This is a genomic window from Mesorhizobium sp. IMUNJ 23232 (assembly GCF_044326205.1).
Lineage (GTDB): Bacteria > Pseudomonadota > Alphaproteobacteria > Rhizobiales > Rhizobiaceae > Kumtagia.
The window spans coordinates 1-50,543 of record NZ_JBIRCY010000053.1 but is presented as its reverse complement, the minus strand read 5'-3'; the positions used below and the strand labels follow the sequence as shown (position 1 = coordinate 50,543).

The 50,543-nt window shown below is 62.5% G+C and carries 47 protein-coding genes, 1 tRNA gene and 1 pseudogene; 20 read left to right on the top strand and 29 right to left on the bottom strand.

The features are described 5' to 3' along the window. Positions 1-175 (top strand): annotated as a pseudogene (locus tag ACH196_RS29230) (IS5/IS1182 family transposase); the annotation flags it as partial. On the opposite strand, the gene ACH196_RS29225 reads toward ACH196_RS29230, so the two are convergent. Further along, entirely contained in the window at positions 172-1,281 is a 1,110-nt protein-coding gene (locus ACH196_RS29225) for a PspA/IM30 family protein (protein WP_396650366.1), read from the bottom strand. The pseudogene ACH196_RS29230 and the gene ACH196_RS29225 overlap by 4 nt on opposite strands. A gap of 283 nt (positions 1,282-1,564) precedes the next feature. On the opposite strand from ACH196_RS29225, the gene ACH196_RS29220 reads away from it, so the two are divergent. Next, a complete protein-coding gene (locus tag ACH196_RS29220; protein WP_396650368.1) occupies positions 1,565-2,473 on the top strand; it encodes a S1C family serine protease in 909 nt (302 codons plus the stop codon). 76 nt (positions 2,474-2,549) lie between these two features. On the opposite strand, the gene ACH196_RS29215 is transcribed toward ACH196_RS29220, so the two are convergent. Beyond that, entirely contained in the window at positions 2,550-2,918 is a 369-nt protein-coding gene (locus tag ACH196_RS29215) for a hypothetical protein (protein WP_396650365.1), read from the bottom strand. A 283-nt stretch (positions 2,919-3,201) separates the two neighbouring features. Between ACH196_RS29215 and ACH196_RS29210 the strand changes: the two genes are divergently transcribed. After that, entirely contained in the window at positions 3,202-4,203 is a 1,002-nt protein-coding gene (locus ACH196_RS29210) for a hypothetical protein (RefSeq protein ID WP_396650364.1), read from the top strand. An 84-nt stretch (positions 4,204-4,287) separates the two neighbouring features. On the opposite strand, the gene ACH196_RS29205 is transcribed toward ACH196_RS29210, so the two are convergent. The 7 genes from ACH196_RS29205 to ACH196_RS29175 all read right to left on the bottom strand — a co-directional run bounded on the left by ACH196_RS29205 (position 4,288) and on the right by ACH196_RS29175 (position 11,247). Beyond that, on the bottom strand, positions 4,288-5,013 hold the full coding sequence (locus ACH196_RS29205) for a hypothetical protein (protein ID WP_396650363.1): 726 nt from the start codon (positions 5,011-5,013) through the stop codon (positions 4,288-4,290). Positions 5,014-5,292: 279 nt separating this feature from the next. Beyond that, positions 5,293-6,141 carry a hypothetical protein gene (locus ACH196_RS29200; protein WP_396650362.1) on the bottom strand — a complete coding sequence of 283 codons (849 nt, stop codon included), beginning with the start codon at positions 6,139-6,141 and terminating at the stop codon, positions 5,293-5,295. Between the two features lie 252 nt (positions 6,142-6,393). Beyond that, the gene (locus ACH196_RS29195) at positions 6,394-6,840 is read right to left on the bottom strand and encodes a DUF488 family protein (RefSeq protein WP_396650361.1); all 447 of its coding nucleotides are present in this window, start codon (positions 6,838-6,840) and stop codon (positions 6,394-6,396) included. A 2-nt stretch (positions 6,841-6,842) separates the two neighbouring features. Next, positions 6,843-7,463, bottom strand: a complete 621-nt coding sequence (locus ACH196_RS29190) for a DUF488 family protein (RefSeq protein ID WP_396650360.1) — start codon at positions 7,461-7,463, stop codon at positions 6,843-6,845. 76 nt (positions 7,464-7,539) lie between these two features. Beyond that, positions 7,540-8,241, bottom strand: coding sequence for a dual OB domain-containing protein (locus ACH196_RS29185; RefSeq protein WP_396650359.1), 702 nt, complete (start codon positions 8,239-8,241; stop codon positions 7,540-7,542). 94 nt (positions 8,242-8,335) lie between these two features. Beyond that, positions 8,336-9,943: a carboxyl transferase domain-containing protein gene (locus ACH196_RS29180; protein WP_396650358.1), complete on the bottom strand. Its 1,608-nt coding sequence runs from the start codon at positions 9,941-9,943 to the stop codon at positions 8,336-8,338. Positions 9,944-10,416: 473 nt separating this feature from the next. Beyond that, positions 10,417-11,247 carry a DUF2971 domain-containing protein gene (locus ACH196_RS29175; protein ID WP_396650357.1) on the bottom strand — a complete coding sequence of 277 codons (831 nt, stop codon included), beginning with the start codon at positions 11,245-11,247 and terminating at the stop codon, positions 10,417-10,419. 263 nt (positions 11,248-11,510) lie between these two features. Between ACH196_RS29175 and ACH196_RS29170 the strand changes: the two genes are divergently transcribed. After that, on the top strand, positions 11,511-11,756 hold the full coding sequence (locus tag ACH196_RS29170) for a PcfJ domain-containing protein (RefSeq protein WP_396650367.1): 246 nt from the start codon (positions 11,511-11,513) through the stop codon (positions 11,754-11,756). An 81-nt stretch (positions 11,757-11,837) separates the two neighbouring features. On the opposite strand, the gene ACH196_RS29165 is transcribed toward ACH196_RS29170, so the two are convergent. The 3 genes from ACH196_RS29165 to ACH196_RS29155 are packed head-to-tail and all read right to left on the bottom strand — an operon-like array spanning position 11,838 to position 13,991. After that, on the bottom strand, positions 11,838-12,179 hold the full coding sequence (locus ACH196_RS29165) for a hypothetical protein (RefSeq protein ID WP_396650356.1): 342 nt from the start codon (positions 12,177-12,179) through the stop codon (positions 11,838-11,840). A gap of 41 nt (positions 12,180-12,220) precedes the next feature. Beyond that, on the bottom strand, positions 12,221-13,381 hold the full coding sequence (locus ACH196_RS29160; RefSeq protein ID WP_396650355.1) for an isovaleryl-CoA dehydrogenase: 1,161 nt from the start codon (positions 13,379-13,381) through the stop codon (positions 12,221-12,223). Then, positions 13,347-13,991: a TetR/AcrR family transcriptional regulator gene (locus ACH196_RS29155; protein WP_396650354.1), complete on the bottom strand. Its 645-nt coding sequence runs from the start codon at positions 13,989-13,991 to the stop codon at positions 13,347-13,349. Before ACH196_RS29155 ends, ACH196_RS29160 begins: the two co-directional genes overlap by 35 nt. Before the next feature lie 248 nt (positions 13,992-14,239). Here ACH196_RS29155 and ACH196_RS29150 point away from each other — a divergent pair, with 248 nt between their 5' ends. Continuing rightward, positions 14,240-15,094: a class I SAM-dependent methyltransferase gene (locus ACH196_RS29150; RefSeq protein WP_396650353.1), complete on the top strand. Its 855-nt coding sequence runs from the start codon at positions 14,240-14,242 to the stop codon at positions 15,092-15,094. 42 nt (positions 15,095-15,136) lie between these two features. Here the strand turns inward: ACH196_RS29150 and ACH196_RS29145 are convergent, their stop codons facing one another. Further along, entirely contained in the window at positions 15,137-16,165 is a 1,029-nt protein-coding gene (locus ACH196_RS29145) for a polysaccharide deacetylase family protein (RefSeq protein ID WP_396650352.1), read from the bottom strand. Positions 16,166-16,176: 11 nt separating this feature from the next. Next, complete coding sequence (locus tag ACH196_RS29140) at positions 16,177-17,436, bottom strand: ATP-grasp domain-containing protein (RefSeq protein ID WP_396650351.1); 1,260 nt, start codon at positions 17,434-17,436, stop codon at positions 16,177-16,179. Positions 17,437-17,659: 223 nt separating this feature from the next. On the opposite strand from ACH196_RS29140, the gene ACH196_RS29135 reads away from it, so the two are divergent. The 5 genes from ACH196_RS29135 to ACH196_RS29115 all read left to right on the top strand — a co-directional run bounded on the left by ACH196_RS29135 (position 17,660) and on the right by ACH196_RS29115 (position 20,916). Beyond that, a complete protein-coding gene (locus tag ACH196_RS29135; RefSeq protein WP_396650350.1) occupies positions 17,660-18,034 on the top strand; it encodes a YciI family protein in 375 nt (124 codons plus the stop codon). Beyond that, the gene (locus tag ACH196_RS29130) at positions 18,031-19,308 is read left to right on the top strand and encodes an RNA polymerase sigma factor (RefSeq protein ID WP_396650349.1); all 1,278 of its coding nucleotides are present in this window, start codon (positions 18,031-18,033) and stop codon (positions 19,306-19,308) included. Before ACH196_RS29135 ends, ACH196_RS29130 begins: the two co-directional genes overlap by 4 nt. A gap of 75 nt (positions 19,309-19,383) precedes the next feature. Then, positions 19,384-19,827, top strand: coding sequence for a nuclear transport factor 2 family protein (locus tag ACH196_RS29125; protein WP_396650348.1), 444 nt, complete (start codon positions 19,384-19,386; stop codon positions 19,825-19,827). A 45-nt stretch (positions 19,828-19,872) separates the two neighbouring features. Continuing rightward, a complete protein-coding gene (locus tag ACH196_RS29120; RefSeq protein ID WP_396650347.1) occupies positions 19,873-20,292 on the top strand; it encodes a VOC family protein in 420 nt (139 codons plus the stop codon). A 255-nt stretch (positions 20,293-20,547) separates the two neighbouring features. After that, complete coding sequence (locus ACH196_RS29115; protein ID WP_396650346.1) at positions 20,548-20,916, top strand: DUF1801 domain-containing protein; 369 nt, start codon at positions 20,548-20,550, stop codon at positions 20,914-20,916. A gap of 44 nt (positions 20,917-20,960) precedes the next feature. Here the strand turns inward: ACH196_RS29115 and ACH196_RS29110 are convergent, their stop codons facing one another. From ACH196_RS29110 to ACH196_RS29100, 3 genes are all read right to left on the bottom strand, one after another. Then, positions 20,961-22,070, bottom strand: coding sequence for a pyridoxal phosphate-dependent aminotransferase (locus ACH196_RS29110; RefSeq protein WP_396650345.1), 1,110 nt, complete (start codon positions 22,068-22,070; stop codon positions 20,961-20,963). 149 nt (positions 22,071-22,219) lie between these two features. Next, entirely contained in the window at positions 22,220-23,113 is an 894-nt protein-coding gene (locus ACH196_RS29105; RefSeq protein WP_396650344.1) for an ROK family protein, read from the bottom strand. 2 nt (positions 23,114-23,115) lie between these two features. Further along, positions 23,116-23,898 carry a cupin domain-containing protein gene (locus ACH196_RS29100; protein ID WP_396650343.1) on the bottom strand — a complete coding sequence of 261 codons (783 nt, stop codon included), beginning with the start codon at positions 23,896-23,898 and terminating at the stop codon, positions 23,116-23,118. 147 nt (positions 23,899-24,045) lie between these two features. On the opposite strand from ACH196_RS29100, the gene ACH196_RS29095 reads away from it, so the two are divergent. From ACH196_RS29095 to ACH196_RS29075, 5 genes are read left to right on the top strand one after another with little or no spacing between them, the layout of a single operon-like run. After that, entirely contained in the window at positions 24,046-24,666 is a 621-nt protein-coding gene (locus ACH196_RS29095) for a TetR family transcriptional regulator (protein WP_396650342.1), read from the top strand. Next, on the top strand, positions 24,650-25,780 hold the full coding sequence (locus tag ACH196_RS29090; RefSeq protein WP_396650341.1) for a PotD/PotF family extracellular solute-binding protein: 1,131 nt from the start codon (positions 24,650-24,652) through the stop codon (positions 25,778-25,780). The genes ACH196_RS29095 and ACH196_RS29090 overlap by 17 nt, the downstream gene beginning before the upstream one ends. Continuing rightward, positions 25,777-26,871 (top strand): ABC transporter ATP-binding protein, encoded by a 1,095-nt coding sequence (locus tag ACH196_RS29085; RefSeq protein WP_396650340.1) that lies wholly within the window; start codon positions 25,777-25,779, stop codon positions 26,869-26,871. The genes ACH196_RS29090 and ACH196_RS29085 overlap by 4 nt, the downstream gene beginning before the upstream one ends. Continuing rightward, the gene (locus ACH196_RS29080) at positions 26,868-27,722 is read left to right on the top strand and encodes an ABC transporter permease (RefSeq protein ID WP_396650339.1); all 855 of its coding nucleotides are present in this window, start codon (positions 26,868-26,870) and stop codon (positions 27,720-27,722) included. Before ACH196_RS29085 ends, ACH196_RS29080 begins: the two co-directional genes overlap by 4 nt. Further along, positions 27,719-28,495, top strand: coding sequence for an ABC transporter permease (locus ACH196_RS29075; RefSeq protein WP_396650338.1), 777 nt, complete (start codon positions 27,719-27,721; stop codon positions 28,493-28,495). The genes ACH196_RS29080 and ACH196_RS29075 overlap by 4 nt, the downstream gene beginning before the upstream one ends. 6 nt (positions 28,496-28,501) lie before the next feature. Here the strand turns inward: ACH196_RS29075 and ACH196_RS29070 are convergent, their stop codons facing one another. Then, positions 28,502-29,086 carry a TetR/AcrR family transcriptional regulator gene (locus tag ACH196_RS29070; RefSeq protein ID WP_396650337.1) on the bottom strand — a complete coding sequence of 195 codons (585 nt, stop codon included), beginning with the start codon at positions 29,084-29,086 and terminating at the stop codon, positions 28,502-28,504. A gap of 157 nt (positions 29,087-29,243) precedes the next feature. Between ACH196_RS29070 and ACH196_RS29065 the strand changes: the two genes are divergently transcribed. Both ACH196_RS29065 and ACH196_RS29060 read left to right on the top strand, forming a co-directional pair. Next, entirely contained in the window at positions 29,244-30,458 is a 1,215-nt protein-coding gene (locus ACH196_RS29065; protein ID WP_396650336.1) for an efflux RND transporter periplasmic adaptor subunit, read from the top strand. Further along, positions 30,455-33,547, top strand: coding sequence for an efflux RND transporter permease subunit (locus ACH196_RS29060; RefSeq protein WP_396650335.1), 3,093 nt, complete (start codon positions 30,455-30,457; stop codon positions 33,545-33,547). The genes ACH196_RS29065 and ACH196_RS29060 overlap by 4 nt, the downstream gene beginning before the upstream one ends. A gap of 161 nt (positions 33,548-33,708) precedes the next feature. On the opposite strand, the gene ACH196_RS29055 is transcribed toward ACH196_RS29060, so the two are convergent. From ACH196_RS29055 to ACH196_RS29030, 6 genes are all read right to left on the bottom strand, one after another. Then, positions 33,709-34,047 (bottom strand): STAS domain-containing protein, encoded by a 339-nt coding sequence (locus ACH196_RS29055; protein ID WP_396650334.1) that lies wholly within the window; start codon positions 34,045-34,047, stop codon positions 33,709-33,711. Positions 34,048-34,066: 19 nt separating this feature from the next. Further along, complete coding sequence (locus tag ACH196_RS29050) at positions 34,067-34,624, bottom strand: ATP-binding protein (protein ID WP_396650333.1); 558 nt, start codon at positions 34,622-34,624, stop codon at positions 34,067-34,069. Between the two features lie 3 nt (positions 34,625-34,627). Further along, positions 34,628-36,976, bottom strand: a complete 2,349-nt coding sequence (locus tag ACH196_RS29045; protein ID WP_396650332.1) for a SpoIIE family protein phosphatase — start codon at positions 36,974-36,976, stop codon at positions 34,628-34,630. After that, positions 36,973-38,157, bottom strand: a complete 1,185-nt coding sequence (locus ACH196_RS29040) for a methyltransferase domain-containing protein (protein ID WP_396650331.1) — start codon at positions 38,155-38,157, stop codon at positions 36,973-36,975. The genes ACH196_RS29045 and ACH196_RS29040 overlap by 4 nt, the downstream gene beginning before the upstream one ends. After that, entirely contained in the window at positions 38,154-38,678 is a 525-nt protein-coding gene (locus ACH196_RS29035; protein WP_396650330.1) for a ubiquinone biosynthesis methyltransferase UbiE, read from the bottom strand. Before ACH196_RS29035 ends, ACH196_RS29040 begins: the two co-directional genes overlap by 4 nt. Before the next feature lie 134 nt (positions 38,679-38,812). Then, complete coding sequence (locus ACH196_RS29030; protein ID WP_396650329.1) at positions 38,813-40,492, bottom strand: putative bifunctional diguanylate cyclase/phosphodiesterase; 1,680 nt, start codon at positions 40,490-40,492, stop codon at positions 38,813-38,815. 678 nt (positions 40,493-41,170) lie between these two features. On the opposite strand from ACH196_RS29030, the gene ACH196_RS29025 reads away from it, so the two are divergent. Beyond that, on the top strand, positions 41,171-41,809 hold the full coding sequence (locus ACH196_RS29025) for a response regulator transcription factor (protein WP_396650328.1): 639 nt from the start codon (positions 41,171-41,173) through the stop codon (positions 41,807-41,809). 117 nt (positions 41,810-41,926) lie between these two features. Further along, positions 41,927-43,774, top strand: coding sequence for a PAS domain-containing protein (locus tag ACH196_RS29020; RefSeq protein ID WP_396650327.1), 1,848 nt, complete (start codon positions 41,927-41,929; stop codon positions 43,772-43,774). A gap of 10 nt (positions 43,775-43,784) precedes the next feature. On the opposite strand, the gene ACH196_RS29015 is transcribed toward ACH196_RS29020, so the two are convergent. From ACH196_RS29015 to ACH196_RS28995, 5 genes are all read right to left on the bottom strand, one after another. Next, positions 43,785-44,774, bottom strand: a complete 990-nt coding sequence (locus tag ACH196_RS29015) for an ABC transporter permease (protein WP_396650326.1) — start codon at positions 44,772-44,774, stop codon at positions 43,785-43,787. After that, entirely contained in the window at positions 44,775-45,632 is an 858-nt protein-coding gene (locus ACH196_RS29010; protein ID WP_396650325.1) for an ABC transporter permease, read from the bottom strand. It abuts the gene before it with no gap. Further along, positions 45,629-47,431 carry an oligopeptide/dipeptide ABC transporter ATP-binding protein gene (locus ACH196_RS29005; protein WP_396650324.1) on the bottom strand — a complete coding sequence of 601 codons (1,803 nt, stop codon included), beginning with the start codon at positions 47,429-47,431 and terminating at the stop codon, positions 45,629-45,631. Before ACH196_RS29005 ends, ACH196_RS29010 begins: the two co-directional genes overlap by 4 nt. A 50-nt stretch (positions 47,432-47,481) precedes the next feature. Further along, positions 47,482-49,038: an ABC transporter substrate-binding protein gene (locus ACH196_RS29000; protein ID WP_396650323.1), complete on the bottom strand. Its 1,557-nt coding sequence runs from the start codon at positions 49,036-49,038 to the stop codon at positions 47,482-47,484. A 513-nt stretch (positions 49,039-49,551) separates the two neighbouring features. Then, a tRNA-Ser gene (locus ACH196_RS28995) sits at positions 49,552-49,642 on the bottom strand. 453 nt (positions 49,643-50,095) lie between these two features. Between ACH196_RS28995 and ACH196_RS28990 the strand changes: the two genes are divergently transcribed. Continuing rightward, on the top strand, positions 50,096-50,543 hold a 448-nt coding region (locus ACH196_RS28990), incomplete at its 3' end, for a porin (RefSeq protein ID WP_396650322.1).

Genomic DNA, 50,543 nt, shown 5'->3' with positions numbered 1-50,543 from the left:
CGCGCCACACGATGCCGAGAAATACAAGTGGCGAAACCTGATCGAGCGGCTGTTCAACAAGCTCAAGAACTGGCGCCGCGTCGCCACCAGATACGACAAGACAAAGGAGTCTTACCTCGGCTTCGTCACCATCGCAGCAGTCAAGCTTTGGTTACCCTTTGTCCACGAGGCCTAGTCCTTTCGCTTCATCTCTTCGCGCAGCGCGGCAAGGCGGTCGTCGATGCGACGGCTGCGTCCGAATGCTTCCAGTTCGGCGAGGTCTTCCTCGCGCGGCTTGCCGGCCGGCAGGTCGGTGAGCCGTTCGACGGCACCGAGCGCGGCGGCGATCTTGTCCTCCGGCGAAGGGCGGGCGCCGGTTGCCGCAGCAACTCCCGTGCTGCGGTCGTTGGCGCGCCGCGAGATCTTCACCCGCTCGGCCGCCTCGCGGCGGGCGGCATTGGCGGCGTTGAGTGCCGATCGGGACTCGGAGATGCGCAACTCGACATCGGCGATCAGCCGGTCGATGGATTCGACCTGCGCGTCGATGTCGTCCTGCCGGCCGATGCCGGCGCGCGCCAGATCCTCACGGCCTTCGCGCATCGCGATGCGGATATTGGCGTCGAGCCCGTCACGCTCCTCGACAAGCGAAGCCTTCTGCATGGCGTAGCGTTTTTGCTCCGCGACGGACGATGCCAGGCCGGATTTCAGCTCGTCCAGCGCCTTGTCGATGTCGCGGATCGCCTGTTCGGCCACCGCCTCGGGAGCTTTGCGTTCAAGGCCGTCTATGACGGTCGCGACCAGTCCCGCTGCTAGGCGGGACACTCGGCCGGGAATGGTTTCGGTCTGCATGGCTTCGATCTCCTGGTTTTGCATTTCTCGGGAAAGCGGAACGGACAGCGAGTAGGACCAGTTGGCCCGGATCAGATGCGACAAGGCTCCCTTTTCATGGGCGTCGCCGTATCCGGTCATCAGGAACGGCACGACGACACGCCCGTCGAGGGTGGCCAGCGACACGCGATCGACGCCCTTGAACGACATCAGCTTCTCGTCCAGCGGCATGCGGTCCGCCGACCACGTGCCGGCGGCGTATTCGCGGATGCCGTTGGTGACCAGCCGCGAGGGCAGGCCGGTCTCCGCGCGGATACGCTCATAAGCGAGGCGCTGGAGCTCGAATGTGTCCTTCGGATGGGCAGGCGTGGTCTCGTCCAGGATCTCGCGCATCGAGGCATAGGCGCGAAAGGTCCGTTCGATCTCACGGATCGCATCGTCGTCGGGGATCAGGCCGTAGTTCGCTATCTTCATTCGGTCTTCATCGTCTCAACTCCTCTCTCAATCACGTAATGGGTGATTGAGGTGGTTTCAAGATGCAAATCACCTATTTGGTGATTTGCAGTTGCGAGATGGATTGTGCATTGCGGAATGGCCTCGCAAGGCTAGGATCGAGGCGGCCGGCACGACGATGTCCTCCGCTTGCGCGGTGGCGTCGATGCCTTACCTATAAAAAAGACATCCTTCCGGCGGACCGTTCGGCCCGCCCTAGCGCCGCAGCAGATTTCGGGAGCCGCCCATGACCAAGGAAAAGAGTTTGGATCTCGAACACGCATTGCGCTCGATCGTAACGCTCCAGGCCTCGGTGCCGGAGGACGCCTTCACCGCCTCGGTGCTCGGCACGCAGCGGGCCGGCAGCGGCGTCGTCATCCGCGAGAACGGGCTTGTGCTTACGATCGGCTACCTGATCACCGAGGCCCAGGACGTCTGGCTGACCGCTGCGGACGGGCGCATCGTGCCGGCGCATGCGCTGGCTTACGACCAGGAGACTGGATTCGGGCTTGTGCAGGCGCTCGGTGCGCTCGATCTTCCCGCGCTTGACCTCGGTAATGCGGAGACGGCCAGGGTCGGCGATCCCGTCGTGATGGCGGGTGGCGGTGGCGGCCGGTTCGTGCGCGCCAGCATCGTCAGCAAGCACGAATTCGCCGGCTATTGGGAATATCTGCTGGACGAGGCGATCTTCATCGCGCCGGCGCATCCGATGTGGGGCGGGGCGGGGCTGCTCGGCGCCGACGGCAAGCTGCTCGGCATCGGCTCACTGCTGCTGCAGATGGCGGACGGCACGTCGGTGCAGGACATCAACATGATCGTGCCGATCAATCTTCTGCCACCGGTGCTCGACGACCTGCTCAACTACGGGCAGATCAACAAGCCGCCGCGCCCTTGGCTCGGCGTCTATTCCAACGAGCGCGACGGCAAGGTGGTGGTGGTCGACGTCGACGGCCGCGGCCCGGCGGCAGCCGCCGGCCTGCGCGAAGGCGACGTGATCTCCGACGTGCGCGACCAGGAAGTCGAGGGCCTGGCCGACTTCTACCGCAAGGTGTGGAGCAGCGGCCCGGCGGGCACGGAGATTCCGGTCCGGGTCGTGCGCGGAAAACGCGACTTATGGCTGCGCATCAAGTCGGCCAATCGCAGCAGCTTCCTGAAGAAGCCGAGCTTGCAGTGAAGGTGGCGCAGCCTCGCCTCTATTTCGAGGCGACGACCTTGCGGGTATGTGCTGCTGATTTTGCGTCCGGCTTAACTCACTTCGAGACGTAGATCTGGCAAGGTCCGGCGACCTTGACTTTGTATTTCTTGCCAACCGAGTTGCACTCGGCGAGCGCTCGCTTCTCCGCCTCCTTCTGCGACGGAGCGTTGTAGGCGCGCCCGCAAAACACAGCTTCGACGCTGTAGCTGAGCGGCGTCTGCGCGTAAGCCGAATGGCCGGCAGCCGCGACATAGTCCTTGTAGGCCTTTTGGCAAGGCCCCTTCATGCCCGCTGGAAACATCGCGCCGAAGCGTTTTGTGCCGACTTTTCCGGCCAGCGTTTCCGCCGCCAGGGCAGGGCCGGTGGCCAAAAGCAAGGCGGCTAGAACCGTAGGGACGGTTCCCAGGACTATTTGTTTTCTCATTTTGCTCGGATTCATCCAGGAATTCACAACCATTCAGTAGCGTCGATTTTTCGGCTTGGCTAGTTCCATTGGCGATAAATAATCAGCCAAAAAAAGACGATGTATTACTGAATAGCCCGTCGCTTTTCGGACCGGCATTGGCCGTCTATTCGGATAGCCGGTTGCCTGACGTGGCACGCGAATGGCATGAGGCCGGCCCGGCGCAAGAGCCGGCTGCTCCATTCATACCCCGTTCACCTAACAGCCTGTACGACGGGGCCCTCGGAAATGAGGAGATTCGTCCATGGCATTGATCAAGGGCACCAACAGCGGCGAAACCATCTACGGCTACGCCAGCAACGACGAGATCTACGGTTTCGGCGGCAACGACAAGATCTACGGCTATGAAGGCCACGATTTTATCTCCGGCGGAGCCGGCAACGACACGCTGTATGGCGGCTCGGGCGACGACGACATCTATGGCGACAGCGGCATCAACACGCTCGTTGGCGGCTCCGGCGACGACTGGTTCCGCACCAGCGCGCGCTCGACCGGGCTGAGCGACGACTACATCGCCGACTTCGAACTGGGCTATGACCGCATCGACCTACGCAACTGGGGTGTGTCCGACTTCACCCAGGTCCAGGCGCTGCTTAGCAATACGTCCGACGGCGGCTCGATCCTCAACGCCTATGCCGGCGGCGAAAGCCACGTGATCGAGATCGCGGACGTCACCCGCAGCGAATTCATCTCCGGCGATTTCGTCTTCGACACCTCCACGGCCGCGCGCAATCTGAGCGGTTCGAGTTCCGTCGACGTGCTGTTCGGCGGCCGCGGCCACGACCTGATCGACGGCAATGGCGGCAGCGACAGGCTGTTGGGCGGGCTGGGCGACGACGACATCTACGGCGAGAGCGGCAACGACCAGATCTGGGGCGGCATCGGCAGCGACCTGATGTCGGGTGGCTCCGGCGATGATGTTTTCCGCTTCGTCAGCATCTCGGAGATGAACAGCGCGTCAGGTCGCGACGTGATCACCGATTTCCAGGTCAATGACGGTTTTGGCTATGACGATCTGATCGATTTCTCGCAGATCGACGCCGATACGACGCGTGCCGGCAACCAGGCTTTCGACTTCATCGGCCGGGACGGCTTCATCTCGAACAGCCCTGGCGAACTGCGCTATGCCTATAGTTCGGCGGGCGACACGGTCATCGCCGGCAACATCGACAACGACAGCGCTGCGGAATTCCAGATCGTTCTGATCGGGCGCCATGTGCTGGATGCCAGCGATTTTATCGTCTGAGATAGAGCGCTACGCGGCCCGTCGGGAGCACCCGACGGGCTGGAGGGTGTTTGCCGAGACCGTCCGGGCGGGCCGGCGGTGTGCTCAGCCTCTCAGCACATAAAGCTGTCCCTTGCCGCCGCGCCGGTCCACCTCGCGGATGATCTCGCGCACGGCGAGATCGGATGGGTTGCCGTCCTCGTTCCGGAAAACCTCGCGGTTGCCATGCGGCCTGGGACCGATGCAGCCGGTGACCCAGCCGACATTCGGCGCCTCGTGGATAAGGATCGCTTGCTGCTGAAGGCTCGAGCCGCCGAGCACGCGCAGGCAGATGCCGTCATGGCCGGCGCGCAGGTCCTTGACGGCCTTGTTGTTGCGCTCGACGCGCAGGCCGTAGGGTTTGTCGCGGCGCATCAGCCGCACGAAGCCGATGTCCCACTGGTCCACCCGCCCGTCGTCGGTGCGGTAGCGTTCGACCGTTGTGAAGAGTTTTGTCGAGGCGACGTCGCCGAATGTCGCGACAAAAACCCTTCGGCTGTTGATGGTGAACTCGACCTGCCTGCCGCCGCACAGCATGTCGGCCGGCACCGGCTGGTCGAACTGCGCGCAATGGATCGGCCCGCCGATGACCATCATCATGGTGCCCCACATGCCGCTGAAGCGTTTTCGGTTGGCCGGCATGGTGAGCGGCTGGCGGGCGGTCCGGTAGAGCCGGGCGCGGTCCTCGGCGGAAAGGTCGTCGACGTCATCGTGGATTTCGCCTTGGGCGCCGTGGTCGTAGATGAACTCGTCCTTCGGCCAGCGCGTGTGGATCAGCGTGACGAATTCCATGAACCGCTCCGATGTCCTTCCACCCGGCGAACCTGGCGGCCGCCGTGAAAAAATCTGTCTGCGGTGGTACGGCTGCCGCGGGGGTCGGCAGCCGTCCTCGCCTGAGACATGCGAAGTTGCAAGAAAGAGTGGTAACTTGCAATTAGCAATGTGGAACTATCAAAACGGTGTATCCGGACTGTGTCGCCGCGTATGCGCAAAGTCGGACTTCGTATCCGTCACCGATCGTGTGGGGAAGGACCGAATGGATGGGTGGCGGCTGGCTACTTCTCCGTGGGGTCAATCCGCAGCCGGAATGCCGACAATCAGGAGATCGCAGGGGCCGCTGCCCTTGTTTCCGGAATCGTCCCAGACAAACGACCATATGCCGGACGTGTTCACCTTGGTCCTGTCGTCCCGGTCAATCGCGAAGATGTTCGGCCCGGCTCCGAACGTCTGCACGGCATGATTCGTACCGCTGTAGGTCGCCCTGAAGCTGGACATGAAGATGCCCACCTGCGCGAGCGGCACGCCCATGTCGATGGTCTGGGGACCTTCATCGTCAAGGCTGACCGATTTGATGACAATGAGATCGAAGGAGCCGATAAATTCCATGACCACGGCGGCGATCTCGGCGGTCGACGCGAAGTTGCCATCCCCGTCCGCCATTCCCGCCATGGCGGAAATGGTGGACCAGGAGGGGAGGACGGAGGCCTCTGCCCCCAGCAGATGATGATCGCTGTCGCCGTAACTCAGGTCGAAGCCCGAGAGCGCCGCGATCTGCGGATAGTCGTCCAGATCGGCGCTTTCCCCGTTGTTGAGCGTGATGGGCGGAGGCATCGAAACCGAGCCGACCGACGGCGCCTCGCCGACCCAGGCCAAGACCGAGACGCAGACATAGCTGCCGTCGCCCTGGCGGTTGCCGCTGTCGTCGAAAAGGATTGGCATCGCCTCGACAAACAACGCCCTGGTCCCCATGGGCGTCACTTTGATCGAGACGCTCATCGTCTCGACATGGTGGTCGACGCCTGAACCATAACTCAGGGAGAAGGCCGACAGCCCGACGAGCGAGCACAGGATGTCGTCTTCGAACTGAATCAATTCGTTGCCGCCGGGAACGAAGCGGAGCGAGCGGAGCTGGAACGGCATGTCGGTTCTCCTGTGGGTTGTACCCTTGGAGCCTGAACCGCCTCTTGCCGTCCGACGAATGGCTTTGCGCGTCCGTCCCCACCGAAAAGGCGCGATGCTTAACAGATCGTGGAGAGGCACCGCGGGATTTTATGCGATTGTGCCGGAACGGTCCTCTCGCTCGAAGCCCGTACTCCACTCGCATATGGAACATCCAGAGCTGGACCCATCCATCAACGCAGTACGGCAGCGGCGTATTCGCGCGGACCTTCGCTACAGGTGCTTCACACTTAAGCAACCATCCCATTTGTCGTTCAGATATTCGCAGACCAGACGCCGGTGGCAGTGATGGGGCGTGGCTTCCGAGCACAGCAAGCATGCGCCGTCGAACGCCTGTGGCGTCAATCGCTGCTCGATCTTGCGGTCCGCCATAAGGCTCAGAAATCGATCCTCATAGATGCGCCAGTCTCCCTTGTCCTTCTTGAACTCCTTCAGGATGTCGTCGGTCGGCGCCAGCAGGGGCTGGTGGACATATTCAATGCCGTTGATTTTCTTCAAGAAATAGGCGAGATCGTCGGCCTTTGCAAAGCCCGCCAACTGCGAGGTATTGTGCAGGCGGACATCGATCACCTTCTTGACGCCCGCCTTCAGCAGGCGCTCGAAAAAACCCTCCGCATCGGTCTTCGTGAAGCCGATCGTTGCAAGCTCGACCTTGCCCATGGTCACTCCGCGGCGACCTGCCCGGAAGGTTCGCCCGTCGGCTCCGCATAGGCGACCTTACGCCCTCTCTCCCGATAGGCCACCGCCAGGCGTTCGTCTCGCGACCTGAACAAATCGTTGTCCTCTACGTCTCCCAACTTCAGCAACCGTTCTTCGATCTCATGTTGGCTGAGAATATCGCCGCATGGGAGGATGTGTTTCACCGCGATGCCACGTTCCGCCAGCGCCCGTCCGATCAGCAGGCAGCGATGACAATCGAGCGGATCGCGTTCCGAGCACATGAGCGCCAGTCGGTGCTTTTCCGCGCCTTGCGCGACGAGGTCGAGGCCTTTGCCGAATTCCTGGGTCAGTGCCATCTTTTCGTAGTCGGCCACGCCCTCGCAAAAGAACTCCTTGCCGGACGGGCGTCCGCCCAGCTTCTGGCCTAGAAAACGATATTCTATCCCGTCTTGCCGCAACTCGTCCTGGAGGGCGTCACGGTTGAAGTGTGGGAAATGGCGGGAGTATGGAGCGGTTCTGACATCTCCGATTGCCGTCACGCCCGCGGCACGCAGCACGGCAATGAAATCCTCGTAGGACAGGGTGGAGTGCCCAACGGTGAATACCTCCAACTGACCGGACATCGGCTTCTCCCGTAGAGGTTAGCGGCTGCCGACCCTGCACGAAAGCGCCAGCGCTTTCACCTGGGGCGAGCATTCTTCACAGAAAATATAGGCCATTCACTTGCGCATAGCACGGATGTTCGCCGAAGGGGCGCGATAGGCCGACACGCACATGGATACGTGTAGACCCCTTCGCGTCGTTCTGCAGTACGTCGATACCCGCTGCTTTCCAGCGTGTTCTGGCCGCGTCCGCCGGGACCGAGAGATCGTAGAGGTTGTTCCCGATTCCGATGCGGCATCGAAGCCGTTGTTTGTCCCCATAGGTATCGACATAGAGTTGCAGTCGGCTTGGGGCAATTTCGATCGCGCCCAGCGAGCGGCCGAAGTGCCCACCGGCTACATAGGCTTTGCCGGAGGCAACCCTGACGAGGCCGCCGTCGAAGGCGGCCTCAAGCGAAGACGAAATTCCGCCGGCAACCGCCCGCGCGATCTGAGAAAATGCGAGGTTGCCGACAATATCGATCGGCCTCGACAGGTTGACAAGGCAATCCTCGGTGGCGTGCGGGAAAGGAAAGTCGTTCGGCGGCGGAGAGGCGTCGAAGCGGATAATATTTCCGATTGAAAACGGGCGTCCGGGACCGACATGGTGTTCATTCCAAAATCTCGACCCCTCTGACGTATTGGATGCGGTCGGAGGCTCAGGGCGGATCATCTGTCGCCTTCTATGCTCCCAACCTGCGACGCAATATAGTGTCCCGTAGCATGTTATGTCGGTGATGATGATCTCGAAAACCGCCATTGCTGTCTCTCTGAATAGACCGCAGATGGTAGTCTAAAGCCTATCGCTGCAACCCGCAATTGAATCCGAAGAAACAGCATGCCCGGTGAAACGCTCACATCCGGAACACGCCGAACTTCGTATCCTCCACCGGGGCGTTTAGCGCCGCTGAGAGCGAGAGCGCCAGCACCTCCCGCGATTTGGCCGGGTCGATGATGCCGTCGTCCCAGAGCCGGGCGGATGAATAGAGCGGGTGGCCTTCGCGCTCATATTTATCGAGGATCGGCGCGCGGAATTTCTGTTCCTCCGCAGCGCTCCAGCTTTCGCCCTTGCGCTCAAAGCCCTCGCGCTTGACTAGGGCCAGCACGGTGGCCGCCTGCTCGCCGCCCATCACCGAGATGCGGGCGTTGGGCCACATCCACAGGAAGCGGGGCGAATAGGCGCGGCCGCACATGCCGTAATTGCCGGCGCCGAACGAGCCGCCGATGATCATCGTCACTTTGGGCACCTGCGCGGTGGCGACCGCCGTGACCAGTTTTGCGCCGTCCTTGGCGATGCCGCCGGCTTCGTATTTGCGGCCGACCATGAAGCCGGTGATGTTCTGCAGGAAGACTAACGGGATCTTTCGCTGGCAGCACAGTTCGATGAAATGCGCGCCCTTCAGCGCGCTTTCCGAAAACAGCACGCCATTGTTGGCCAGAATGCCGACCGGCATGCCAAAAATGTGGGCGAAGCCGGTGACCAGCGTCGTGCCGTAATTCTGCTTGAACTCGTCGAGTTCCGAGCCGTCGACGATGCGGGCGATCACCTCGCGCACATCATAAGGTTTTCGCGTGTCCTCGGGGATGATGCCGTAGAGTTCGCGGGGATCGTGCAGCGGCGGGGTTGGATCGCGTAAGGCAAGGCTTACAGTCTTCGAGCGGTTGAGGTTCTTGACGATGCGCCGGGCGATCGCCAGCGCGTGTTCGTCGTCCAGCGCCAGATGGTCGGCAACGCCAGAGAGTTTTGCATGCACCTCCGCGCCGCCCAGGTCTTCGGCCGAAACATCCTCGCCGGTCGCGGCCTTCACCAGAGGCGGTCCGCCGAGAAAAATCGTGCCCTGGTTTTTGACGATGATGGATTCGTCCGACATGGCGGGCACATAGGCGCCGCCGGCCGTGCAGGAGCCCATGACGCAGGCGATCTGCGGAATGCCCGTGGCCGACATCGTCGCCTGATTGTAAAAGATGCGGCCGAAATGCTCGCGGTCGGGGAATACCTCGTCCTGGTTGGGCAGGTTGGCGCCGCCGGAATCGACCAGATAGATGCAGGGCAGGTTGTTCTCGCGCGCGATCTCCTGGGCGCGCAAATGTTTCTTCACGGTGAGGGGATAATAGGTGCCGCCCTTCACGGTTGCGTCGTTGACCACGACCATGACCTCGCGTCCTTCGACCCGGCCGATGCCGGCGATCATGCCGGCGGCCGAGATGGCGTCGCCATACATGTCCCAGGCGGCGAATTGGCCGATCTCCAAAAAGGGCGAGCCGGCGTCGAGCAACTGCGCCAATCTCTCGCGCGGCAAAAGTTTTCCGCGCGACGTGTGACGCTTGCGCGCTTCTTCCGAGCCGCCGCGCTGCACGGTCTCGGCCTTGGCGGCGATGTCGGCGACCAGAGCCTTCATGCGCTCGGCATTGGCGCGAAAGGCGTCGGAGGAGGGGGAAATCTGGGATTTTATGACGGGCATGCGGCTGCTTCCTCCCTTGCGCGCTCATTGCTCTGTAGCAGCCTCGCACCCGAAGCGGCTAGCGCCGTGATGTGATGCATCGACGCCACACAGGTTGGCCACTATCCTTCCCCAACGGCAGAAATCGCTTGCAGCGGCAATCGCTCGGGCATAGAGACCCCGCCCGTTCAAACCGAAAGGAGACCGTCATGCCTCGCCATCCGAGTTCGACACGTTCCGTGCCGACGCTCGAATTGCGTGCGGCTGACTGCATTCTTCTGGGGTTGAACGACAATGGCCCGTTCCACGATACGGCGCCGGCAGGAGGCCGAGCGCCAGCGCATTGAAGCCTATGAGGCGACGCTGAGGCGTGTCAGCGCCGTCGCGCGGCCGGCTCCGAATTTCGAGATGACATTGCGCGGGTCCCAAGCGGAGGTATTAAGGCGAGAGCCGCCGAGATGCCGTGCATACTATTTCGTACAACGCGACCTCATTTATGGCTGGTGAAGGTTGACCTTGCCACGCAACAATGAGGCAATACCAAATTTCATGTCGGGATTGATGGCTTGGAGTTCTAATGCCAATTGTTCGGCCTCTTCCCTAGCAACCTTCCATCCAGCAAAGACATTAGTTATATGGCTAGGGTCTATGTGGTTCAGAAAGAGCCCGGGCATTGAATCGGAGTCGCAATCAGAAAGTACACGAACGACCCTCCATTCGCGCTCGTACTCCCAGTCTCTAAATTTACAGAAAAAGAGGTTATCCTGCGTTGATGGATCGTGCGTTAATCCGACAAGATCTTCAACGTAGCGAACTGGCTTTAGCGCGTTTAGGCTACCTGTATCATCGCCTGCGAAAACCTGCTTCAGCCCTTCAAATTTGACTAAATATCCGGCTGCATTCGCGGCGTAGTGCGCCCACATCGGAAGTGAAGCATAGTTCTCGGTCAAAGACAGAATTCCGACTCGCAAGCGCATAAGCGCAATTGTTCGAAAGAGACTTGTTCTCATGTATTCGATGTTGTCATATATATTTGACCTTAATAAGATATTGGCCTGTTCAACAGTTCGCGGTGCCGATAAAATTTTTGTTTCTGGCGACAGTCTCGCTAACAATTCCCCTTGATGATGGAGCCAAGAGAATTGCTCTTTCGAGTAGCCGAATTGGCGAATTTTTGTGAGCGATTCGCCAACCGCGCCATCGTTCATTAGAATTGACATCTCAGATGGATCGTTCAGGTCATCTATCCGCGTAAATTTTAGAGATCCGCGAGCAAGGGCTAGTACTGAGGTTTTGCTAGAAACGAATTTATATAGAGCACTCACTGTGTGTCTCCCGCCTGCCAATCATGCGAATTAATACCATTTTTCGAGATAGTTGCGCAGTAGGGGGATCGGATCGATACTTCCGTGTTGCGTGCGGGCTCAAATCTCGCCGGCGCTCTTGGATGGTCGTGCGGGCACTAGGGGCCAGTTGGTCGCTAGAAGGGCGCGAGTCTGCCTTATTGGTCGTGGAAGCCACGGGGCAAAGATTTTCGCAAGCGCCACGACGAATATTTCGTTGTGCTGCCGACAAGGCAGCCAAATTGGTGGCAGAAAACCGCGTCATGCACCACTGCGTGTCGTCCTACGCGGCCAAGTGCATTGCCGGCAACGCCTCGATCTGGGTGCTGCGGCGTTGCGCGCTCGGCAAGGTGGAGCGGCTGCTAACCATCGAGCTCGACCCGCGCCATCGGGCGGTGCAGGTGCGCGGCTTCGGCAACCGGCTCGCCCGCCCGGACGAGCAGAAAATCCTGGCGCGCTGGGCCAAGGCGCGTGGGGTGATACTGATGTGACATGGTCCCGCGCGCTGAAATTTTTCGGCGCGCGGGATTGTCAATCCAGCAAGGCAATCGACGCAGGATTGGGCGAGCTTCTCAGCCGGGCGAAGACGATGCCGCCAGTTTCAGTATCTGGCGGACGAACCGCTGCATCCTGGCTTCACGCTGCTTCGCGGACAACCCACGCATCCGTTCGCTGAGGTTGGTAACGTCCACCTCCAATTGCTCGATCTCCGAATTGCGAACTTTCAGGATGAGTCGCGCATTGTCGGAGGGATCGAACGATACTTTCTGGATAATCGGTTCCCTTCGCAACCGCCGCGCGACCTCGGCTCTCAATTCGGCCTTGGTCGCATTGGTTTTTGATTGCGCCAGCGTGTTGTCGGTTGTGATCGACGTCAGCAAGCTTGCCGATACCAATGCGACGACCGATGCCAAGAAGTGTCTTCGCCCAATTCTGTTCGTAGCCTCTGCTCGCATCACCCCTCCGCCATCATCTCCCGGCCGATCAGCCAGCGCCTGATCTCGCTCGTCCCGGCACCGATCTCGTACAGCTTGGCGTCGCGCAGAAGGCGGCCGGTGGGGAATTCGTTCATGTAGCCGTTGCCGCCGAGCAACTGGATGGCGTCGAGCGCCATGCGCGTGGCGTGTTCCGAGGCGTACAAAATGCAGCCGGCGGCGTCTTTACGCGTCGTCTCCCTACGGTCGCAGGCGGCGGCCACCGCGTAGACATAGGCGCGGCAGGCGTTCATCGTCGCATACATGTCGGCGAGCTTGCCTTGCACCAGTTGAAAGTCGCCGACCGCCTGGCCGAACTGGCGGCGGTCGCGCACATAGGGCATAACCACGTCGAGGCAGGCGGCCATGATGCCGAGCGGCCCGCCGGCCAGCACGACGCGCTCGTAGTCGAGGCCGGACATCAAGACCTCGACGCCGCGGCCGTGCTGGTGGACGACGTTTTCGAATGGCACGTCGACGTCCTCGAACACCAGTTCGCCGGTGTTGGAACCGCGCATGCCGAGCTTGTCGAGTTTCTGGGCGACCGAAAAACCCTTCATGCCACGCTCGATAATGAAGGCGGTGATGCCGCGCGAGCCCATGGTCGGCTCGGTCTTGGCATAGACCAGCAGCGTGCCGGCGTCCGGCCCGTTGGTGATCCACATCTTGTTGCCGTTGAGCACGTAGCGGTCGTTGTGCTTGTCGGCGCGCAGCTTCATGGAGACGACGTCGGAGCCGGCACCCGTCTCCGACATGGCGAGTGCCCCGACCGTAGTGCCGGCGCAGAGGCCCGGCAGGTACTTTTCCTTCTGCTCCGGCGTGCCCCAGCGGTTGAGCTGGTTGATGCAGAGGTTGGAGTGCGCGCCGTAGGAGAGCCCGACCGAGGCCGAGGCACGGGAAATCTCCTCCATGGCGACGACATGGGCGAGATAGGTCATGCCGGAGCCGCCAAAATCCGGGTCGGCGGTGACGCCGAGCAGGCCGAGGCCGCCGAGTTCGGGCCACAGATGCATCGGAAATTCGTTGGAGCGGTCGATCTCGCCGGCCAGTGGCGCGATCTTGTCCTGCGCGAAGCGGCGCACCAGATCGCGCAGCGCGTCGACATCCTCACCCAGCGCGAAGTTCAGTACGTTGTCGTACATGGTAATCCTCCCGGACATTCTGGGCGCCGACCAGGCGCATCGTCATGATAAGATAGTTTTTGGTCACTTCCTCGACGGAAAGCCGCTCGTCCGGCCGGAACCAGACGATGACGCCGGTGATCATCTGGATGATCGCCATCGCCGTCAGCGCCGCGTCGTCGATGCGAAACGTGCCGTCGTCAACGCCGTCGCGCAGGATGCGGCGCAGATCTTTTTCATAGGCGGCGCGCAGCCGGAGGATCTGCGTTAGGTTCTCGCGCGACAGGCTGCGCAACTCCATGTTGGAGACATGGGTGGAATGCCGGCGCGTAATGTGGAAACCGATATGGTTGGCGACGAAGGCCGAGAGTTCTTCGGCGGGACCGCCTTCGCCGGGGCGAGCGTTCTCCCAACCGGCGATCAGCCCTTCCATATGCTCGCGCATCAGCGTGAACAGCAGGTCTTCCTTTGTTGGAAAGTAACGGTAGAGAGCCGCCGCCTGCACGCCGACCTCGGCCGCGAGCTGGCGCATCGAGACGGCTTCATAGCCGTAGCGCGCGATCAGTATCGCTGCCGCCTCGCGGATCGCCGCTTCGGTCTTCTCGCCGTCCGATCCGATTGTTCGCGCCAAGGGGGCCTCCGGGATCAAAGAATAAAATGGACGTTCAATTAATTCAAGAGAGTGTCGTGTGTGTGCGACAAAGTGAATTTCCAGTCTCGACTACAACACTTCGTGAGCTTGGCCCGCCGGTGCCGCCATTTCGCTGCCTGTTTACGAATTCTGGAGCTTCGCTTTGCATTCTGCCGCCGAAATGATGACAAGTGTAGGAGACGGGGCGAAGGGCCGCCGTGTCTTGTTCCAGGAGGCGGAGCGATCTAATGGCTGAACTGGAGACGGAGCGTCTCGACCGGGACGGCATCCAGGACCGTTCGGCTGGCCGCCTGGCGCGCGCCGTGCGGTTGCTCTGCGAGCGTGGGCCGCTGGAGCCTTTTCGTCTGGTCCGTCGCCACGGCCTGGCCGCCAGCGCCAGCTTCGTTGCCCGCAATGTCCAGCATCTGGTGGCCGACCATCTCGCCCGCAAATGGGACCGCGACCACAATGTCGACACCGCCGGCTCGATCCAGCTTGCAGGGTTGAGCATCGTCGGTCCGAACCGAGACCAGGGCAATGAATGCCTCTGCACCTCGCCGAAGACGTTCGATTTCATCATGCGCAGCCTGCCATCGGATCTCGGCGATTGCACTTTCATCGACATCGGCGCGGGCAAGTCGCGCACCCTGCTGTTGGCTTCGCGCTATCCGTTTGCCAAGGTCGTCGGCGTCGAGTTCGCGCACGAACTGGTCGAGATCGCCATACGCAATATCGCGAGTTTTCGCGGTCCGGCGCAGAAATGCCGCGATATCGAAATCGTCGAGGCGGATGCCGCAGCCTACAAATTTCCGCCGACGCCGCTGGTCGTCTATTTCTACAACCCGTTCTCGAAGCAGGTCTTCGATATCGTCATCCGCAATCTGGCGGCGTCGCTGCGGGAAAATGATCGCGCCTGTCACCTCGTCTACGGCAGTTCGAGCCACGCCGCCATCGACTGGGCAAGGCCGGCGATCCTCGCCGGTGGCGCCTTCGAGCAACTGCCAACGCCGCCCATGCCGGGTTTTCTGGATGCGGTGCGCAAGATCGACTATGCCGTGTTCCGCTATCGCCGGGACGGTGGCGAAGGCACATCTGCGGCTTGACGGAGTGGCATGATCCGCAGCCCGCTCGACCCGGGGCGGAAACTACATCAGCCTGAACGGAATGCCCGTCAGCAGCGCCTTGACGTAGCGCTTTTTCTGGTAGAGGCCGTTGAGCGAGACGCGCGGAAAGGCGGTCGGGCGGGCGAGATTTTTGGGCGAAAGCACGCCGGGTTGCGTGGTTACGGCGATCGAAAGCCCAGCCTCGGCGGCAGCCTGGATCTCGCGTTCCCCGACCGCGTCGGGAAAGCCATAGGGGTAGGCGAAGGTTTTCGGCCGGTAGCCGGTATAGCGCTCGACAGCGTCGATCGAGCCGGCGACCTCGGCGGCAAGCCGTTCCTTGCCGACGCGGCGGGGATTGACGTGCGTGCGCGTATGCGCGCCGAAGCGGACCAGCGGATCGGTGCCGAGCCGCCACAACTCTTCGGCGTTCATCACGAGGTCGGCGGTGATGCCGAGCGGATCGATGTCGTTGGCGCGCGCTGCGCGATCGAGGCGCTCGACCACCTTGTCCTCGTCGTCCGTGCGGATCAGCGCCGATATGCGGTCGAATGCGGCCAGCTTTTTGGTTGGCGTATCGAGGGGAAACTCCTCCTCACCGCGGCCGAAGTCGAAGCGGAGGGAGGACACCTTGCGAAGCAGCGCCTCTGCGGTCTCCCACCACAGCGAGCGCGTCCGCTCGACAAAACCTTCGGTGATGAAGATGGTGTAGGGCACATTGTGCTTGCGGAAGATGGGCGCCGCATATTCGGCATTGTTGCGATAGCCGTCGTCCAGCGTGAAGCAGACAAAGCGGCGTTTGTCGTTCGGGTCGGCGAGCAGGCCGGGCAGATGTTCGAGCACCACCGGCACGAGCCCAGCCTGTTTTGCGGCAAGGATCGCCTGTTCCAGAAATTGCGGTGTGACCGACAGCAGCGCATTCGGAGAAAAGGCTTCGGTGCGCGCCAGCCGGACATGATGTAGCGTAAAAATGACGCCGCGCCCGGCAGCCTGTGGCCATAGCCGGCTGATGCCCGGAATGGAAAATGCCTCCAGGCCGGCGCGGATCAGGGCGTGCTTGATGGCGCTCTTCATGAACCGGGACGTCAGCGCTCCGGATGGTTACGCGCCGCCAGACCTGCCGAGCCACGGGCCGGCAGGCGCAGGATGCGCCGCGTCAGCACGCGCCAGGCGGTCACGGGTATGTCGAGCAGGCCCGGCAGCGGGTCGCTCGCGGAAAAGGTCGCCCAGGCGCGGACGGCGCCGAAGGAGCGCAGATAGTCGCCGACGCCAAGTTTTCCACGCGAGATGAGGATGACGGCCGAAACCATGTCGCGGACGAGGTACATCCAGGCGGTTCCGGGCCGTGGCGTCTTCTGCCGGCCGGGGTCGCGGCCGTTGGCGATCTCCCAGATCATCGCGCCGAGGTCGATGCCGGCCGCCGAGGCGAGACCGAACCATGACCAGGGCCGTGGGTTGACATCGAGCAGCCGCAGGGCGCCGTCGCGCGCATCGCGCTTGAACTCGATCTCGACCAGGCCCTCATGCCGGATCGACGTCAGCAGCCGGCGGGCGGCGTCCACCGCGTCGGGCCTGTCCACGACCTCGACGAAGGTGCTGGTGTAGCCGAAATCGACCGGATACTGCCTGGCGCGCCGCGCCGTGAATTCCGCGACCGGTTTGCCGTCGTGCCACAGCGCCGAATAGGAGAACTGGCCTTCGCCGCCGCCCGGGATCAACTCCTGCACGACGACATTGTCGAGGCCGATTTCGTCGGCGGCCCGTTGGAACACCGGGTCGAAGGAGGCGAGGTCGTCCGCTCTTATCACCTTGGCGCGGGCCAGTTCGCTGCCGCCGCCTCCCATATTGGGTTTCAGCACAACCGGAAAACGGATCGCCGCGCGCGCCGCCTCCTCGGTCGAGGTGAACCGGTAGGTCGGCGGGATATCGACTGACAATTCGGTGGCGCGGCGATAGAGCAGGGGCTTTTCGCACACAAATTTGAGCTGATCCCATGACGGCAGCATGATCTTGAATGCCGGCGACAGCGCCTCGATCGATTGCGAGACGAGCCGCACCTCGCCGTCGCCGCCGGGGATGAGCAGCGCGCCCGCCAGCCCGTGCTTTTGGGCAAGGTCGAGCAGGAAGGAAATCGCGTTCGGATCGTCGGGGCCCGGCCAGTCGAATTTGTGCCTGATGCGCCGCGACCAGCCGGGCAGGGGGGTGTCGGTGCTGACCAGCCAGACCGGGACATCCTTCGCGCCGAGGCTGCGGGCAAGGGCCAGGGTTCCATGCGCGCCGCCCAGGATGACAACGCCCGTGACATTGCCTTGCGGCATCTGCCCGGGTCGTGGCTCTGGCTTCATATGGACGGCTCCGGCAACCGGCTCGCGCAATGTCCAGGCGGACCAGGTGGACCGAATGGAATGTTTGCCGCTACCCTAGTCGCCGCGTCATTAACAAACGGTTCGGCGCGGTATTTGTGCGCGGGACCGGCCCCTGTTGGTGTCCGGCGAAGAGCGGATTATTTTCGCGATTCTTTGTCGGAAGCGTATCCGACCACGCGTCCTCGAAGCGAAGGAAGAAGACATGCTCTATGCCGTGCTCTGCTACAACGACGAATGCATCACCTCCGCCTGGTCGAAGGAGGAGGACGCCGCCGTCATGGGCCGCCTCTTGAAGGTCCAGGACAAACTTCTCAAACAGGGCCGGCTGGGACCGGTGGCACGGCTGTTGCCGACGACCGCCGCGACCACACTGCGCAAGACGAAGGACGAACCGATCGTCATCGACGGGCCGTTCGCCGAGACCAAGGAGCAGCTTTTGGGCTTCTATCTGATCGACGCGGATTCGCTCGACGAGGTGCTGGACGCCGCGCGCGAACTGGCGGCGGCCAATCCCGGCGTCGGCTCCTATGAAGTGCGTCCTGTCGGCTATTTCGCCGAGAACGGGGTCAAGAAATGACGGAACAGGTCTGGATCGAGGCCGCACTATCCTCCGCACGGCCTCAGGCGGTGAGCGCGCTGCTGCGCTATTTCCGCGATCTGGACACGGCCGAGGAGGCCTATCAGGAGGCTTGCCTTCGCGCGCTGCGGACCTGGCCGAAGAACGGCCCGCCGCGCGATCCGACCGCCTGGCTGATCTTTGTCGGCCGCAACGCCGCGGTCGACGCGGTGCGCCGCTTGAAGAAGCAGACGGAACTGCCGGACGAGGACAAGCTTTCCGATCTCGGCGACGCCGAGGAGGCGGCCGTGGAGCGGCTCGACGGCGCCGACTACCGCGACGACATCTTGCGGCTGCTGTTCATCTGCTGCCACCCGGACCTGCCGGCCACCCAGCAGATCGCACTGGCCCTGCGCATCGTTTCGGGCCTGACCGTCAAGCAGATCGCGCGCGCCTTCCTGGTCTCGGAAGCGGCGATGGAGCAGCGCATTACCCGTGCCAAGAGCAAGGTCGGCGGAGCCGGCGTGCCGTTCGAGACGCCCGGCGCGGTGGAGCGCTCGCAGCGGCTCGCGGCTGTCGCCGCCATGGTCTATCTGGTCTTCAACGAGGGCTATTCGGCCGGCGTCAACGAACGCCAGGCAAGGGCGCCGCTCTGTGAGGAAGCGATCCGGCTCGGCCGGCTGCTGCTCAGACTTTTTCCGACCGAACCGGAGATCATGGGTCTGGTGGCGCTGATCCTGCTCCAGCATGCGCGCGCCGATGCGCGTTTCGACGCGGAGGGCAATGCCATCCTGCTCGACGACCAGGACCGCACGCTGTGGAAGCAGCCGCTGATTTCGGAAGGGCTGGCGCTGATCGACAAGGCAATGCGCCACCGCCGCCCGGGTGCCTATCAGGTTCAGGCGGCGATCGCAGCACTTCACGCCCGCGCCGCGCGGCCGGAGGATACGGACTGGCCGCAGATCGAATTGCTCTATCGTTCGCTGGAAGCGCTCCAGCCGTCGCCCGTGGTCACCCTGAACCGGGCGGTCGCGGTGTCGAAGACGGATGGGCCTGCCGCCGCGCTCGACCTGATCGAGCCGCTAGCCGAAAAACTTTCGGGCTATTTCTATTTCTTCGGAGTCAAGGGCAATCTGCTGATGCAGCTCGGCCGCAAGGAGGAGGCGCGGGTCGCTTTCGACCGCGCCATCGCGCTCGCCAACACGGCTGCGGAAGCCGCGCACATACGCATGCATCTCGACCGCCTGATGGCGGACGCCACGCTGCCGCCGGCATCGCCCCGCGCGGTCAACTAAGATTTTTCGGAAAACCTGTCGGCACCAGCTTCGGCCGGCCGTCCTTGGGACAGCAGCGGAAACGGAGCGAAGACGATGAACACTTCCAACACCATTCGGGGCGAGGAGGCGAACGTGCGCGCCGTCATCGCGGCATGGGCCGACGCCATCCGCCGCAAGGATGCGACTGCGGCGCTGTCGCACGGAGCGGCCGACTATCTGCATTTCTCGCTGGCGCCGCCGCTGATCGATGCCGGCGTAGGCACGACAGACCTCGATGCCTGGTTCGAGACATGGGACGGTCCGCTCGATCTCGAATTGCGCGACCTGACTGTCACCGCCGGAGACGCGGTGGCGTTCAGCCACAGCCTCAATCGGTTGGCGGGCAATAAGAAGCGCGAGGGCAGGCAGGAGCTCTGGTTCCGCTGCACGCTCGGCTTCCGCAAGATCGGTGGCGCCTGGAAGATCGCGCATGAGCACGAGTCGGTGCCGTTCTACATGGACGGCTCGCTGCGCGCCGCCGTCGACTTGAACCCCTGACTGCCTATCTGCCGTGTGATCCGCCCAACCGAGAGGAGAATTGCCATGACCGACCAGCAGCCATCGACGAACATTCCGGGCGTCATCGCCTATCTGCAGCTCAGCGACGCCAAGGCGGCGGCCGAACTCTACAAGAAGGCTTTCGCGGCCAAGGAAATCGACCGCAAGCCGACACCGGACGGCAGGCTGATCCACTGCCATCTGGAAATCAACAATGGCGCGCTGATGCTTGCCGACTTCTTCCCGGAATACGGCCAGGAGCAGCAGCCGGTGCAGGGCGTGGTACTGCACATCGCCTCGTCTCTGCCGCGTGTCTGGTGGGACAGGGCGCTGGGCGCCGGATTGGAGGTCGTCGTGCCGCTCGAAGTTGCTTTCTGGGGCGATCTCTACGGCCGGTTGCGCGATCCCTTCGGCGTGCTCTGGGGTTTCGTCGGGCCTGCCAACGCCGCCGGGAAAGCAGCTTAGCGGGCTGAGCTGTCGTTCACTGGAGCTCGTAATGGCGGCTGCCGAGCTCCAACCCTTTCCAATTCGCTCCGTTCGGTGGTCCCGGCTCCGACGCGCATACGAGTCGGAGAATCCACTTCCCGCATACATTGTTTGGCGTCTATCTTGCTCAATTCGTCTGGGATGGCCCAAGGTCTTGCGGCCCGCGCGAGCGGGCGCCGACACCTTTTTTTGGAGCCAATGCGGCGGGGGAATGATGCGCGCGAGGAGGACGAGATGGGCAGGACTGTGGACGACTATGTGGGATCGCTTGCCGGCTGGCAGGCGGAAACAGTCAAGGCGCTGCGGGGCACGATCATGGCCGTCGGGGGCTTGAGCGAATCCGTCAAATGGGGCCATCCGGTTTATGAGGCGGACGGCCCTGTCTGCCTGCTGAAAGCTCACAAGTCGCACGTCACACTGGGCTTCTGGCGCGGCGCCGAGATGCGAGGCCTGCATGATCGGCTGGAGCCGCATGGCAGTTTTCTGATGGCCTCGATCAAGCTGCAAGGCAGCGACGCGATTGACGCGGCGACGGTCGGCCGGCTGGTCGTCGCGGGCATCGCGCTCAACCGGCTGAAAGGCGACCCGACCAAGGCGGCCTGACCGGCCTTTTTTGAAAACCGGCAAGGCCAAGGAACCATGGTAGTTCAGCCGCGCGCCTTGGCCAGAGCGCCGGGCAGTTCCTCGGCAAAAATGTCGAGTTCATGGTCGAGCCCGACGCTGACGCGGATGCAGCGGTCGAGCACGGGAACCATCGGCTTGCGGATGAACACGTCACGGGCAAGCAGGTTCTGCATGACCTTCAGCGCGAACGCGCCGTCGGCGCCGCAGTCGATAGTCACGAAATTGGTCGCGGAGGGGATCGGCGACAGGCCGTTGTCGCTGGCAATCTTTGCGATGCGTTCGCGGCCGGCGGCGACCTTGCGGGTCACCTCGGCGAGATAGGTTTGGTCCGCCAAAGCGGCCTCGCCGGCGATCTGCGCCATGCGGCTGGTGCCGTAATGATTTCGCACCTTCTCGAAGTCGGCGATGACCCCGCTCTCGCCGACGGCGTAGCCGCAGCGCAGTCCGGCGAGGCCGTAAGCCTTGGAGAAGGTCCGGAAGCAGATGTAGTTCGGGCGGTCGATACGGATCGGCGGCTGCGCCGAGGCCGGCCCGACCTCGCTATAGGCCTCGTCGAGGATGAAGACGGTGGTTTCCGGCAGCGCCTCGGCGAAGCGGGTGATCTTGTCGGCCTCCCACCAGGTGCCCATCGGATTGTCGGGATTGGAGAGATAGACCATGACGGCGTTCTCGCGCTGCACGGCGTCCAGCAGGTCGTCGAGGCTTTCCCTGTCATTGCGGTAGGGCACTTTGACCAACCGTCCGCCAAATCCGTCGACATGGAAGTTGAAGGTCGGATAGGCGCCGAGCGAGGTGACGACCGCGTCACCGGGCGCCACGAAGATGCGCACCGCGAGGTTGAGCAGGCCGTCGATGCCTTCGCCGACGACCACGTTCTCGATGCCGACGCCGAGATGTTTTGCCAGTGCTGCCTTCAGGTCGAAATTGTCCGGGTCGCAATACATCCACTGGTCGGCGGCGACCTCCTGCATTTTCCGAATGACGGACGGTGCCGGGCCCAAACTGCTTTCATTGGCGCCGATGCGGGCGCGGAAAGTGCGGCCGCTCGCCCGCTGCTGCGCCTCCGGCCCGACGAACGGCACGGTGACGGGGAGGGCGGCGACAATCGGAGCTTGCTTGGGGCGCAACGGCATTTCGGCTTCTCTGCTGACGGGTTCGCTCGCCGGCGCGGGCCGGCGGGCTGCGCATAGCAGAAAACCAAGCGTTGGAGAGAGGATATTTCGAGCGAAAGCAGATCGGCCGGGTGACGGGCTGGCTATGCCGAAGGGTTCGGCATGAGATTCTATCGGCGGTCCAGCCGCACTCCCATAAGCGCCGCGCCGATGAGCCCGGACTCCGAACCGAAGCGCGCCGGCAGCAAGGCGGGAACGCCGTCGCGCGCATACCAGACCGAGCTGTCGAAAGCCTCGCGGCAGGCCGCGACATAACCGGCGCCCGCCGCGGCGATGCCGCCGCCGACGACAACCGCCTCCGGATCGAGGCTGTTGACGAGCAGTGCCAAGGCCCGGCCGAACACATGGCCGCCCTCGGCGAGGATCGCCCGTTCCGTCTCGTGATGGGCATTGGCGCGGTCGATCAGCTCGGCGATGCGGGCGACCGTCAACCCGGCCTTGCGGGCGCGGACCAGCATGCCGGCCCCGCCGGCGATATCCTCGACTGTCGGCGAGACCTGTCCCGATGGACGCAGTTCTGCAAGGCTCATGCCCATCGCCACGCCGCGTCCATGCGCGCCGAGATAGGGCGTTCGTCCGTCCATCAGCACGGTGGCGATGCCGGTGCCGGCATTGGCGTAGATCCAGTGCCGCAGCCCGGCGCCGGCGCCGAATTCGGCCTCGGCAGTCGCCGCGGCGCGGACATCGGCTTCGATCGCGACACTTTTCGCGAAGGCGAAGGCACGGCACACATCCGACGTTTCCCAGCGTACTCGGTGGCCGCTCAGGATTTCGCCACCGATATCGACCAGTTCGCAGATGCCTATGCCAACCGGTATCGGCGAGCCTCCGTGCCTTGCCGCAAGGCCTCGCGCTGCATCCGCAACCTCGTTCAGAAACGCATCGCCGGTCTCCTCGACCGGCGGCGTAGCGACTTCCAGCCGCTCGACGACGCGGCCATCCGCCGTGTCGACGACGCCGACCGACGCCTTGCTGCCGCCGACGTCAACTCCGATCGCCAGCATGGTCAGGCAGCGGCCGGCAGATAGCCCGGCGCGACGCCGAACACGAACACCGCCGGCTCTCCGCCCATATTGGCGTAGCGATGACGCGCGCCGGCCGGCACGAAGAAACCGTCGCCCGGATGCACCTCGAACCAGACCTGGCCGTCACGGTCCGGCGTCAGCACGTTCAGGCAGCCGGAAAGTACATAGAGGCATTCGTCGCCAGAATGCATCTGGATCGAGGATTTGCGGCCCGGCAGCACCGTCGTCTTGCCGGCGGTCAGATGCTCGGTCGAGGCGAACAGGCCGGTCATCACCCCCTGGTCCTCGATGTCCAGTTCCCACAGCATGTCCGCATCGCGCAGCACATGCATGGTCGCGCCGGCTTTTTCCTCGGCGGCAGCCAGCGGCCAGCGGCCGATGAACTTGTCCTGGCGATAGGCGGGCTCCGAGACATATGGCCTCGTCCGGGCGTAGGCTCCCGACGTTCCGGTCGAGGGCGGCGGGGCGAAATATTCCAGCACCTTCACCGGCTCGGACGACAGGCTGAAGCCGTGGTGCCAGGTGTCTTTTCGGAAAAACACCGCTTCGCCGGCCTTAACGACCCTTACCTCGCCCGTCTCCGGATTGGCCGAGCCGTAGGTTCCGGACAACACGTACAGCACCTCGTCAGCGCCGAAGACGGTGCGGAAATCCTCGGAATGTTTGAACGAGCCGCCGCCCGGCAGGCGAAGACGAGCTGATGGATCTTGTCCGTCGAGGCGTAGATCCAGTCGTCGACGAAGCCGGTCGTTGCGTCGCCCCACAGGTGCCTCGTCACATCGGCATAGCGGATGTGCGTCGGCTGGTCGAACACCGGACGCGGCGACGATTTGTAGGCCATGCGGATTTCCTTGTCTCGTCAGTCAAAACGGCACTTGATTTTTGTACTGACCAGACAGTACAAAAAACTCATGGCAAAAGGCAAGCGGGTCAACCAGACAAGGAAGCGGCTTCTCGATGCAGCCGAGGCGATCGTCGCCCGCGACGGCGTGCTCAGCCTGACCTTCGACCGCGTAGCCGTCGAGGCCGAAGTCGCCAAGGGCACCGTGTTGTACCATTTCGACTGCAAGGAAGCGCTGACAGCGGCGATGATCGAACGCTTCGTCGAGCGCTTCGACACCGCCTGGGCGGACGCCATCGCCACAGATCCGGACGCGCGAGGCCGCTCCGTCCGCGCCTACATCAATGCCACGCATCGCGGCGAACCGTTCACCGGCCTGCATTTCGACCATGTGAATGGCGCCATCACCGCGGCGCTCGCCAATTCGCCGGAGCGCCTGCGGCCGGTGCAGGACCAGGGCCAGCGCCATCAGAAGGCAATCGAGGCCGACGCCATAGACCCGGTGCTGTCGACCATCATCCGCATGGCGGTGGACGGCCTGTGGTTCGCCGAAAGCTTCAACCTGATGCGCTACGATCCGGCGCTGAAGGCCGCCGTCATCGACCGCCTCACAGAATGGACGCGCGGGCGCGCCGAGCCCGCCGCAATGCCGAAGAACACCACGATATCAAGCAATGGGAGAACGCAATGACCAACGACCGCCCTTCTCATTCCCCAGTCTCAACCGCCGCACTCTGATGATGGGTGCCGCCGCCACCGGCGCGCTGTCGCTCGCCGGCCTCGGCGCGGCGCGCGCCGCAACCCAGCTCGCCTGGATGGGCTGGCAGGGTTATGACGATCCGCTGAAGGCCGGCAGCTTTCTGAAAGACGCCGACATCGAACTCGCCACCACCTACATCAGTTCCAATGAGGAGGTGATCACCAAGCTGCAGGCAGGCGGGGCCGGTCAGATCGATCTGATCACCATCTATTTCGGCCATGTGCCGATCCTGTCGGGCGCCGGCCTGGTGGAGCCGATCGACGAGGCGAAACTTCCAGGCATCGACAAGGTTTTTCCGCAATTCCTCAACGTCGAGACCATCCGGAAGGACGGAAAACTCTACGCCGTGCCCTTCACCTGGGGGACGCTGTCGATGGTGTATGATCCCGGTGCGATTGCCGCGCCGACCTCATGGAAGGACTGCCTGAAGGATGAGTTCAAGGGCAAGGTGGCGATGACCGACGACATCACCGGCCTGATTTCGACCTGGGCGCCGATCGTGACCGGCACCAAGACGCCGACGCGGCTGACCATGGACCAGTTGAAGCAGACCATCGATTTCCTGATCACCATCAAGAAGGAGCATGCCCGCACCTTCTCGCCGAGCTACGGCGAATCGACCGACCTGTTCGCGCGCGGCGAAGTGGTGATCTCGGCCATCGGCTGGGACGCGCAGGTCGGCTTTGCCGCCGCCAAGGGCAAGAAACTCGCCTTCGTCATGCCGCAGGAAGGCGTCATGGCCTTCATGGACACGCTGGCCATCCCGCGCGGCGCGCCGCATCTGGACGCCGCCTACAAGGCGCTGGCGCAGGCGATTTCTCCTGAAGGCCAGAAGGTCATCGCGACCAACCTGACGCAGGCCGTGATCAACAGCGATGCGGTTCCGCTGGTGGATGACGTCAACCGTCAGGTCTACCGCTACGACGCACTGGACGAATTGTTCAAGCTCGCCCGCTTCAACCCGTTCTGGCCGCTGGAGGAGGGGGGCGAATTCGCTACCTTCGACCAGGTCCAGGAAGAGTACCAGCGCTTCCTCAAGGCATGACCGCAAGCCCTGAACCGGCCGGCGCATCGCCGGCCGGATCCCCGCTTCTCAGCCTCTCCGCCGTCACCAAGGCCTTTGGCAGCGCGGTGGCGGTGCATCCCGTCGACCTCTCGGTCGAGGCGGGGTCGTTCACGGCGATCCTCGGGCCGTCCGGCTGCGGAAAGTCGACGCTGCTGAGAATGATCGGCGGCTTTTCTCTGCCTTCGTCCGGCACGATCACCATTGCCGGCGAGGACGTGACGCGGCTGCCGCCGCAGAAGCGGCCGACCAACATGGTATTCCAGAGCCACGGCCTGTTCCCGCACATGACGGTGTGGGAGAACATCGCCTTCGGCCTGTCGATCGCCGGACGGTCGCGTACCGAGATCGGCCGGCGGGTCGGCGACGCCATCGCGCTGGTGCGGCTGGACGGGCTCGACGACCGCCCGGTCGACCGGCTTTCCGGTGGCCAGCAGCAGCGGGTGGCGCTGGCGCGCGCGCTGGTCATGCGGCCGAAAATCCTGTTGCTCGACGAGCCGTTGTCGGCGCTCGACCTGAAACTGCGCCAGACCATGCAGGAGGAGTTGCGGCGCATCCATCGCGAGGCCGGTGGCACCTTCATCTACGTCACCCACGACCAGATCGAGGCGTTCGCGCTGGCCGACCGGCTGGTCGTCATGAATGCCGGACGCATCGAGCAGATCGGCCGCCCGCACGAGGTCTACCGCAAGCCGTCCAGCCTCTTCGCCGCGCGCTTTGTCGGCGACGCCAATGTGCTGGACGGCACCCGTGCGCATGGCCGCGTCGTTCTGGATGTCGGCCCAAGCTTCGCGTCGGAAGGCTTGGACGGTCGCGCCAGCTTCGTATTGCGGCCGGAAGACATAAGGCTCGACGCAGCCATGAACGGCGAATGCGGCGACAGGGTTGCGCTCGCCGTCATGGTCACAGAAGCTGTGCATCTCGGCGGCTCCGGGCGCGCCAGCGTCACCGCGCCGAATGGGCAGACACTGCTTCTGACCCTGTCCGAGCCGGACAGGACGCTCGCCCTGAAGTCTGGCGCGGAGGCTGCCATTTCGTGGCCGGCGAAGGCGCTGGTCGAGGTCGGCCGATGAGGGCCGAGCCGACCATGAGCGGCACGCGGCGCGCGCTTTTTCTGGCGCCGGTCTACCTTGTATTCGCTACCCTTTTCGTCGTGCCGATGTCGCTGCTGCTGGTCGTCAGCTTCTGGACGGTGCGCAGCTTCGCGCTCTGGCCCGACTTCTCCTTTGCCGCCTACACCCGCGTCTTCACGGCTTATTCCGGCCTGCTGTTGTCGACGCTGGCGATCGGCATAGCCACCGCCACGCTGTGCACCGTGCTCGGCTTCGTCTTCGCTTACGGCGTGCGTTTTCGCGCTGGGCGCCACGGCGACTGGCTGATTGTCACAGCTCTGATCGCGCTGTTCGGCGGCTATCTGGTGAAGATCTACGCCTGGAAGGCGATCCTCAGCCAGGACGGCATCATCAACTCGCTGTTGATCGGATCCGGCATAGTTTCGGCACCCGTCGGCTGGCTGATCTACAATCCGGGCGCGGTGATCGTCGCGCTGGTGAACTTTCTGCTGCCCTTCGCCCTGCTGCCGATTTACGCCGAGTTACGCAACGTGCGCGACATCACGCTCGAGGCTGCGCACGACCTCGGGGCATCGCCCTGGCAGACGCTGTGGCGGGTGGTTCTCCCGCAATGCCGTTTCGGCCTGTTCTCGGCTTTCGCCATCTCCTTCCTCAGCGCGGCGGGCGATTATGTGACCCCGCTCTTCCTCGGCGGCGGCTCGGGCTCGATGATCGGCCAGTTCATCGCCCAGGAATTTTCGACCCGCTTCAACTGGCCGGCGGGCGCGGCGATGTCCTTCACGCTGATGGGAGCCTGCCTGCTGGTGCTGTCGGCGGCCTGGCTGGCTATCTTTCCGAGGCGCCGGACATGAGGCTTTCCTCCCTCGTCTGGACGCTGATGCTTGGCCTGTTCGTGCTGTTCATGCTCGGGCCGCTGGTGCTGGTCGTCATGTTCTCATTCAATTCCAGCGCGCTGGTCAGCCTGCCGCTCACGGGGCTGACGCTCGACTGGTATCGGCGGCTCGCCGACACGCCGGAGTTCTGGAGCGCACTGCAGAATAGTCTCGCAATCGCCGTACCGGTCGCCATCCTCTCCACTGTCACCGGCACGCTCGCCGCGATGGCGCTGACACAATGGCGGAGCCGGCTCGCCATGCCGCTGCTGACGGGACTGTCCGTGCCGGTGATGATCCCGCCGCGGGTGGTGGCCATCGGCCTGGTGGTGCTGCTGGTGCGCTGGCTGCAAATGCCGCTCGGCCTGCCGGCCGTCGTCGGCGGCCACGTGCTGCTGGCCCAGCCCTTTGTCGCGCTGATCATCGCCGCGCGGATGGCCACCTTCGACTACACCTGCGTCGAGGCGGCGCGCGATCTCGGCGCCTCGCCCTGGCAGATTTTCCGGAAGGTGACGCTGCCGCAGATCAGCGCGGCCATCGTCGGCGCCGCACTGATCGCCTTCGCCCTGTCGCTGGACGAATTTATCGTCACCGTTTTCACCATCGGCTCGGGCAACACGCTGTCGACCTTCGTGTGGGGCAAGATGCGCACCGCGCTCGATCCGTCGATCAATGCCATCGCCACCGTCATCCTGGTAATCACCATCGGCTGCGCCGCGCTGGCATTGCGCATGACGCGCTACCGGGGCTGATCGCCGCTACCGGGCTTGCGCCGCCTTGCAGCCAATAAGTTCGCGCAGCGCCTCGACTGCCTTGTCCGTCTCTTCCGTCGACAGCACGTCGGCGTCGAACAGTTTCATGCTGCGCAGGCCCTCCATTGCCAGGAACAGAATCAGCGCCGTCGATTCCTCGCCGGCGTCCGCCTTCAGCCGGTCGAGCATCTGCCGCTTGAAGACCGTGATCGGCGTCATCATTTCCGGATGCTGGACGATGGCGGCAAGCACGCCGGAGGCCGGCGGCGTCTTTCGCGCGCAGTCGACCATGGACGTGTCCAGATAGGCGCGCAGGATGTTGGCCGGTCCGCCGTCCGGGCCAGGGCATGCGGCCAGTTCCTGTTCGAAGTGCCTGAGATGATCCTCGATGATCGCTTTCAGCAGGTCGGCCTTCGAGGGAAAATGGTAGAGCAGCCCGCCCTTCGACACCCCCGCCCGCGCCGCCACTGCGTCGAGGGAGAGGTTTGCCGGACCCACGTCGCGCGCGATGTCGGCCGCGGCGGCCAGGATTTTGGCGCGGGCGGTCGGTCGCGCCGGAGCGTCCGGCCGCTGTTTGGTGACCACATCCATCGGCGTTTCCTCTCCCGCTTTTTTCCAACGGGATTGTCAGTTGACATTACCGTCCAGACGGTACAGTAATCGCCACCGAACTTCAAGCGACCGTCACTGGCACCGTCGCGCTCCTCGCGAGCACGGCACCCGACGGCCTTTCATTACCGGTAATCCCATGATCCTGCGCTTCATCCTGGCCTTCATCGTGCTCGTGTTCGTTTGCGGCGGCATCGTCGGCTTCAACATGCTCCGCGATCAAGGCATCAAGGACTATTTCGCCAACATGCCGCGCCCGACCCTCACGGTCTCGGCGGAAGAGGTGAAGCCGGTGACCTGGACGCCCGGTATCGAGGCGCTGGGCACGGTGGCCGCCGCGCAGGGCGTCGACCTCAGCGTCGAGACCACCGGCATCGTCAAGTCGATCCTGTTCAAGGCCAACGAACATGTCGACGACGACCAGGTGCTGGTGCAGCTCGACGACGCGGTGGAGCGCGCCGACCTGGAAGCCCAGAAGGCGACGGCCTCGCTCGGCCAGTTGGCGCTCGACCGCGCCAAGGCGCTGCAGAAGCGCGGCGTCGGCTCCGACGTCACCGCCGACGCGGCGGCGGCCGCGGCCGCAACGGCGTCCGCCAATGTCGCGAAGCTCCAGGCAGTGCTTGACCAGAAGCAGTTGCGCGCACCGTTCGCCGGCACCGTCGGCATTCCGAAGATCGAGGTCGGCCAATACCTGCAGCCCGGCACAGTCGTCGCCACGCTGCAGGACCTCGACACGATGCGCGCCGACTTCACCGTCCCGGAGCAGCGGCTCGCGGAATTGAAGATCGGCCAGCCGGTGCGCCTCGGCACGGACCAGGACAAATGGGACTTTTCCGGAAAAGTCACCGGCATCGACCCCAAGGTTGACCCGGCGACGCGCCTCGTCACGGTGCGGGCCGAAGTCTCCAATCCCGATGGAAAGCTCAGCCCTGGCCAGTTCGTGCAGGTGCAGGTGCAGTTGCCCGAAGAAAAGGACGTGATCGCCGTGGTGCAGACCGCCGTGGTGACCAGCCTCTATGGCGACTACGTCTATGTCGTGCAGTCGCCGGACGCGAACAAGGAAGAGCCGAAGCCGGCGGCCACCGATGAACCTAAGGTCAGCGAAGCCGAGGAAAAGCCGGTTCCTGCCGGCGCCGCCATGGCCGCCGAGCCCAAGCCTGAGCCCGCGCAAAATCTCGTGGCGCGCCAGGTCTTCGTCAAGCTCGGCCGCCGCGCCGAAGGCCTGGTCGAGATCAAATCCGGGCTCTCGGACGGCGACATCGTCGTCACCGCCGGCCAGAACCGGCTCTACGGCGGTGTCGCCGTCACCATCGACAACACCGTGACGCCCGATCAGAAGACAGCCGCGCAATGAGTTTCTCCGATCTCTTCATCCGCCGTCCGGTCCTTTCGACCGTCCTGGCCTGCATGATCCTGCTGCTCGGTTTCCAGGGCATCTTCAGCCTGTCGATCCGCCAGTATCCAAAGGTTGACGAAACCGTCATCACGGTGACGACTGCCTATCCCGGCGCTAGCGCCGACCTGATCCAGGGCTTCATCTCCGCGCCGATCGCGCGCGCCGTCGCCTCGACCGAAAACATCGACTACGTCACATCATCGAGCCGCCAGTCGTCGAGCACGGTGACGGTGCAGATGAAGCTCGGCTCCAATCCGGACGTCGCGCTGACGGAAGTGCTGTCGAAGGTGCAGGGTGTGCGCGGCACCTTGCCGGAGGAGGCCAAGGATCCGGTGATCGTCAAGGGCACCGGCCAGCAGTTCGCGATGATGTACATCTCGATGCAGAATCCGAACATGACGCCGGAACAGCTCACCGAATACATCGAGCGCGTCATCCGGCCGCGCATGTCGACGGTGGAAGGTGTGGCGGACGTCCAGATCTTCGGCGCGGCGGATTATTCCATGCGCGTGTGGATCGACCCGATCCGGCTGGCGGCGCGCGGCGTGACGGCGGCCGACGTGCTCACCGCCATCAACAACTCCAACTTCCTGTCGGCGCCCGGCAACGCCGAGAACGAATATGTCGTCTCCTCCATCACCGTGCGCTCGACGCTGCAGACGCCCGAAGCCTTCGCCGCGCTGCCGCTGCGGACGACGGACGGAAATGTGGTGCGGCTGAGGGACGTCGCACGCGTCGAACTGGCGGCTGAGAACACCGATGCGCGGGTGACTTTCAACGGCAAGCCCGGCACCTTCCTCGCCATCTTCCCGACCCCGGCGGCCAATCCGCTGACCACGGCGGAATCGATCCACAACATCATCCCCACTATTCAGGAAACCCTGCCGCTGGGGATGACGATCCAGATCGTCTACGATTCCACCGAGCAGATCAGCGCCTCCATCGACGAGGTGTTCAAGACCATCGGCGAAGCGGTCGCAATCGTCGTGGTGGTCATCCTGCTGTTCCTCGGCTCATTCCGCTCGGTGCTGATGCCGATCGTGACCATTCCGCTGGCGCTGATCGGCGTCTGCTTCCTGCTCTACACGGTGGGTTACTCGATCAACCTGTTGTCGCTACTCGCCATGGTGCTGGCGATCGGCCTCGTCGTCGATGACGCCATCGTGGTGGTGGAGAACATCCACCGGCATATGGAAGAGGACCACATGTCCGCCATGCAGGCGGCGTTCAACGGCATGCGGGAAATCTCCTCGGCCATCGTTGCCATGACGATAACGCTGGCCGCCGTGTTCGCGCCGCTTGCCTTCACGGGCGGCCTGACCGGTTCGCTGTTCCGCGAATTCGCGGTGACGCTGGCCGGCGCGGTGGTGCTCTCCGGTATCGTAGCGATGACCATCACGCCGATGATGTCGGCGCGCCTGCTCAAGGCCGGTACGCCTGGCCGTTTCCAGCGCATCATCGACGCCGTTTTCAGCCGGGTCGAATGGGTCTACGGAAAGCTGGTCACCGGTTCGCTCAAGTATCGGCCGGTGACGCTGATGATCGTGATTGCGCTGGTCGCGGTGACAGGTTTCATGTTCACCAAGACCTCGAGCGAACTGGCGCCGGAAGAAGACCAGGGTTTTCTGCTGTCGCTGGTGACGGCGCCGCGCTATGCGACATCCGACTACACCCAGCGCTACGTCACCCAGATCAACGATCTGGTGAAGGATATTCCCGAAACCAGGGCGTTGTTTTCGGCCGTCGCCTTCGGCGGGGCGACCAACAGCGCCTTTGTCGGCTTCGCCTTCAAGGACTGGGCCGAGCGCACCCGCAGTTCCAAGGAACTCCAAGCGGATATTACCAGCCGGCTCGGCAAGGTCGCCGGCGTGCAGGCATTCGTCTTCGCACCCCCGACGCTGCCGGGCTCCGGCGGCGGCCTGCCGATCACCATGGTGGTCCGCTCGACCGGCGACGCCGGCCAGGTGTTCGAGGCGGCCGAAGAAATCAAGAACAAGGCGCAGGCCTCCGGCCGCTTCATCGTCGTCCAGAACTCGATGGCGTTCGACGCGCCGGAAGTGACCGTGACGATCGACCGCGACCGCGCCGCCGCGCTCGACCTGCCGATCTCCGAGATCGGTCGCACCCTGACACTTCTGGTCGGCGGCGCCGAAGTTGCGCAGTTCGACCGCGATTCCAACAGCTACGACATCATCCCGCAGGTGCCGCAGGAGTTCCGCGACAATCCCGAGAAGCTCAGCGGCTATTTCGTGCGCAGTTCGACCGGCGTGATGGTGCCGCTGTCGGCGGTGGTGAAGATTTCCACCAACGCCTCGCCGGCGGCGATTGAGCAATTCAACCAGTTGAACTCGGCGACGATCTCGGCGCTGCCGCTGCCAGGCGTCACCACCGGCGACGGACTGAAGGTCATCGAGGACATCGCCAAGCAGACCCTGACCGACACGTTCTTTATCGACTATTCCGGCCAGTCCCGGCAGGAGAAGGAACAGGGCAACACCATCCTGATCGCCTTCGCGGCGGCGGTGCTGGTCATCTATCTGGTGCTGGCGGCGCAGTTCGAAAGTTTCCGCGATCCGCTGATCATCATGATGTCGGTGCCGCTGTCGATCTTCGGCGCCATCGTGCCGCTCAATCTGGGCCTAGGCACGCTCAACATCTACACACAGGTCGGACTGATCACGCTGATCGGGCTGATCACCAAGCACGGCATCCTGCTGGTCGAATTCGCCAATCAGCAGCGCGAGGAGCACGGTCTGTCGCGCCGTGACGCCATCATCGCCTCCGCAAAAGTCCGCCTGCGGCCGATCCTGATGACCACGGCGGCGATGGCGCTAGGCGTCGTGCCACTGATCACCTCCAGCGGCGCGGGTGCGGCGGCGCGCTACTCGATGGGCCTGGTGATCTTCACCGGCATCCTCGTGGGCACGCTGTTCACGCTGTTCGTGGTGCCGATGTTCTACACCTACATCGCCCGCAAGGAGCTTGCCCCGAAGGCCGAGATGCCTACGGCGCCACCAGCGCATGGGGCTCCGGCGCCGGCGCATTGAGAATAGGGCAGTGTCTCGGGCCGAGGCACTACCTTTGAAGATCGCGTCTTTCCCGATGGTGCTGCACGAGATGTGGCCGGGCCGAACTGTCGCGCGGAAAAGGCAAGGCTGTCAGATGCAGGCCGACAATGCGCCGCGGCCGAGCGTGCAGGACGCCTTCGTCAATCGATCTCCAGCGACACGGCCGGATGCAGTTTCTTCAAATTCGGCAAGGACTTGGTCTGCCAGGGGATTTCCGAGCTTCCCCGCACCACGAGCCTCACATCGGACTGCTTGCGGACCTCGATGGTGAACTTCGCCAGCAGATTGATGCCCGAGGAATTCAGGAACTCGAGGTCGGTCAGGTCTATCGTTATGGATGCCGGTCTGGACGCCAGAATACTGGTCATCAGCGCCATGATCGGTGCGTAGGCCTCCGTGCCGGAAAGGCGCATGGACCCGTCAAAATGCACGTCGTTACCCTCGGTCCAGACGCGATAATCATCCGTTTTTATTTCCATGTGCAGCGTCGTTCTTTCGCTAATGAGACTGTGAAATGGGAATGGTGGCAAATGTCTCGAGATGCACCCGGTTGCCCTGGTCCACCGGGCTGAATATCCAGGCAAGACGCACGCCATAGTCGCTCATCAGCGTCAGCAGGCCAAGACCGGAGCCGGAGTCATCGGGGTCCGCGGCGTTAGCCTCGATGCGGCTGATCAGCAGGTCGCCCGGATCGCCGATCGTGATCTCCGAAAGCAGTTCCTGGAAGGTCGCGGCGGTTGCGTCGGCAACGACGTTCGAAACCTTGACCTTGAAGTTTTCCGTATCCATCGACGCCTCCACGATGATCTCGCCGGGTTCGCGGAACTTGACCGCGTTCTCGATGAGTTCGTTTACGAGGTAGCCGATGTTGTGGCGGACTTCCCGATAGTCGTTGCGCGAGGCGTAAAAGGGCAGGGAGAAGAGATCGGCGATGAAATCCGACGTCGTTGCGCAGTGGTGCCACCTGATATCCAGCGGCCCATCGAACAGCCGCACACGGCTGACGCTGTCGTTCATGCCGATGGCGATATCCGCGGGTCCAAACAGAGTGGTCATGACTCACCTATGTCGCATGACGACGAGCGTGATGTCGTCGTGAATTTTTCGGGTCCCGATGTGAGCCATAAGATCCTCGACGATGCCCGTTTTCATATCCTCGGCGCTGGCGCCGTAGCGCTGGCGCGCACTTTCGCAAAGCCGGTCCAGCCCGAACAATTCGCCGCGCGGGCCTTCGGCCTCGGTCACGCCATCCGTATGAAGGACAACCACATCGCCGCTGGCAAATGGAATGTTGCGGGTTGCCACAAAAGGCGAAATGTCCTGTTCGAGACCGATGGGCAAACCGAGATCGATCGTATCGATCCGCTCCACTTCGCTGCCGTCACGCATGACCAATATCTCTTCATGCTGTCCTGAGAGGGTCAATTGCTCATCCTCATAATCGAGGAAGGCCAGCGAGAGATGCTTGTCCGAGTTCGTGCGCTCCAGGTTCTTGTAGATCGCCCGGTTCAACCGCTCGAGAAACTGCAACGGGTCGCCCTCGCCGGTTTCCTGCAAGGCGCGCGCCACGGATTGCACCATCAGCATCAGCACGCCGCTTTCCAGCCCGTGGCCGGTGACGTCGCCGATGCCGATCTTCAGCTTTCCCCCGTCCTGCAGCACGTCGTAATAGTCGCCTCCGACCTCGTCGGCGGGGCGCATATAGGCTGCAATCTCGACGCCGGGAATGGTGGCAAGCTCGCGGTCCTTGGGCAGCACCATCATCTGGATGTGGCGCGCGACATCGAGTTCCGCTCCCAGGCGCACGTTCTCGTCACGAAGCTTTTCGTTGAGCGTGGAGATTTCCTTGTTCGCGCTCTCGAGATCCTTCGTCCGGTCCTCGACAAGCTGTTCTAGATTCTCCGTGTGGAAGCTGATCTCCTCGGCCATCCTGTTGAAGGCCACGCCGACTTCGCCCACTTCGTCCTTGGTGGGGATGTCGACACGGACCGAATAGTCTTGCTGCTGAAGCCGGCGGGCGGCGCCCGCAAGGGCGCTCAGGCCCGCCGTGATGCGCTTCGACAGCCCGAACACCGCGGCGAAGACGATCATCAGCGCAACGATGATCGCTGCCAGTTGGTAGAGCAGGATGCGGTTTGTCGCCTGCGAGATGCTGTTCTGGGTAGCGATGAGAGTGGCATAGATCTCTCGCTCAGGCACTACGATGCCGACTGTCATCGTTTCCTTCGTAATCGGCCCGGCACTCCACATGTTCGTCGGTTTGAGCTGCTTGAGAACGACGATGTAGTTGTGCTTTTCGCCCTGATGATCGAGCGAGATGGTCTGGATTGCGCCGTCATTGGCCTGGTCGAGAGGAAGCGAAGCGATAGCCGCCTGGCTGCTCTTGCGCAGGGACCGGTCGAATACGGACGGGCTGGTGTTGCCGATGCCGAGCGTCTTCTCGCCTGCCGGCGTGACGGCGAGAACATTGCCGTTCGACATTGCAAGAAAGGCGAAGCCGGTGTCCGCGATCTTCACGCTCTGGACGATATCGGCCATCTGGTCGAGCGTCAGATCGGCGCCGATGACGCCGGCCAGGTCCTTTCGGTCTCTGGTCCACACGGGGCGCATGAAACTGACGATTATCTTGCCGGTGACGCCGTCCATGTAGGGCGAGAGAGTGGTGATCTCGTCGTCGACCGGCTTGCTCGAGGGATCCTTGAGCCAGCCCTGCCAATCCTCGTAGAGCTGGGGAAAGAAAAAATCCCACCAATTCGTGCTGTTGTGACCGGGATAGACACGATCGAACGTGACGCCCTGGTTGGTGTAGGGGGTCGAACGCAGAATCGGAGCGCTTTTCGGCCCGAGGAAGTAGACCTGCAGCTTGCGCGTGCCGCTGTTCTGAACGGCGGGGCCAAAAATGTTGAAGGCCGTGCTGTCACGGACGATGGCCGCAACGTCGGGAGGGAGATTTCTGGTCGCATTGAGCAGATAGCCCCACACGGTGACAGCAGAAGCTTCTCCCGGCTCATTCTGCCACCAGTCGCTGGCCGAATTGTAGGTAAGCGGGGTGGAGAACGACGGATCGCGTTCGATTGCCTCACCCAATGCTGCCTGAACCTCGGGATGATCGATGAGCGCCTGCGTCGATCCGGCGAGAATGTCCATTTCGGTGTGGACCTGATCGATCAGCAGGTCAGTTCTTTCGGCAGTGGTCGCGATATAGTTCTGAAGATATTCGCTGGTTGCCTTGGTCAGGCCGAGGCCCACCTGCTCCGTGGCGTCCCGCGACAGCCGATTGACGTTCCATAGCGCCAAGCCACCACTGACCAGCAGATCGAACAGCACCGCACTGCCGACAACCAGCAAGAACTTCGCTCGGAACGAACGAAGCCCGAAGCGCGATGTGGCTTCTTCCACTGGGTTCATAGCGGTTTGCGCCCCGATGCGACCCAGACCGGCCAGCCAGCATATCCCTTGGGGTGCAGCGCTGCAAAGATATGATCCTGAAAGCCCTTGCGGAACCGCTCCACGAATTCCGGGCCGTCGCCGCGCCTTGTAGACATCTCTCCGGCGAAAGTGTCCTCCCAGGCTTGGATGACGTCTGCAAAATCCTGCGGATCGCCGTCGAGATTGGTCACCATGAAGGATTCGACGCGAACATCATCGAAACCGGCATCCATCAGGTAATGGCGGCTTTTGGGGCCAAATTCCAGGTCCATCTTGAAATGGGCAAACAGTTTGGCAAGCTCGTCATAAGTCCATTCGATTGATTCGCCGCGGGGTTCGCCCAGGCATTGCGAGATTTTCTCGTTGGTGACGTACACGCGGCCGCCGGGTTTGCAAATCCGGTACATCTCTTTCAGGATCAGGGCGGGCCGGTCGAATATCTGCAGAGAGTGGCGGCAGGTGACGAGGTCGAACTGGTTGTCGTCGAGCAGCATCTCCGAAGCGTCGCCATAGGTATATTCGATGCCTCTTATGTCGAATTCCTCGGCGACACGACGCGCATAGGCAAGGCTCGACTTGGAGTGGTCGAGCGCGACGATCCGTGATGGCTGGAATTCCTTCTGCGCCAGCACCGCAAAATCCCCGATGCCGCAGCAGATGTCGGCCATTGTGATGCCGGGCCGCATGCCGTGGCGCGGCAGGATGGCGCGTTCGTGACGCCATGTCATCTTGGTCTGCGTGCGCAGGACCGGAATGAACCCGCCTTCTTCGAGGAAGGTTTGTCCGGGGTAGAATTCCGTGTCGTACTCTTCGACGACGATGTTCGGCTCGATATGACCGAGAAGTGCGAACTTGCGCGTCGTCCAGCCGACCACGCTCGATGTGACGATCACGAACCGAAGATCGGGCCGGGCCCGCGCAGTGTCGATGATCACCCGCGAAAAGGCGTGAAACGCGATATTGTTCATCTGCGCGAGACGCCTGACATTCACGTAGAGCACACCGCGCACACGGTCGATGGACTCTTTCAGCAGGGCAAGGCTCGGCGCGAGTTCGTCGATCGTCTGGGGCCGCACGGATCCTGAGACGGAGAACTCCTGATTGCTCAGGTCGAATTGCGCCTTGAAGCGCGCCGATGAGCCAAAGGTGGTCGCGCTCAATGTGCCAGGCCTCCAAGCGGCAGATCGACGACCAGCGTAATCGTGTCACCGTCGACTTCGTCCAGCCTGATGGCTGCATGGTAGTTGACGGCCAGTTCGAGAAGCATCATGTCGCGGCTCGGAGCGATGTCGCCCGACAGCGAACTCAAATACCTGCCCCGTCCATCGCTTTCTTGGGTTCGCGATACCGCAGTCTCGAAGAACCGGCGCTCCTCGTCGCCGCAGGCAAATGTCAGCTCAACCCTGTCCGTTTCGCCGAGGCGGGAGACCTTGCAGGCAAAAGCACCGCCAAGGCGACGGGTTCGGAAGGTGACTTCCAGCAACTCGTTCAGCGCCGAGGAGAACAGGTTCGAAAACAGCACCGAGTCGGGTCGGTTGTGGCTGATGGTGCGGGCAAGATACGTCGCTATGTAGTCGCAATGCGTCCAGTTCGAATGAAATGACGCGATCTGCATGTCGATCTGGATCATTGCGCGGAAATCATGATCCGCAATGACATCACGCTCGGCCTTGATCGGCATAGGGCATCCTCAAATCGTAACGGTCGAACCCGGCAAAGCACTGCCCAGGCAAGTTGATAGGTATCAGCCGGAAGCGGGTAGGAATCGCATGTGCCCGTTCGCTTTCCCATTTTCAGCTAAATATTTCAGCCACATTACCCGCGACCTTGTCCTTCCGCCCTGTGCAATGCCATCGGCTGCCGAGCCATGAAATCGCGTACGGTGTCCGCGTCCATCGACTGTCCCAGAAAATTGCCCTGAAGGGTGTCACAGCCTTCGTCGATCAGCCATCGCGATTGCGCCGCCGTCTCGACCCCTTCAGCGGTTACGCTCATATCGAGGCCATGCGCCAAGCTTAGGATGGAGCGCACGATCGTCTGGCTCTTGCGATCCGTCATCAGGTCCTTGATGAAGTACCGGTCGATCTTGAGCGTGTCGAAAGGAAAATTCTTCAGATATCCAAGCGACGAATAATGAGTGCCGAAGTCATCGAGCGAAATGCGTATGCCGAGCACGTTGAGCGTGTTCAGCGTGTCGAGATTGTCGACGGTCTCCTCGAGCAGGACCGTTTCGGTTATCTCGAGTTCGAGGCGGTCGGCTCGCATGCCGGCGGCGTCCAGGACTTGCGCGACGGTGTCGGTAAGCGTGCCGCTAAGAAATTGTGCCGGTGAAAGATTCACGGCGATGCTCAGCGAACCGGGCCAGCTCATCGCCTCGCGGCATGCCTGTTCGAGCACCCAACGGCCGATTTCCTCCATCAACCCGTCGCTTTCGGCCATTGGAATGAAGACATTTGGCGGGATCAAGCCGATCTCGGGATGACGCCAGCGCAACAGCGCCTCGAAGCCGGCGATGGTCGAAGGCGGCCGGATGAGCGGCTGATATTCGAGATAGAGTTCCTGCCGCTCCAGCGCGACACGCAGGCTTCGCCTCAGATTCTCGCGCTGCTCCAACAACAGCATCATCGAGCGATTGAAGACCCGCGCACAGCCTCGGCCATCACGCTTCGCAGCATAGAGTGCGATATCCGCGGCCTTCATCAGTTCCTCGCTTTCGATCCCGTGATGCGGGCCGAAGGCGATGCCGATGCTTGCACCTACGAAAAGTGGGATGTCATTGATGATGAAAGGGGCCTTGAACGCGTCGACCAGCGCCTGGGCCAGCCGCAGCGCTTCCGCCGGCTGCTGCTTGCCGGACTGGATCACCGCGAATTCGTCGCCGGCATAGCGATATGCCGAATCGCCTTCCTGCAAGGCTCCCCTGATCCGGTTCGCTGCAAGCTGCAGCAATGTATCTCCGGTGCTGTGTCCAAGCGTGTCGTTGACCGATTTGAAATCGTCGAGATCGATCTGCAGCAGTGCCGAGCGTTCCCTGACCCCGCCGGTCTCGGACAACACCTCGGTCAGCCGTTCGCTGAACCGGCGCCGGTTCTGAAGCCCGGTCAGCACATCGTGTGTGGCCTCATGCAGGAGCTTCACATGCTCCGCTTCTTCGACGACAACGGGTTGCGTATCCGCCGATTCGATGATGCCCAGGCCGTCCGGAGTCCGGAAAACCAGCACCTTCCCCGGTTTCCGATCTTGCATCTGAAAGGGAACGGTCACCGGCAGGCCATCGCGCAAGACGCGCTTCAAGGCGTCCCGCGATTCTCCTCCGGCCAATACAGGATAGATATCCGAAACGCTGGCACCGGGAACCATCGCGCCATTGTGAATATCCCGCAGGTTTGCGGCGTATTGGGTCAGGCGCAGGTCGTGGTCGTAGAAGGATACCAGCTCGTCCGTACTCTCGAGAAAGCTGGCGAGACGTGCCTCGCCTGCGGAGGACGGTTCCATATGCCGCCTCCTTTCGCGGTTGCCTGCACGCGCGGCTTTCGGATAATCGAACAATTTCCAGAAGCGATGCAAGTCCGCATCTCCCCGCCACAGAAGAATATTAGCATACCGAAGGAAACATCCGCAAACCTCCGAGGTCAAAGCCCACAGGTGGATCAGTGCGCTTATCGGAACGCACGTTCCGGCCATCTTTTCGCAGGCCGCCTAACCCGATACCTACGGGCTGGACGAGGTAATCCAGCGTTTCGGACTGACATTCGACGAAGCACGCGAGCTCGGCCAGGCGACAAGCCTCGCCAGGGAGAAAGTCGGACAGCATCTGGCGGCGCGGTGGCCAATGGGGAAATTGGCGACGCCGGATGGCGATGCGCTGTTCCGAACGTGACACTCGGCAGGCCGGTACGGACAGTCCGTGCACCTATACCGAGGTCTAGGTCAGCCATTCAAACCGCCAGGTCGAATCACCGTTTGTCCTGTTGCGCTGAACGTCACGATACAGGTACGCAAGACCCGAGGTAGAGACTGCGCATTGGGCAGGCAGCACTGGCTATTGGTTGCTGAAGGAGTTCCGGCGGCAGCGCGTGAGGCCGCTCCTGATTGACGTGTGACGGAACCGCGGTTGATACTGACCACGTGAACGCCAATTCGTGTCCAGCAGATCTCCTCGAGGCGAGAGTAATGGGCATTGCGATTTCAGGTATTGCGGAAAGTCCCGTAGCAATTTTGGTCGACGACGACGCAGCGGTCCGCGAGGCGTTGGAGGAATTGCTGAATTCGGTCGGCATCGACACGATGTCGTTTTCTTCGGGCCAGGAACTGCTGGACGCAAAACTGCCGGACCGCCCAGGCTGCCTCGTTCTCGATGTGCGAATGCCGGGTCTGAGCGGCCTCGATCTTCAGCATCTCCTTGCAACCAAAGGCATATTAACGCCTATCGTGTTCTTGACGGGTCATGGCGACATCGCCATGAGCGTTCAGGCGATGAAGGCTGGGGCAGTGGATTTCCTCACCAAGCCGGTGCGCGACCAAACGTTCCTTGACGCGGTGTCCACCGCTATCGCCAGGGACGTCGCGCGAAGAGCGGCGTCGACCGTATCGCGCAAGAACGTAGCCCTCTACGAGACCCTTACGCCCCGTGAGCGGGAAGTGCTGAGGCTCGTGGTCTCCGGTGCGATGAACAAGCAGATTGCGTCGGATCTCGGCATCAGCGAGATCACCGTAAAGCTCCATCGGAGCCACATGATGAAGAAGATGAACGCAAGATCCATCTCCCATCTCTTCAACTTGTGGCAGTCGCTTCCGGTCGACAGCCGCTGAGCGGCTTCGTCTGCGGGAGAGGACAAGTGTACGGTGAGGCGTTTGGGGCTCCGTAGCTGACTTGCATAACGGCCGCGATAGGGAGTGGGACGCAGAGGCGGTATCGAGAGGTCCGAAATGGAGCTGACGTCAACGAAACGACGCCGCGCCGTGGCATTGGCGATCGGCGCTGCGAGCGTCTTGCTGGCATTGTTCGTCAATGAGCCATATGTTCTGCTGGTCGCCGTTGCAGTCATATGCATCTGCAACGGCTGGGAGACCGGCCTGGTGGCCGTTGCCGCGGCCGGTCTGCTTTCATCCGTAATCTTGTTTTCGCTGGAATCAGAGACCACAGGCGGCGCGGTCCGGTTGGTGGTATTTGTCGTCGCGGCGTTGGCCCTGTGGTTCGTGATAAAGATTTTCAGGACCGTGAGCTTCTATGACCGGGTCTACCACGACACCGGTCCGAGCATTGCCGATATTCCGGGCCTCGGATGGTCGGCCTCTCCGGATGGCCGCCTTCGCTTGGTCAATCCCGCGGCACTCGACTATGTGGGCGTGACAGCCGATGAGATGCGCCGAATCATGGATGGCGATGATTATCATTGGACACAGTTTGTCCATCCGGACGATGTCGAGGCGAGCATGGCGCGATGGCGTCACAGCTTGCTGACGGGCGAGCCTGTGGTCGACGAGCAACGTGTGCGTCGGTTCGACGGAACGTATCGATGGTTTCGCGACACCGGGATTGCTTCGCGCGACGAGCACGGAAGGATAACCGGCTGGTATGGCCACTCGGCGGATATAGACGATCAGAAGAAGGCCGAAGCTGCGTTGCGCGAGCGTGAGCGTGAGCTTCGCCTGCTGGTCGATACGGTTCCCACCATGATCTGGCTGATGACGCCGGCGGGATTGCCGTACTATTTCAACAAACGGTTCGTCGACTGGGCGGGCATCGACTCCGCCAGGGAGGAACCGCGAGGCACGCGGCATTTCGCCTCCCATGTGGAGTTGTTCCATCCCGATGACCGGGCGGCCGTCAAGGCCGTGTTCGAGAAGTCCTTTGCCCGTGGAGAGCCACTCCAGCACAAAGGCCGGCTGTGCCGGAAGGATGGCCAATATCGCTGGATTGATTCGCGCTTCGAACCGCTACGCGACGAGGATGGCACCATCCTTCGCTGGTACGGCGTCAACTTCGACATCGACGACGAGGTCCGCGCCCAGGAATCGCTGCGACTGGCGGACGAACGGCTCGCGCGCGCCTTGCGCGCCGCCAGCTTGTCCGAACTGTCGGTGTCCATTGCGCACGAACTCAACCAGCCGCTCCAGGCAGTCGTGGCCAACACCGGCGCCTTCCAGAGATGGCTGAATGCCGATCCGCCAAACTTCAATCATGCCAGCCGGGTCGCCCAGAAAATCATTAGAAACGCCGACGCGGCGGCACAGGTGATCACCCGCATCCGTGCGCTGTTCAGCAAGACCGAAAGCGAACCGCACGTGATAAATCTGAACGCGGTGATCCGCGAAGTGTGTGATCTCTTAGGTGACAGGCTCGCATCGAGCGGCGTCAAGCTGGACCTTCACCTCGATCCCGGCCTTCCTGCGACGGTTGCCGATCACGTTCAGATGGAGCAAGTCGTCCTCAACATCGTCCGCAACGGCATTGAAGCGATGCAGGACGTCGGCATCAATGCGCGAAGCCTGCGAATCGTGTCGCGGTGTCAAAATGACGGAACGGTTGAGGTCGAAGTGCGAGACAGCGGCCGCGGACTTAGCAATCCGGAACGGATTTTCGAGGCGTTCTACACAACCAAGCCGGATGGAATGGGAATGGGCCTGGCAATCTGCCACTCGATTGTCGAGGCGCACCGCGGCCGGCTTTGGGCGGAAAATGTCGAGACAGGGGGGGCATCCATAACCTTCAGCCTCCCCATCCGCGCTGCCGACCCGACCAAGACATCCACCGGCGCGACGGTATGCGCCTGAGGGAACGCCTTCAGAGGTTGATCCGGGCATCGGCCATCGACTGCACGATCTCGATGAGCGTGTTGACCAAAATGTACAAAATTCCGAAAACGATGGCGACGCCCAGCACTGCCGGGAGATCGGCGCTGGCAAAAGCCTGAACCGTGTAAAGACCCAGACCAGGCCACCCGAAAACGCGCTCGACAACCAGCAAATTGCCGAAGAGAAGGCGGACCTGCAGGCTCAGCATGGACAGTGGGGCCGTGGCGGCATTGCGCAAGCCGTGGTGCAACAACACCTTTGTCTCGCTGAGACCCTTGCCACGCGCGGTCCGGATGTATGTCTGCCTCATCACCTCGTGAAGCGCACCGTTCAGGCTCCGGCCGACCGCGATGCCGATAGGCAGCGCCAGTGCAAGCGCCGGCAAGATCATGTGCCGCAGCGCGTCGACGCTGACTTCGGGCCGGCCGACCAGTATTCCGTCGATGACGTTGAGTCCCGTAGGGCCTGCGAAGTCGGGGTAGGCAAGCCGACCCGCTCCGGGAAGCCAATCGAGACGGAACCAGAAAAAGTAGGCGAGAAGCAAGGCCGACAGAAAGATCGGCGTGGAGCCTGCCCCCACAATAGCGAGCCTTATGCTGCCCGATCCCGGAATCAGGAACTGCAGCGCCGCCATAAGGCCGGCGAGCGCAATTCCCAAAGCGATCGACGCGAGTCCGAGCTCAAGCGTAGCGGGAAGATATTGGCGTATGTCGTCAGACACCGGCTGTCGGGTCCTTACCGACGTCCCCAGATCCCCATGCGCGAGACGCAACAGAAAGCGCCCGTACTGAATGACAGCGGGATCGTCCAGTCCGAGCTGCTCGCGCATCGATTCGACCGTTTCCGGCGGAGCACTCGGCCCGGCAATGGCCCGCGCTGGATCGGCTGGGATAATGCTCTGGAGACCGAAGACGATGAAGCTCATCACCAGGAGAACGATGACGGCGCCGACGACGCTTTTGGCGAAATATGCCAGCATCTACGCCCCCCGCAGGGCGGCTCGAATGCCGTCGCCGGCAAGGTTGGCGAGAAGGCAGAGGAGAAAGATGATCGCGGCCGGCAGGATCGGCAGCCACCAATGGACAGTGAGACTGTCGAGCGTGCGCGCCGTCATCGCTCCGAGTTCAGGCGCCGGCGCAGGCAGTCCAAGGCCAAGGAACGACATCAGCGACATCGTCATGATGACGTTGGCGACATCCAGTGACGCCCCGATGAGCAGGGCCGGGACCACACCCGGCAACAGATAGCGCAGCAGCAGGCGCGGACCGCGGACGCCAGCAATACGCGCCGCCTCGACATGAGGACGGGCCTTGAGCCGGCGAATTTCATCACGGGATATACGCGCGTACCACATCCACCAGACAATGGCGAGCGCGATCATCGTATTGACGAGCCCCGGGCCAAGTGAAGCCACGACAGCGAGCGCGATAAGCGTTCCTGGAAGGACCAGGAACAAGTCGACGATCCGCTCGATGACCAGATCGACTTTGCCGCCCGCGAGGCCAGAAACCAGTCCGACCAGAGAGCCCACAATGAGACTGAAACCGATAACGGCAAGCCCCGGCAGCCACGTATATTGAACGCCGAGGATGACGCGGGAGAACAGGTCGCGGCCGATCTCGTCGGTGCCGAACCAATGTTCGGCCGACGGCGGCAGGTAGGCCCTGCCGACGCGCAGTTGTGGGTCGAACGGCGTGATCCAAGGCGCCAGCACGGCCACGACGGTGACAACAGGCACGCCGACAATGCCGACGCTACCAACCCAGCCCGCACGCTGGAAGAAATCGCGCCAGTTGAACCGGGGCCGCGCAGGCACCGTGTCCCGCCTGCCGGTCATGGTCCGCCTCCCGCCTGCAGGCTCGGCATCGCTGCGATGAGAGATCGCGTGTAGGCGGATTGTGGCGCGGCAATGATGGCATCCGGATCGGCGATCTCGACCAACTCGCCTTCCTTCAGCACCGCGACACGGTCGGCGATGATCCTGGCGGCCGCCAGGTCGTGCGTGACGAACAGCATTGCCATGTCGAGCCGCCGCCGAAGGTCGCTAAGAAGGTTCAAGGTAGTGGCCGCCAGCGACACGTCCATTGCGCTGATCGGCTCATCGCAGAGCAGCAGCCCTGGGGGGACGATTACCGCGCGTGCTAAAACGGCGCGCTGGCACTGCCCGACCGACATCTCGGCCGGGAGCGCGTCCATCAGGACCGGATCGAGGCCGACCAATTTCATTGCCTCTCCGACGCGACGGCGGCCGTAGTCACTGTCCGGCGAAACGGCCCGCAAGCGCTCGCCGATCTGCTCGCCGATCGTGAGCCACGGCGTCAGCGCCGCCACTGGGTCTTGAAACACGACTTGCGGAGGAAGCCTGTCGAACCGAGTGACAGTGCCGCTCTCGGGCACCACGAGCCCGGCCGCAATCCTCAGAAGGGTAGACTTGCCGGCGCCGCTCTCACCCACCAGGGCCACGCACTCGCCAAGCTTGATCGACAGGTTGACCGACTTGAGAACGGGCTGCGGTTGACGCCGTCCCCAAAACGATCGGGCGCCTGTCGGATATGTCTTTCCGACGTTGGATAGCCTCAAGGCGGCGGTTTCCTGGATCACCTGAGCCGGCCAGGGTTTTGCATCGGTGCGCTGCGCTGAGAGAAATGGCGTTTGTTCGTGGTGAAGGCAGGCGACTGCGCCACTGTGGACGGAGGCGGGCTCCAGCGGCGGGCGGATCGCTGTGCAATCCGGCAGGGCGATCGGGCAGCGTGTCGCGTAGGCGCAAGCGTTCTCAACATTTATGGAAGGTATGCGCTCTGGCGGGAGCGTAGGAAGCGGGCGCCTTCGATCGGAGTCCAGATCGAAGCGGGCTGCGAGCAGGCCGGCGGAATAAGGGTGCGCCGCATTGCGGGCCACATCCTGCATGCGCCCCATTTCAACGATGCGTCCGGCGTAGAGAACCAGGATGCGGTCGGCCAGTGAGGCCGCTACACTCAGATCGTGTGTGATGAACAGAACTGCCGTCTGCTGGTCGCGGGCGAGATCGCGCAACAGGTCGAGGATCTGCGCCTGCATGGTAACGTCGAGCGCGGTGGTTGGTTCATCGGCGATGAGCAGCTTCGGTCTTGCCATCATCGCCATGGCAATAAGCACTCGCTGACGCTGTCCCCCCGACAGGCGATGCGGAAGCGCATCGGCGATGCGGTCCGGGTCAGGCAGGCCGGTTCGGCCGAGCCAGTCTTCGATAGATCTCTCGGCCCCCCCATCGGATTCTCGCATCTGGCGGCGGATCGTCATCGTGGGGTTGAGCGCGCCCACCGGATCTTGTGGGATGGCTCGGACGAGGTGCCGGCGGGCCGACTGCCATATCCGCCTCCTCGCGCCGGCAAGTTCGATCCCCACCAGCCGGATCGAGCCTGCAATCCGTGGAAGGTATTCACGCGCTAAGAGCCCCTGAAGCGTCAGCCCGATGCTTGTCTTTCCGGAACCGCTTTCTCCGACAAGCGCGACGATCTCGCCCGGAAACATGTCGAAACTGATGCCGTCGAGCACGCGGGAAGGACGGCCTTCGCGACTGAGAATGAGTGAGAGGTCTTTGACGGCGAGGACGGGCTCGGTCACGGGCTCGGACATTCGGGACGAAAGCTTGATCATCTGCGGTACGAGCCTGACCTGCTTCCGAAATGGAACCGGATGGCCGGAGTTCAGGGTCCCCGGCGAACGGTGGCGAAGTCGATGTTGCCGGGCGGGTTCACGGGACGGAGTCCAAGGTCCTTCAGACCCTTGGCGTGGACGACCACATCGTTGACGTCGACAAGCGGGATGACGATGCCCGCGTCGAAATACATCTGCCCCGCTTTCTCGTAGAGAGCGTCGCGTTCTTTGACGTCGGTTGCCTGCCCTGCCTGGTCCACGATGGCATCGGCTTGCGGCAGCGCCCGTCCAAAAAAATTGAGAGGAGCGTCTTTTGTGAAGAACGCCTTGGCCTGACTATCCGGGTGAGCGGCGTCCGGGCCTGCTATCGTGAGCAGCAAATCGGGAGGGTTCGGGTCGTCCTTCAACGTGTAAGCAGCGCCGGAGGGCAGAACGTAGGCGGTCGCCTTTACGCCGATCGACGCCAGTTGCGCTATCATCAGATCGGCGATACGGGCGTAGCTCGGGGCCGCGCTATGCAGGCCTATGACCAGATTGACCGGGCCATGTTTGGCGATCGCGGCTTTCGCTGCCGCGAAGTCGGTCGGGAACCGGATCGGTTTGACCGGATCGAGCATCACGTTCGGATAAACCGACTTGGAAGGGCTTGCGAACTCTCCAAAGGCGTCCTTGACCCACAGTGCCGGGTTGATCGCTGTCAAAACGGCCTCGCGGACCTCCGCTTCGTCGAGCGGCGAGTTCGGCTTAACGAAAAGATCGTACGGTATCATGCTCGGGGCTGTGGTGATCTCGAGACCACCCGGCAGGCTGGTGAGTTGCGAGAATGGATAGTTGAGCGGTACGGCATCGATCACACCCGCCTGCAATTGAAGTATCTGCTGGCTGATGTCGGGCACGACCGAAATTAGGATCTGCCGGAAGAACGGTCTGTCGCCCCAATAGTCGGCGTTGCGTTCGAGCACATAGCGCTGACCGCGTTTGAATTCAGTCAGTTTGAATGGACCCGTGCCGACCGCGTGCTCATTGAGCCAGGTCGTTGCGAAGTCCCCGTTGTCATGCTCGGCGAGCGCCACCGGACTGATGATCTTGGGGCCCCATGGACTGGAAAGGGCATCCAGGAGCGAAGGCTGAGGATGGCCCAGAGTGAGTACAACCGTCGAATCGTCGGGCGCCCTCATGTCCCTCACGTTGGCTAGGGTGTAGCTCTGGTTCAGTCCACGATCGCGGCGGCGTTCGAAGGAATTTATGACCGCCGCCGCATTGAATGGCGTGCCATCATGGAACTTGACGCCGTCGACCAGGTGGAAGGTGTAAGTCAGCCCGTCGTCGGAGATCTCCCAGTTCCTGGCGAGCCGACCAACGATCCTGGTCGAACCCGGCTCATATTCGACGAGACCCTCGTAGACGTTGTTGATTGCGCTCATCGCGCCGGTCTCGAACCCGTTGTCCGGATCGAAAGTGCCGATATCGGCCACGTAGGGTATGCGCAGCACCTCCTGGGCGTGGACCGGTGCAATCCAAGCCAATAGACCGAGGAGGAGTCCCAGCGTGCGCAGCCCCAACCTTTGCTTGTAGGATTGTTCGGTCCGGTACGCGAAAATCTGCATCAAGGATTTCCCGTTGGCCTGGTACTTAACTAGGACTGCAGGAAGGCCACCCGCAGTCGATTCTTGGCCAACGAGGCATCAAACGCTTTTGTCCAAGCCAGTGTCCCACCGATGCCATCAAGATATTCTTTGCGGCGCTCGGCACCGATGCGGACACCCAGACATTGTCGCCACGATACGTCAGCCCCCCGATCGCGGTCTATGAGCATCAAGCAGAGGTTACCCTATTCCCCGGGAATAGATTATGGCCCCGCTGGACAGGTATTTGAACCTTGCAGATGCGCATTCTCAACGGAACGCGTTCGCCAGCACGATGACAAGTTCGGTAAGGCGGCCATGCGGTCGATCAGTAAGACGTCCCGTGCCTCTCGGCGAGATATCCTTTTTCATCCCGGCAAGGAGCAAGGTGCATGGGATGCTCGACCGCCACGGCCTCGCAAGTCGGGCCCGCAAGAGGAACAGGGCGAACAAGGCCATGGGCACGGCGCTGTCGCAGGTCGAACAGATAAGGGGTGGCGGAGAGGAAGGGATTCGAACCCTCGAGAAGCTTTTGACCTCTACTCCCTTAGCAGGGGAGCGCCTTCGACCACTCGGCCACCTCTCCGTGCCGCCCCACTAGCCCGTGCGACCCTTGCGATCAAGCGGTTTCTCGGAGAACTTCGGGACTCATCGGCCAATGCTCCGGGAACCGGCGCTGGCCTTCCAATGGGAGGCTGTTTGTTTCGCGGCAAGCTTTCGGTCCGCGGCCGGACGTGATTCGAAGCCGCGACGGACATCATCCCTCTACGCAAGTGCCTTCGGCCCCCTGATGGTTAACCGAGTGTTTAGGCAGGCTATCAAATCGTGTCTTTTGTGTCACAGAGCCCAACGATAGCATCCGGGCGGCATCGCGCTTCCGACGATCGCGGTTGAACGGACGAAAGCGATGCGCAATCTTCGAACCGAGAGAGGGGCGAGCTATCGTGTCTTTTTCGGCTTGGGGATGGGACAGAAAGCGCTGTCCTTCAGCAAACAAAGGCCCAGACCCTTTTATCAACTTTTGACTGGAGGTCAGAAAATGAACATCAAGAGCCTGCTTCTCGGCTCCGCTGCGGCGCTGGTCGCAGTCAGTGGCGCTCGCGCGGCCGACGCGGTTGTCGTTGCCGAGCCGGAACCCGTCGAATACGTTCGGGTCTGCGACGTCTATGGTTCGGGCTTCTTCTACCTGCCCGGCACCGAAACCTGCCTGAAGATCGGCGGTTATGTCCGCGTCGACATCCGCGGCGGCGATTTTTATGGCGCCTCGTATCTTGATGATCCGCATGTTGGCGTCCGCAGCGCCGCGGGTGAAGAGACCTACAACAACCGCGTCCGCTTCCAGCTGCGCGCCGATGCCCGTAGCGAGACCGAATACGGCACGCTGCGTTCGTATGCCGCCATCAACTTCAACTACCAGGTGTCGGGCAGCGGCACGACTGGCTACGACATGGAAGACGGCGTCAGCATCGAGCACGCCTATATCGAGC

Excerpts from the sequence above, each read along its gene's own strand:
- ACH196_RS29035 (WP_396650330.1), bottom strand. The coding sequence starts at position 38,678 with ATGCCGATCAAGGCCGAGCGTGATGTCATTGCGGATCATGATTTCCGC.
- ACH196_RS29030 (WP_396650329.1), bottom strand. The coding sequence starts at position 40,492 with ATGGAACCGTCCTCCGCAGGCGAGGCACGTCTCGCCAGCTTTCTCGAG.
- ACH196_RS29145 (WP_396650352.1), bottom strand. The coding sequence starts at position 16,165 with ATGAAGAGCGCCATCAAGCACGCCCTGATCCGCGCCGGCCTGGAGGCA.
- ACH196_RS29075 (WP_396650338.1), top strand. The coding sequence starts at position 27,719 with ATGAGGCTTTCCTCCCTCGTCTGGACGCTGATGCTTGGCCTGTTCGTG.
- ACH196_RS29140 (WP_396650351.1), bottom strand. The coding sequence starts at position 17,436 with ATGAAGCCAGAGCCACGACCCGGGCAGATGCCGCAAGGCAATGTCACG.
- ACH196_RS29085 (WP_396650340.1), top strand. The coding sequence starts at position 25,777 with ATGACCGCAAGCCCTGAACCGGCCGGCGCATCGCCGGCCGGATCCCCG.
- ACH196_RS29110 (WP_396650345.1), bottom strand. The coding sequence starts at position 22,070 with ATGCCGTTGCGCCCCAAGCAAGCTCCGATTGTCGCCGCCCTCCCCGTC.
- ACH196_RS29225 (WP_396650366.1), bottom strand. The coding sequence starts at position 1,281 with ATGAAGATAGCGAACTACGGCCTGATCCCCGACGACGATGCGATCCGT.
- ACH196_RS29060 (WP_396650335.1), top strand. The coding sequence starts at position 30,455 with ATGAGTTTCTCCGATCTCTTCATCCGCCGTCCGGTCCTTTCGACCGTC.
- ACH196_RS29200 (WP_396650362.1), bottom strand. The coding sequence starts at position 6,141 with ATGCCGTTCCAGCTCCGCTCGCTCCGCTTCGTTCCCGGCGGCAACGAA.
- ACH196_RS29015 (WP_396650326.1), bottom strand. The coding sequence starts at position 44,774 with ATGCTGGCATATTTCGCCAAAAGCGTCGTCGGCGCCGTCATCGTTCTC.
- ACH196_RS29080 (WP_396650339.1), top strand. The coding sequence starts at position 26,868 with ATGAGGGCCGAGCCGACCATGAGCGGCACGCGGCGCGCGCTTTTTCTG.
- ACH196_RS29130 (WP_396650349.1), top strand. The coding sequence starts at position 18,031 with ATGACGGAACAGGTCTGGATCGAGGCCGCACTATCCTCCGCACGGCCT.
- ACH196_RS29185 (WP_396650359.1), bottom strand. The coding sequence starts at position 8,241 with ATGGCGGTTTTCGAGATCATCATCACCGACATAACATGCTACGGGACA.
- ACH196_RS29160 (WP_396650355.1), bottom strand. The coding sequence starts at position 13,381 with ATGTACGACAACGTACTGAACTTCGCGCTGGGTGAGGATGTCGACGCG.
- ACH196_RS29150 (WP_396650353.1), top strand. The coding sequence starts at position 14,240 with ATGGCTGAACTGGAGACGGAGCGTCTCGACCGGGACGGCATCCAGGAC.
- ACH196_RS29055 (WP_396650334.1), bottom strand. The coding sequence starts at position 34,047 with ATGGAAATAAAAACGGATGATTATCGCGTCTGGACCGAGGGTAACGAC.
- ACH196_RS29135 (WP_396650350.1), top strand. The coding sequence starts at position 17,660 with ATGCTCTATGCCGTGCTCTGCTACAACGACGAATGCATCACCTCCGCC.
- ACH196_RS29065 (WP_396650336.1), top strand. The coding sequence starts at position 29,244 with ATGATCCTGCGCTTCATCCTGGCCTTCATCGTGCTCGTGTTCGTTTGC.
- ACH196_RS29190 (WP_396650360.1), bottom strand. The coding sequence starts at position 7,463 with ATGTCCGGTCAGTTGGAGGTATTCACCGTTGGGCACTCCACCCTGTCC.
- ACH196_RS29095 (WP_396650342.1), top strand. The coding sequence starts at position 24,046 with ATGGCAAAAGGCAAGCGGGTCAACCAGACAAGGAAGCGGCTTCTCGAT.
- ACH196_RS29120 (WP_396650347.1), top strand. The coding sequence starts at position 19,873 with ATGACCGACCAGCAGCCATCGACGAACATTCCGGGCGTCATCGCCTAT.
- ACH196_RS29000 (WP_396650323.1), bottom strand. The coding sequence starts at position 49,038 with ATGCAGATTTTCGCGTACCGGACCGAACAATCCTACAAGCAAAGGTTG.
- ACH196_RS29045 (WP_396650332.1), bottom strand. The coding sequence starts at position 36,976 with ATGAACCCAGTGGAAGAAGCCACATCGCGCTTCGGGCTTCGTTCGTTC.
- ACH196_RS29205 (WP_396650363.1), bottom strand. The coding sequence starts at position 5,013 with ATGGAATTCGTCACGCTGATCCACACGCGCTGGCCGAAGGACGAGTTC.
- ACH196_RS29125 (WP_396650348.1), top strand. The coding sequence starts at position 19,384 with ATGAACACTTCCAACACCATTCGGGGCGAGGAGGCGAACGTGCGCGCC.
- ACH196_RS29195 (WP_396650361.1), bottom strand. The coding sequence starts at position 6,840 with ATGGGCAAGGTCGAGCTTGCAACGATCGGCTTCACGAAGACCGATGCG.
- ACH196_RS29020 (WP_396650327.1), top strand. The coding sequence starts at position 41,927 with ATGGAGCTGACGTCAACGAAACGACGCCGCGCCGTGGCATTGGCGATC.
- ACH196_RS29115 (WP_396650346.1), top strand. The coding sequence starts at position 20,548 with ATGGGCAGGACTGTGGACGACTATGTGGGATCGCTTGCCGGCTGGCAG.
- ACH196_RS29005 (WP_396650324.1), bottom strand. The coding sequence starts at position 47,431 with ATGATCAAGCTTTCGTCCCGAATGTCCGAGCCCGTGACCGAGCCCGTC.
- ACH196_RS29010 (WP_396650325.1), bottom strand. The coding sequence starts at position 45,632 with ATGACCGGCAGGCGGGACACGGTGCCTGCGCGGCCCCGGTTCAACTGG.
- ACH196_RS29215 (WP_396650365.1), bottom strand. The coding sequence starts at position 2,918 with ATGAGAAAACAAATAGTCCTGGGAACCGTCCCTACGGTTCTAGCCGCC.
- ACH196_RS29050 (WP_396650333.1), bottom strand. The coding sequence starts at position 34,624 with ATGACCACTCTGTTTGGACCCGCGGATATCGCCATCGGCATGAACGAC.
- ACH196_RS29105 (WP_396650344.1), bottom strand. The coding sequence starts at position 23,113 with ATGCTGGCGATCGGAGTTGACGTCGGCGGCAGCAAGGCGTCGGTCGGC.
- ACH196_RS29070 (WP_396650337.1), bottom strand. The coding sequence starts at position 29,086 with ATGGATGTGGTCACCAAACAGCGGCCGGACGCTCCGGCGCGACCGACC.
- ACH196_RS29025 (WP_396650328.1), top strand. The coding sequence starts at position 41,171 with ATGGGCATTGCGATTTCAGGTATTGCGGAAAGTCCCGTAGCAATTTTG.
- ACH196_RS29210 (WP_396650364.1), top strand. The coding sequence starts at position 3,202 with ATGGCATTGATCAAGGGCACCAACAGCGGCGAAACCATCTACGGCTAC.
- ACH196_RS29090 (WP_396650341.1), top strand. The coding sequence starts at position 24,650 with ATGGGAGAACGCAATGACCAACGACCGCCCTTCTCATTCCCCAGTCTC.
- ACH196_RS29180 (WP_396650358.1), bottom strand. The coding sequence starts at position 9,943 with ATGCCCGTCATAAAATCCCAGATTTCCCCCTCCTCCGACGCCTTTCGC.